Below are 57,671 nucleotides of genomic sequence, written 5' to 3'. Positions count from 1 at the left end.
GTTTATTCTCTATTTTGTACAGAAACAGCATATCCCGGCTCCGTTTATTTACAATAACTTTTAGGCAAATGGGGAATGTGTTTTTATGCTTAGTGAAAAACTCCATGATTGGGCCATAATATGTCCAGAACGAGTGGCACATCGACATGCAGATACCGTTTTAACCTATGCGGCCTTGGAAAGTGAGTCTAATTCTGCGGCGCTTTGGCTTCACGAGATGAATCAAAGACATAGTATAGTCCGTCAAACGCCGATCGTCGTATATGGACATAAAGAAAATGAAATGCTGGTGTTATTTATTGCCTGTATCAAAGCAGGCCATCCCTATATACCTGTGGATTCGTCCGTGCCGACGGAGCGTCTTCGGCAAATCACTGAGGCTTCCGGTGCACGGGTTATCCTTTCCCCGCAACATGTTCCTGAAGGGATTGCCTTCACCGGGGTTATTATCGAAGAAATGATTTCTCTAGGTGGGCCGGACAGTATTCTTAATGGATATCGTTTGGAGGTTCCGCTTTCTAATTGGCATGTGCAGCTTGATGAAGTGTACTATATTATCTATACCTCCGGCAGTACCGGCGTGCCTAAAGGGGTTCAAATTACTTTGCGCGCCCTAGAAAGTTTCCTCAATTGGGTCAACTCAACCTACGAACCTGAGGAATGTAACGAGGTTTTTCTCAATCAAGCCCCGTTTTCCTTTGACCTTTCGGTAATGGATTTATATATGTCCTTAAGCACGGGGGGGACACTTTGGAGTGTGGACAAGGACCAAATTGCCAACTCTAAAAAGCTCTTCGCCTCCTTGGATGCTTCTGGGATCAGTCACTGGGTATCAACCCCTTCGTTTGCCGAAGTGTGTCTGATGGATCCCAGTTTTAAGGATACCCTTCTGCCAAGGGTCAAGCGGTTTCTCTTCTGTGGAGAAATCCTGACTCATGATTGTGCGACTAAGCTTACTCAACGATTTCCACGAGCCAAAGTGGAGAATCTCTACGGGCCGACCGAGGCCACGGTGGCGGTAACCACTCTAACGATTACCCCGGACATTCTGAAGGCGTTCAATCCACTTCCGGTGGGACGGGTTAAACCAGATGCTATGGTCCTGATCTGTGATTCCGATCAACTTACTGCAGCGATTGCCTCTGGGAAAGGGATTTTGCCCCAAAGACCTGAGGCGTTGTTAGAGGGAGAAGTGGGGGAACTGATAATCGCAGGTCCCAACGTCAGTGTGGGTTACCTTAACAATTTAGAGCAAACAGCGAAGGCCTTTTTTAACTGGCAAGACCAAGGCGTGACTTGGAATGCTTACCGGACGGGGGATGCCGGGCTGCTTAAAGACGGGCTCCTCTTCTACCAAGGCAGGTTGGATTTTCAAGTTAAACTCCATGGCTACCGGATCGAATTAGGAGAAATTGAGGAAAATCTCAGACGAATCCCGATGGTCGATAATGCCGTGGTTTTACCCATTGAGCGCCGGGGTAAAGTAGACTATTTGCAGGCCTTTATCACGGTGGGTATGACGCCTGTGGGGGATGAATTCCAGGCAGTTCTTGCCCTGCGGGAGGATTTGCGCGAACACCTGCCGGAGTACATGATCCCGCGCCGGTTTAAGTTCCTGGGGAAAATGCCTATGACTCCAAATGGTAAGGTGGATCGACGTGCTTTATTAGGAGGGCAATAATGACGCCTTATGAGGACTTCTCTTACTTCTTATATTTACTTATTCCGCTAGTACCTGCAGTCTTACTTGGAATCTTGGGATTTTCAGGTAGAGTTCGAGCCGTATGGGTCTTCCTTTCCACGCTGGGTATGCTTCTCTTCATCGCGCGTCCACTGAGCGTGCTCTATCAGATTGCGGGTTATCTCCTGTTTCAATGGATCATAGTACGCTTTTATTTGCACTATAGGACGAGACCTCTCGGAAAAAATCGAGCCGATGTCTTTTATCTAATGATTTTCTTATCAATTTTGCCGCTGGTGGGTGTGAAATTAAACCCCAGTGTTATAGCTCTGGGGTTTTGGCAAACTGTGATCGGTTTTATAGGAATCTCGTATTTAACCTTCCGTACGGTAGGGATCATTATAGAAATCCGCGATGGGTTGATTAAAGACGTTCATTTATTGGATTTCATCAGTTTTGTTCTCTTTTTCCCTACTCTTTCATCCGGTCCGATCGACCGCTACCGACGTTTCGTCACGGATCTCGATAAATCCCTCACACGGCAGGAATACGGAGAATTAGCCGCTCATGGAATGGACTACATTTTCCGTGGCTTTCTGTATAAATTTATTCTCGCCTATCTAATCAACAAGATAGGGCTTGACCCGCTGAATCATGCCTTTGGATTCCGGCCAACGCTTCAATACATGTACGCCTATAGTCTTTATCTCTTCTTTGACTTTGCAGGGTATAGTGCCTTTGCCATTGGTGTCAGCTATCTCTTAGGCATCAAAACCCCCGAGAATTTTGACAGACCGTTCATTTCGAAAAATATTAAGGATTTTTGGAATCGCTGGCATATCTCGCTATCGTTTTGGTTCCGGGATTACATCTATATGCGCTTTGTCCTCGATTCAGCCAAGAAAAAGCGCTTTCGAAACCGCTATACAGCTTCTTACGTGGGATATTTCCTGCTTTTTGGCGTCATGGGAGTATGGCACGGAACCCAACTCCGTTACATCTTATATGGACTCTATCATGCAGGGCTTATGATTGGCTTTGACTTTCTGGATCGCAAGAACAGAACCTGGAAGTTTTGGGGAAAGGGACCGGTGTGGGATCTGTTCGCCATCGTAGTTACTTTGCATTTTGTCATGTTCGGTTTCTTGATTTTCTCTGGAAGATTAGGGTAACTTCAGTAAAGTCATGGTTCTAAAATAGCTTCTCTAGGTAGCCCTTTAGGGTTAACTTAGAGGGGCTTTTGTAGTTTCGTGGAGGTCTATGAATAGTTTTTGAGAAGGATTCTTTCCTAACGTGTCGAATAAGGAATGGATATAGTCTATGACTTAGGGTACAGAAAGGAAGAGTTAGGAAGTATGAGGACACATTACTACAATAAAATCATCACAGTATTGATCATTGGACTCATCTTAATGCAGCTAATCCCGGCTAGACCAGTTATGGCTGCCTTTGATCAAAAGGCTTACTATACAGAGATAAGTAAAAAGCTAGAGGATATGGCCAATAAGTACAACATACCTCCGGTACTCCTAAAAGCCATTGTCTGGATGGAGAGCGGGTGGAAGCAATATGAACTAGATGCGACGACAGGACTCCCCTTAACCGATAAGCCCCTAATCGGGCGTGACGGTATAGGGATTGGGATAATGCAGATCTCCTCTTATAATTCCACTGACACGGCGACAATCGAGAGACTAAAAAACGATATAGATTATAATATCGAAGTGGGTTGCCAGATGCTTAACCAAAAGTGGCGAGCTTACCCCAAGATTGGAAACGGGGATCGCAACGTTTTGGAAAACTGGTATTTTGCCGTGTGGGGCTATAATAGCTGGGATTCCAGGAATAACCCGAATTTCATTACGGGTAAATCCGCTTATCAAGATTCAGTCTTTAGCCTTATGGGGCAGAAATACAATAGCGCAATTACCTTCGCACCTGGAGCCACAAAGCTTTCGAAATCCCTTTTACCTCCTGTAAATCCTCCCAGTCTCGCTAGTTGCTGGAGTACGCCGACTTCGGTTCATTTAGGGGATCTGGTGATCAATGAAAGTTCGCTGATTTCCTCCGGCGGAGGTCCCAGCGCAGATGCCGCTAATGGAGATTACTGGTACAACTATGCACGTTGGGGTTCGTATTATGCCTTAGGATTTTATATAACAGCTTATAGTAGCCCTTTAGTGACTGATAAGACGATTCTCTCGCAGAAAATCCTTAGTTCCTATGGTAAACTCCTAGCTGAAGCGGACACTTTGGCATGTGAGAGTAAAGATTCTTCATACGCAACTGCGGCTAAATACTACTGGACCGTTCTGCAGGGGCCGAGTTTGGATGCTAGCATCTCAGGACGGGCTAACACTGGCTATCTGAGTGCCTCGGGCAAGCTCTTAGCAGAAGCAGATAAGTTGGCCCTTGACGGAACAGGACCCTCTCTCAAGAGCGCTGTTCAAGATTATTCTACGATTCTTCAAGGCGAGAGTTTGAATGGGGACCTTGGGGAAAAGGCTAAAAAAGGCCTACTTGGGGTTTATAACAAGCTTTTAGATGAAGCGGATAAATTAGCGCTTTTGGGCACAGACTCCTCAAACGCGAATGCTGCAAAGGACTATTTGATAGTTCAACAAGGGCCAATGTTGGATGCTACACTCACAGAACGGGCTAAAATCGGATATCAAAAAACTAATGGAGCCGTCTCGAATCCCGATCCAGTGCCGACACCAATACCAACTCCGACTCCGACTCCGACTCCTACGCCAACACCTCAACCAGTGGTCCCGAGTATCATACGTCTATCAGGGATACGAGCAGAGGACACAGCGATCAACATCTCCCAGGCGGGTTGGGCCGACAACTCTTCCCCCGTTGTGCTCCTTGCTCGGGTAGATCGTTTTCAGGATGCCTTAGCAGCCGCCCCACTAGCCAAGAAACTTAAAGCGCCCTTGCTCTTGACATCACCTTATCAGCTCGACACTGCCGTTTTGCAAGAAATGAAACGCCTTGGCTCGGGGAGCAAGGTTTATGTCATTGGGGGAGAGGGCGCTATCAAAAAGACAGTCACAAATGCGCTTACAGCAGCAAATCTGCCCTTTGAGCGAATTTCCGGGGACACAGCCGCCGATACTGCAGCAGAGATTGCAAGGAAGATGGGTCCAAGTACTCAGGTAATTCTTGCTTCCAGTACCAGTTTTCCTGATGCCCTATCAGCGTCTGCTCCGGCAGCTACTCTGGGGATTCCTATCTTGCTCACAGAAAAGAACACATTGCCTGACTCCACCCAAAGAATACTGAAAGATTTCTCGGTGACTAAGACGATCGTCGTCGGTGGGAAATTTGCCATATCGACTGCGTTTGACAGCAAAGGTGGCGCTCTGGAGAGCTACGGGCCGCTGCGCTTGGCTGGAAATACAAAATATGATACGATGTTACAAATTGTTAAGCATTTTGATCAGGATCCCACGTCAATCGTCATTGTCACGGGGGAAAACTTCCCAGATGGTTTATCCGGGGGTGCTTTTGCTGCTTTAACGGGGAGCCCAATGCTTTTAATACCTAAAGACGGCTTAAATGACGATACAAAAACTTATCTAGGGAGTCTGTGTGGCAAGACGACTAAAATGTATGTTTTAGGGGGAACTGGGGTCATCGGTACTGCTAATGAAACGTTGATTAGTGAATTACTAACAAAGTAATTTTCAGCATCGTATTTATTAGCTTAATTAGTTCAAATCGGTTTCTAGTGGCTCTGTGCTCTTAAAAATGAACGAAGGATGGACATCATTGGATAAACAGTATAAAAAAGCACTAGAATTCGAATCTCGTGCCTCGAACATCGAACCTCGAACAGGGCTGTGGATTACAGGACTCTTGTTTCTTATCGCCTTGGGTATAGAGCTGCTTTATATCAAATCGTATAGTGTGCACTATCTTATTTCTCCGGATGGACTACACTACTCCAACATTGCCGAGAATTTTCTTCAAGGGCGAGGTCTCGTGAATACCGCGAATTTCGTACAGGGGGCTGACGGTGTCGTGAGGGAGGTGGCTCAGACCCGCGAGTATGTGGTTGGGCCGATTTATCCCTTGCTCTTAGCCTTAATCTATGGGATCTTTGGATTCAAAAGCTATGGAATGGTGATTGCTGTTCTGCACGCCACACTTGGAGCGGCCAGTGCGGTACTAGCTTATAAGACAGGAGAAATCCTATTTGGCAAGAAGTATGCTTGGATCCCCTATGGGTTGACTCTGGGATACCCTTTGTATGCTTTTTGGGGGATGTACGTTCTTACAGAAACTACCTACATTTTTACGATCACACTGTTTCTTTATCTTTCGGCCTGTTATTCCAAACAGATCGAAAAGCCTAAGCTCCAGACCCTCTTGATATTAGGAGCTGCGATCGGAATTTCGAATCTCGTTCGCCCGTTACTCTTACTTTATTTCCCGGTCTTGGGAATTTGGATCCTGTGGATGAAACGCTGGCATTTAAAAACGGCAATCAGAGATTTCAGCATCATCGTATTGATGACGATTCTGGTTATGAGTCCTTGGTGGATTCGTAACGCGTTCAAATATCATCAATTTATTGCGGTGTCCAATTACGGTTCTTATGAATTTTACCTAGGGAACAATCCTTTGACAGTGACGAACAGCTATTTCTATTTTACCCAACCGAGCTATGACCCCGATGTGAAAGCCCGTATTGAAAAACTGCCGATTCCGGAACAAGAAAAGGACTATAAACAACTGGCAGAAACTTATATTCTTCGACACCCCGTGCTGTTTCTGCAGCGCACGTTGGATAAAGAAATAAACCTGTTCTGGCAACCAGTGACTCCCGCTGACGGCCAAGCCTACAAGATGAAGGGGTATTCGCTCGATAAAGGGTATCTCCTGTTAGGGCTTGCTGGTGTGCTTCTTAGTTTCTTTCGTCTGAAAAAATACAGCTTTCTATTGCTGTTTACCGTTTATTATAGCTTTGTTGTGTCCATGATTACGGTGGTTTCCGGCGCTCGCTACCGTCTGCCGGTGATGCCTGCGCTGATTCTCTTAGGGTCCTTGGTATTGGTTATTGCCCTCGAAGGAATAGAAAAACTTTCAAAAGCGAATCTCCGAACAGGAAGAAGGGTATAGATGTCGCGTATTCAGATAGCCGCTCTTATAACCAGCCTAATTGTCACAGGATTTGTCGTGGAGCAAGTTCGAAGGAGGCGCTTGGCAGTTGAATACTCTCTCATCTGGATTGTATCGGGTTTAGGCATGATCTTCTTTTCTCTTTGGAGAAATGGGATTGAGTACCTAGCAGGCTTAATGGGGATTTATTATGCCCCTTCAGCACTTTTTGTAGTTTTTGGGGCTTTAGTGTTTGTTTTATGCATTCATTTTTCCCTAGCAATTTCGAAGTTGAGTTCAAACAATCGGGTCTTAATACAACGGATTGCTCTTCTCGAAGATGAAATAAAAGTGATGGAATTCTTGGGTAAGGACGGTTTAACGAAACACTATGAAACGAACTTTAGCGATCGTTCCGGCCTTAAATGAGGCTGAAAATATCGGCTCGGTGGTCAGAAATCTAAAAACCACGTCTCCTTGGCTTGATGTGCTCGTGATTGACGACGGGTCAACCGATCAAACAGCTGAGGTTGCTCGTAGACAGGGAGCGAAGGTAATTTCTTTGCCCGTGAACCTGGGTATTGGAGGAGCTGTCCAAACCGGGTTTCTTTATGCTGTGAAGAATCATTATGACGTGGCTTTACAAGTGGATGGGGATGGGCAACACCGAGCAGAAGAAATCAAGAAGTTGATTGACCCGATACTTCTTGGGAAAGCGGATGTTACGATTGGATCACGCTTTTTAGCAAAAACATCGTACAAATCGGCTTTACCTCGGCGCCTAGGGATTTATATCCTAAGTAAAACAATTCAGTCTGTCGTTCGCAAAACTTATACGGACCCTACCTCAGGATTCCGAGCCTATAACCAAAAGGCGTTGAGGGTAGTGTCCACCCATTATTCTACAGATTATCCGGAACCGGATTCAATCGTAACCTTGGTTAAGAATGGGTTGCGGGTGATGGAAGTTTCAGTGGAAATGGATGCACGGTTGTCCGGCAATTCGTCGATCACCCCGTTTAAGAGCGGGTATTATATGTTTAAGGTCAGCTTGGCGATTATTCTTAATTCGATGATGAGTAGGATTTGGCCGGAGTAGAACGAGGGGAGGAGTGCTTTTCTGCACGCGTCTGCACGTTACGCCGCAATGCTTAAAATCTATAGATAAAACACTTTGAATTAACACGAGACCGTAGGGGTAAAAATCCTACGGTCTCGTGTTAATTAATATTATTCCTAATTGTATAGTCTAAAGTCTTGATCAGCAGAATTTCCAATGTGGCACGATGGTAGAACTCTAAAGCCCATAGTACTCCTCAATGGAAGTAAACTCGAACTTTTTTAAGATGCGTATCAACTTCTGCTCGCACCCGCTAATCCCGTAGTAATGGATAAGACTTTCTTTTAGACTGAGGGTGAGACGAGGCTGGCCGGGGTCGATCTCACGGGGGTGGAGGTAGACGATGGCCGGGTGGCCTTCTTTATTTACCGTTTTGATGCACTGCGCGATCATAGCATAGGGTAGTGCACGGAAATAAAAGCCGCCGGCAAAAGGAATATTCTTATTTAAGATTTGCACGGTCGAGGAAGGAACTTCAAGAAGGTTTAGGGTCCTTCCATTGTATTGAGGGTGGTAGGGAAAACGGGGAGAAGAGGGCAGGCCATAAAGATACGTTTCGATCGGAAAGACGCTGGCATCGTAGACAAATCCTAAGTCCTCAAGAATATCCCAGGCCCAGAGAGACTTTGATGTGATGGACCAAGAAGGGGCCCTGTATCCTTTGACGCTTTTGCCGATGATATCTTCAACGCGTTTTTTGGCCTGACTAACATCTTCTTTAAACACCGCTGGGGTTTGTTGGTAAACAAGCTGATGAGCATACCCATGGGTAGCAATTTCATGTCCTGCTGCTGCAATTTTGCGGATCAGCTGGGGGTGTTGTTCTGCAACGTAGCCAAGGACGAAGAAGGTTGCTTTAGCTTTATGTTCGGAAAAGAGGGCTAAAAGACGTTCGGTGTTTTGGACAATGCGCACTTCATACGTTTTTTGGGGATCAAATACATCATCATGATAATTGGCATGAAACCATTCTTCTAAGTCGATGGTTAATATATTCTTCATAGCCTGAACCCTGCTTTCGTCACCTGAACAATTTTTTATTACATAATTTCTCAAACGAATTATTTAATCTTCATCTGTAATGGTTGATTATGAAGTAAAATTTTTACGAGATCACTTTAGAGGACAAAACTGTGATTAAGGAGCTTCTTTAGAGCTAAATAGCATCGTAATCACCCATGGTTAAGAACCAGTGATTGAGTTGAAGGAATGGATCTTCCTCTTGAGGTATGAGCCTACGGTAAATAACTGGGAAGGGCTGCGGTTCTAAGGCCTTGGGACAGGTGAAGAACCCATTGGCTTTGAGAATATGAGATTCTTCAGTGTGGGGCAGCATCAGCGAACCAGCCAAATCCATGTTGTTATCAACAAAAAAGCGTAAGAGACGATTAATGAGTAAGTTCCCTGCGTCGGTAACGTTTGGATCAACTAGAAAGTCGACGATCATACCAGAAGCCATACCTTCCACTTCAGTGCATCGTCCCACTATATAACCGCTAAGCTCTGAGCTGTTTTTTTTATGAATGCCGTAGATTTGGTAGTCTCGATAGGGATTCTCGAAATACCGCCAGCGGAGATAGGCAGCATCTCGGATTCCCATGATCGGGTATTTGTGTTGTAGTTTAGCCCAGAAGACATCTACAGCGGAGAGATCGAAGGCGGTGAGCGGATAAACTTCATAGCGGTCATCAAAGCGGTCTTTAACGTTATAAAAGAGCTGGAATGGAAGCACCAAAGATCCAATTAAGGAACCGAATTTTTGTGTGGCCAAAGCCTTGGTATTTAAAGGCCTGAGCAAGAGTGGGACACTCCCGAGGTCGGTAAAGCCTAGCTTTTTCGTGAATCCTGGGTAGGAATTCGGATTGGGAAATCCATAACAAAACTCCATCCCTTGTTCGGCGCAGTCCTGATAGACGGTTTTTGCTAATCCAGTGAAAATCCCTTGACCAGTGAAGATTTGGCGAGTAAGAGTGTTTAAGGAGAGGATTCCGTTAAACGTTTTGTCATAGGCTTTGAAACGCATCGGAATCACGACATATTGGCCGGCAAGCTGATCCGCTTTCACATCTCGGGCCAATTGGATCATCGCCGGGCCAGCCGGATTGGCTTCATACTGCCATTTCAAGTAACTGGTGTCGGAAATCCAGGATTCTCCGTAATACTCTCGCGCCATATCGATTGTTTCTGCTAAATTCTCAGGCAAATATTTAACGGCTTTCCACATTATGCAGCCTACTTTCGTGTGATAATGATAACCCCAAGGCAAATCACTAAGACCCCGATGACCTTCGTGGGAGTCAGATGTTCTTTGAAGATTGTAGTACCAATAATAAGCGCAAAAATAAAAGCGGTACTCTGAATCGGGTAAACATAGCTCAATTCGCCTTTATTTAAAATATAAATCCATAGGACAGAGGCAAATGCGTATACCATGAGGCCGGCAAGGACAAAAGGGCTGAGAAAAAGGCGGAGGAGCTGACCCAAGCTATGAATCTCCTTGCCCGTGGCTCCAAGCTTCCAAAGAGTTTGCCCCGTCACCATGAGTACGGAATTAAAAATCGTCAGTAATACTAACAAAAAAGGCCACCTCATAATTCTCTATTTTAGCTTTCATAATATTATACAATCTGAGGGTTTATAAGCAAGCCTAAGAGATCATTATCCTAGATGTTGTTAACATAAAACCCTAACAAAGTTCTGGTTGATGGATGAATATTAGAGCAAAATTAGGGAAGTCGTTCACTGCTATTTTAGTCAGTGAACGACTTCCCTAATTAGTTTTCACTTTTATTGAAAGACCTGAGATTGATGAAAAGGAGAAGTTGAAGCTTTTATCTCAAGTACTGCTTCAAAAGCGGGAAGATCGCACTTGCGCTTACAGGGTTCTGAGTCCAATTCAGGGACCATGCTCCGACTCCGCCAAGGCTATATTGATTGAGCAATGATAATTTGGCATTCCAGCTTTGCGCATCGTCGAAATAGACGGTGTGAGTACCTATTGAATCGGTGTAATTGAAGTAAGGTACCTGCGATGAATCCCGTTGCACTGGCCCATTGGCTAAGGCCAAAAGTTCAGCCATCCCGCCCGCGCGTCGTTCATAAGTCGGATTAGCCCCCGTGTTAGTTGTCCACCAGTCATTCCCATAGTAAGGGATTCCCAGTAGAACCTTATGCATGTCTACCCCTTGTCCACGTGTATAGCTTAGTACTTTTTCCATCCAAGTCAGTGGGGCGAGAGGCCCTGGAATTGATTTGCTGTAATCATAGGTCATAATGTGCAAGTAATCAACATATTGGCTCAAGGCATGGTAGTCAAACTCATCGTACCAAGTCTCTGAACCAGTTCTAGACATAACGGCTTCGATGACTAACTTATTCAAGGGATGAAGTTGAGCGTATAGTTCTTTCATGAACTGGGTGAGATAGGGCCCTGTAGCATTGCTCATCAGTTCAAAATCGATCACGATGCCGTCTGAGTTTGTGCTTTGGATTCGCTCGATGAGTTGGCTTTCTAGTTTAGCACGAGCAGGATCGGAGGCAAGTACAGTATCTACGGTTTTGGGACTTGCCCAAGTAGATTGAATAACCGGAAGGACTTTTAAGTTGCGGGAATGAGCAGCCGCTGTGAGCTTGGCGTAATCACCAGTGCTCGAATCCCAGCCCCCAGTTACATTCCCATCTGCGGTATCATCAAGATATAACCAGCTTGGGGCAATAATGTCGGCGTAATCCGTAGCCGGTGTAGGAATGGATTGAACCTGGTTAAGCATTCCCTGAGTACTACCTTGGGTATATTGGAGGGAAATTCGTGATTGAATAACCCCAGTGCGAACAATACTTTCTAGTTTATAGTTGATAATGCCCCACCCCCCAAAAATAGTAAAGGCTGAGCCGGAGGCTCGTTGAAGATTGAGATAAGTCGTTGTTGACGCACTTAATTGCGCATGGGGTAACAAAACAATCGGCGCCTTGTCCTTAGCAGCCAGAGCAGCACCTGCAAGGGCATCCGGGAAGTTTTCTCCCGTCGCTACATAAACTTTAGAAGTCTCAAATGCTAATTGATTTAAAACGGTCGTGTTAGTTTCGTATTGATCGTATCCTGCATATCTCGCGGTAACCTTAATAGGCTGAGGCAGTTTGCTAAGCTGTTCTTCAATGGTGTCCTTAATCACGGCCGTACCGCCAATTAGCGTCACGTTCTGAACCCCCATTTGGGTGAGGGCCGTAGCGGTTTCTGTCGGCAGCGAATCACTCCGTGTGAGTAAAATAGGAATTCCTTGGGCAGCCGCATAAGACGAGATACTCAGAGCATCCGCAAAATGTTCGCCATTGACTAAGAAAGCCTGAGTAGAGCTCGGGGTGGCCCTCCCAGCAATGGTGGCGGCTGTTCCATACTGGTCCCAGCCTGCAAGACGCCGAGGCAAGATCCCTTGATCTTTGAGCGCCTGCTCGATCCCATCATTCAAGGCGGCTGTCCCGCCCAGGAGGTACACTTCTTGCGTACCGAGCCGTTTGAGTTCTTCGGAAACAGTGGGAGTTAAATGATCCGATTCAGTGAGCAGTAAGGGTCCATTTACTTTATGCGCTAGAACAGTTCCGGTGAGAGCATCTGGAAAGTTTCCTCCGGTCGCTAGCACCGCGACAGGCGCATTATCCCAACCTTTTTTAGAAATCTCTACGGCTGTATCATATTGCGTATTTCCATAAATACGGTTTGTTACAGATTCGCTGGGATCTGCTTGTACACTGAGCGGTTGGAAGTGTATAACACTAACTAGAATGGCTAGACCACAGATAATACTCAGAGTCTTTTTAGTTAAAACGTTCATTAATAACCTCCAGTTTTTAATTTTTCATTTAGCTAAAACATTCATATCGCTATCTAACCAGACTTGGAGTTTATTCCTAAGATATTCTTTTTAAAGAGTCGAAATCCTCCCCATGATAGCTTCCAAATTCATACAGTAAACCGTGCCCATAAGATCTTCACATTTATGCAGGCACAAATAGGGAGGGAAAATGGCATTAATTGTCGAATGACATTGTATGGAATTTCTCAAAGGCATATCTAAAGAAAAAAATCTAAGGATTCGAACAAAGTGACAGAAAAGACCCAACGAAAGTGACGTGAAAGAGATGTCTATTAGAAGAAAATTAATGGATCAGACCAAAATTAGGATAGTTTCCTGGGTGATTATGGGGATGGTGGTTCTAAACATTGGGCTAGCTCCACCGGTGTTAGCTCAACCCCAATCCCAACTCTTTCAAGTCATCGTTTCCTTAGCCCCCGGGGTTGATGTCGACAACGTGGCTCACGACTTAGGGGCAAACGTTGTGCGTCGGGGGCCGCTTCATTATGCGACCTTAGAATTCAAGGAATCTAATAACGTGCTACAGGTCATAGCAGAACTGAAGAGTACCCCTGGAATTTTGGGGGCAGAGCAAAACTATCGACGCACTATAGCAACAAAAGCAACAACCACCACTTCTGTTTCAACTTCAGTCTCAACGATACCCTCACCCGAATCAACTACTCCGAAGGATCCCCTTTTCCAAGACCAATGGTCAATAGTCAACGGCAACGTTCAAGCAGCCTGGGACATAGGGGCTACCGGTCAGGGAATAACCATTGCTGTGGTCGATACGGGGGTCGCTCTTCAACACCCGGATTTAAAGGATAATTTAGTCCCTGGCTATAATTCCATTACCAAGAGTGAAGCCCTGGGCGCGAATCAGGATAATAATGGACACGGAACCCACGTATCCGGGATCGCTGCCGCAGAACGAAACAATGCTGGAATAGTCGGAGTAGCGTACAAGGCCAAGATTATGCCAATCAAGGTCATGGATTCCGTGGGGGAAGGCTATGACGACGCTATTGCCGACGGAATTGTCTGGGCTACAGATCATGGAGCACAGATTATCAATCTTAGCATTGGCTTGGAGAATGGTTCGGCACCCTCGGATATTTTAGGGGAAGCTATTGCTTATGCCTATAATAAGGGGTGCTTATTGGTCGCGGCCGCAGGAAATTATGACCCTCAGACGGAAGGGAATCCCGGGGTGAGCTACCCAGCCTCCAACCCAGATGTTCTGGCCGTGGCAGCAACTGACAAAAACAACAACGTGGCAGATTACTCCGTCTCAGGCCCAGAAGTTGATCTAGCCGCCCCTGGGGACTCCATCACCAGTGACTGGTGGAGCAAAACCACGGGCGCAGGATACGCTGATGCGAGCGGGACCTCCATGGCCGCTCCGTTTGTGTCGGGAGAAGCTGCCCTAATATGGAGTCGGCACCCGGATTGGTCCAGAGATCAAGTTATTCAGGTCCTTGAAGCGGGGGTAAAAGATTTAGGCTCTCAAGGACGAGACGATAGCTACGGTTACGGACTTGTGGACGTGAAACTAGCCTTAACTCTCGCTAATAAAACGCTAGATAAGTTACCATCCTCGGCTTCAGTCAATGAACTGGGTGGAATTGTTCAAGCCACAGCGGGCACAACCCAGCTGGCCTTAACGATCCCTGAACAGGCGTTTGACAGCTCCACCAACGTCTCTGCACAAACAATCCAATCCCCTGCCAGTTTACCAAACGGTGCCAACTTCTTAACTTCAGCCTTTCAGATCGACTGGGGAAGTGCCGCTCCACAAAAAATGCTTTCCTTGACCTTGAACGATTCCTCACTTAAAACGGACTCTGGAGCGACAGCTAATGTCTATCGTTGGGATGGTTCGCGTTGGATCTCATTGGGTGGAGATATCATCAATGGTGAAGCCAGGCTTGGCCTTTATAAAGGTGGAATCTATGCGGTAGGGACCCCTCAATCAATGACAGTGGGTAACCGCTTTGCGGGGGTTACGGCTGAGGGGACTGCCGTCAAGATCTCGCAAGCAACCTTTACAACCGGAGCAGATACTGTGATTCTCGCCCAAGCCAATCAGTTCCCAGATGCTCTGGCAGGAGCCCCTCTGGCCTATAAATTGCAAGCCCCGATTTTACTCTCTCCAAGCTCAGGACTCACGGAGGAGGTTCGAGCGGAGCTAGTCAGACTAGCTCCCAAGACTGTTTATCTCCTTGGGGGCACAGCTGCCCTGTCTGGGACGATTGAAGCAGAACTTCGGCAGAAGTATGACGTCAAACGTCTGTCCGGTTACACAGCAGAAGGGACAGCAGTAGCGATTGCCCGAGAACTCGGTACCAAAGGAAAGGCCATCGTGGCCAGCGTGCGTTACTTTCAGGACGCTTTAGTCATATCAGCTTGGGCTGCTCGCCAGGGTATCCCCATTTTACTCACAGAACCTTCAACATTATCTGAAGATGCCCAAACTGTTCTAAGGGAGCTCAATGTAACCCAAACCATCGTCATCGGAGGGACAGCTGTGGTAGGCGCTAACGTAATGAACAGCCTTCCCTCCCCCAACCGGATTAGCGGGGAGACAGCTTACGACACCGCGGCCGCCGTCTTAAAAACCTATCCTCCTATATCAGCCAAACTAGAAATGGCAACAGGAGAGAATTACCCAGATGCCCTCACTGGAGCCGTCCGGGCCGCCTTCTACGGAACAATGGTCGTCTTAGTTCCGACGAACTCTGATATTCCTTCTAGTTTGGCCACACTCTTAAATTCTTGGCAAGGAAAGCAGGTGGAGGAGTTTGGCGGTGTTTTAGCACTGCCGGAAAACGTCGTACAGACCGTAGAAAGCTGGGTTCAATAATAGATTGGGACGAAAGTCCCTTTTCTTTTTGGCAGGACATCAGGGAATTATGTCGAATTTTATAAGGCATCAAGTTTAGGGAGGGGATTACAGTGTGGCAAATTTAAAATGGGGACTCATCGGAATATTGGTCTTAGTATTTTGGTTGGGATTACAGAATCCTGCGAACGCTTCTCCCTTAGCCTTAGAGACGTCAAGGATATCCGGAGAGCGTCAAATAGATACTGCCATCGAAGTTTCTAAAACAGGGTGGCAGCATGCAAATACTGTCTTATTGGCCAATTGCGATCATTTTCCAGATGCTCTCGTTGCAGCGCCCCTTTCCCATCAATTGGACGCCCCTATTCTCCTCACCCCAGCAGGGGGAGTTGATGCGAAAGTAATGGAAGAAATTAAACGGTTGGGCGCACAGCAAGTTATCCTTTTAGGTGGGGAAGTAGCCTTAAGCCCAAAAGTTGAGGCGGATATCCAAAACGCGGGACTAGGCAAACCAGAACGCATTGCAGGGTATGACCAATATGAAACAGCCCAAAAGGTAGCCGAACGTGTCGGAACTAAGGGGCAAGTCATCCTGGCCAATGGAGAACAATTTCCGGATGCCCTTGCGATATCAGCTTATGCGGGGGTGACAGAGACCCCAATTCTTCTGACTAATGCCAAGAAGATGCCTGCCTCGACTCAACAAGAGCTTAACAGTCTACAGCAAAAAGGAGATCTCGACACCATCGTCGTCGGGGGAGAAGCAGTAGTATCCAGTACGATACTGAGCGGCTTGAACAGTGTTCAACGGATTGCCGGGAATGACCGCTATGAGACCGCAGCAGCTGTCTATGAATTTGCCATGGATGCCTTGCCTGCTCAAACGACGTACCTTGTCACTGGCGAGAACTTCCCCGATGCACTCGCAGCGGGAGGGCTAGCAGCCAAGCAACAAGCCCAAATCGTCATGGCTCAAACATCAACCTTGCCGGGATCAACTTACTCCGTATTGTCTAGACCAACCGAAAGTCCTATGAATGTGGTGATCGTCGGAGGCTTGGCGGTTATTACAGATCAAGTCAAGGCCATGATCCAAGGAGACGTACAGCCTTCCTACCTCTTAGCAGGAGTAACCGTTGTCGTAGACCCCGGGCACGGGGGACCTGACACAGGCGCGATTGGGGCAAAAGGGACCTATGAAAAAAACAATACCTTGGCTGTGGGCCTCGATCTTGCAGGATTATTGCGCTCGGCTGGGGCACGAGTCGTCTTGACGCGTAGCACGGATATCTCGCCCGTAACCGGAACGTATTCAGAGCTATCGGACCTTCAGGCTCGCACCAAAATCGCGAACGACCTAAAGGCGGATCTCTATATCAGCCTACACAACGATTCGTTCAGCAATCCGGAAGCAAGTGGGACAACGACCTACTATAGTTCGGCTAGTCCAGTGACTACCCAGTCGAAGAACCTAGCGGATAGCATCCAGAGCGAGTTAGTAAAAGTGATATCCTTACCCAGCCGTGGCACAAAGGACGCAGCCTTCTACGTGATCAAGAACACAAAGATGCCCGCAGTCTTGGTAGAAATCGGTTTCATATCTAACCCGACTGAAGAAACCCTCTTAGGATCTCCAGATTTCCAACAAAAAGCAGCGCTCGGCATCTACAGAGGAGTCCTGAAATATAAAGGCTATTAGCATGTTCTAAAAACTGGGCATTGATTCCAAACGCATTTCGTGCTAAATTTGTGCAGTACTAGTTATTCAATTCTATGAGCTTTTCAAAAGAAAGTTTAACAACTTGTAAATTGAAAGCCCACAAAATATTAACATTTAGGTTCAATCATTGTGCTATACTTCAATTATTCCATTTGAAGTCGGTATAATATTGACTAAAAGGTGGAAAACTAGTAGGTTTTAGTGTAAACTAGAAAAGTATCGATGGGAACCTGTCCGATTGCAATAAATCCCTTAAAGGTCTTTATAAAAAAAAATCGGACAGTGAGCAGGAATATTGACTATTATGTAGAATACATATAGCCAATACAGACCCTTTTTTATGGGTTCCTCATTCTTATGCGGTTCTAAAGGGTACGCCACAGGAGGGATGACCAAGTCATCCTTAGGGGGGACGCTCCCACTATATCCTGCGGAATACTTTTAGATATTGCGCAATGTCTAAAGATTGTGCTACACATTTTAAGGGGGTGAGGGACGACTCAAAAACGTCCTAGAAAAAAGAGAAAAAGTTCACCAAAGAGATCCAAAAGTTGAGAGGAGAAATTTACTACATGAAAAAAACTAAAAAAGCCTTAGCTTCTTTAGCTATCGCAAGTATGGCTCTAACTTCAATTCCTTTTAATGCATTTGCAGCTGGTACAGTTCCTACTCGTATTGCTGGTGGAACTGCTGCACAAACTGCAGTAGCCATTGCTGAACAAACAGGCTGGACCGGCACAGCAATCCTCGCATCTTCAGCATCTTACGGTATGGTTGATGCATTGACATCTGGACCACTCGCTACTTTCTTAAAAGCTCCTATCCTTTTGCAAGAGCCTGGAGCAGTATTAAATGCTGACACCAAAGCTGAGCTCACCAAACTAAATGTTAAGAAAGTATATGTAACCAGCGGATCAGCTGTCATCAGCCAAGCAGTGCTTGACCAATTGACAGGTATGGGTATCGCTGTTGAGTCCCTCGGCGGTGCTGATCGCTTCGAAACTTCCGTAAATATCGCTAAGAAAATGGTTGCTCTCGGCGCTCCAGTATCCAAAGTAGCTGTTGCTTATGGCTGGTTGAACCAAGACGCACTCTCGATCGCATCAATCGCTTCTGCTTCCAATTCCCCTATACTCTTAACTGAGAAAGATGCAGTTCCTGCTAGCGTAAAAGCTTTCTTGGCTGCTAACGCTAGTATTACATCCTCCGATGTTATTGGTGGAACGGGCGTTATCAGTGAAGCTGTTAAAGCAGCATTGCCTAACGCAACCCGTCATGCTGGCAACACGGCTTATGACACCAATAACCAAGTTATCCAAGACTTCAGCTCTTCACTCACATATGGCAATGTATACGTTGCTAGTGGCGTGACCGGTATTGATGCTCTTGCTGGTGCACCACTCGCAGCTGCTTCTAAATCAGCTATCGTGCTCACAAACGGAACAGTTCCTGCTGCGGCTTCTTTCGTACACGGCAAACTCGCTGCTGACAGTGTTGTTACTGCTCTCGGTGGTTCAGCTGTTGTCCCTGAAACTGTACGTGCTGGTGTTGTTAGCGGAGTAGTTACACCACCTACTGGTAACTTGTCAGTTACTTCTGTAAGTGCTGTTAGCGCTACAGACTTCAAAGTAGTGTTTAACCAAGCGCCTGCTGATACTTCAAAGGTTACATTTGATGTTAAAACCGGAACAACTCCTGTAACTGTAACAGCAACTTGGAATGCGGCTAAGACTGAAGCTATCTTGACTAACTCAGCAAATTTTCCAGAAGCAACCTATACAGTTGGTGTTAAGAATGACACAACGGATCTTGGAACTTCAACAGTTGCTGTAGTTCAACAAAAAATTGCTTCGATTAATATCACTTCAACCAAATTAGGGGTTGTTAGCACTACTGTAGCTGGTGCCACGAAACAAACCGGATATGCAACTTACAATGTATTGGATCAATATGGAAATGATATTACAACTGGAGCTCTTGCTAATAGTTTAACATTCCAAAGTGGTGTTGGTACAGTTGAAGCAAAAGATGGATTACTCACATTAGACTCAAACGTTCAGAATCTGATGCAGTTTGCTACAGTAGTAATAACTGGATATGATTCAACTTCTGGTGTTTCAGTGAGTGCTACATTGACGACATCAACACAAATTGGAACATTAAGTGATTTCCAATTTGGTGCTTTAACAAATGTTGATGGTAAAGTTTTAACTGATGGAGATACCAGTGAATTCTATGCTAGCTTTACCGCTACAGATATCAGTGGAAATCCTACAAACAATTATGATATGATTTACGGTGGCTTAATCTTACATTCTGATAATAGTGGCAATGATAATCTTCTAACCACATCAAATTCATATGTAACAGCTACTGTTGAAAAGGATCCAAGTGATTCTTCAAAAGCGGTCATTAAAGTAGTTGCAAGTAATTCTGGCAATTCTCTTACGATGGATATGCCGACAGTTATCACTGCCATGACTTGGACCGGAAAAACTTCCTCGCTCAATACAACCTTGAAGAAAGCGTCAAAGGTAGATACATTTACGCTAATGTCTCCATCGTATAGCATTGCTGTTAACGAAGGAAAAGCAATTCCATTTACAGCATTGGATCAAAATGGAGTGGCACTCACCAAATATTCCGATTTAAAGACAGCTGACCTCACTATATCTAACGCGTATCTCACCGAAAATACCGATGGAACTGCTACTTTGATAGCTGGAAAAGACGACGGTACTGGATTTGCAAATGACGGACAACAAGTTATCACTGCAACAACAACAACCGGTAAGTACAGCTCTTTAACTCTCAATATTCAGAAGTATGCCAAAGCTGACGAATTAGCTTTAGACTCCTCGGTATTGTTATCTAACATGCAAAGTGGTTCAAGTCAAGGCGTTGACTTTGGTTGGAACTATGGCGGTTTCACTGTAAAAGATCAATATGGACGAGTTTTTGACATGGTAGGTAAAGCTGCAGGCGCAGCAATTAATAGTACCCCAGCTTATAATTATGAAGTTCTAGCAACTACTTCGGGAGCTGTTAGCGTAGTTGGTAATGATCGTACTGAAACAGTCACAAACGGTGCTCCAATCGCTTATGGTGCAAATGGTATTAGAATTCAAGCAAATAGTGGTTTAACAACAACGGGAGGGACAGGAACAGTTACCTTCAAGTTGGTTAATACACTTGATGGTCATGCTGGTACTGTAGCAGATCCGTATACTGTAATTGATTCGAAATCAGTAACAATCCAAGTCCTGAAAAATACTGATATTAAAGATTACACAATGGATACAGTAGCAAAACCAATCTTTGCTGACGCTTCTACTTCTACTACTTCTGGAGCTATAGCTGCCAGAACCGACTTTGGCAGACTCGATGACTATGCTGCTAATCCATACGTTTATGGTAAATCAGCAAGTGGATCAAAAGTAGTATTAGCAGACGGTTCAGTACTTGCCGCAAATGTTGATAGTTCTGACTTTGTTGTCACTGATGCGAGCAGCTACTCACCATTTGGCTATAAGAATGTAGCTGTGTATGCCAAAACATTAGGCGATAATGTGACAACATCAAGCACTACCTTAAGTGTAACGATTATGGGTGCTGATGGTTTAGTACATTCAGTAACAACACCTGTTACGTCTTCAACTGCGTCATCAGTACCTACTAAAATCCAAGCTGCTGTAAACACCTTCATGCCGGGTGTTACACTCAATGACGTAGGAGACGTTGCTCACGTTAGTCAAACCTATCTTTCTACTGGAAAACTTCTTGCTAGAACAGATACAAGTGGATCTAACGCTAATCGCTCATTAGGACTTTATATCAGGGCCATAGATCAGTATGGTTCGAAAGCTGCTCCTTTATCTCAGCTCATAGTTGTTTCCAAGACCCACGCAGATGGAACAGCCTCTGACTTTGCTGTAGGTTCAGACTTCAGGATCAGCAGTGCTGCTCCACAAGTTGGTGATGTAATTACACTTAGTGGTGTTAGCTCTAACGGATTAGTAAAAACCATTAAGATTATTGTCACCGCTCCATTAAGCTAATAGTCGCAACAACATTTAAACTGTATGAATAACTAAATACCGTAGTAGGGGAGGACAGTTTTATAATTGTCCTCCCCGTTTTTCTGCTCAGCTCCTTCCCTCGGGGTACAACTCCTATACAATTTAGACACAATGCACTCTTTTCGTTTCCGGTCAGCAGAGGGCAATACATAAAATAATTAACACCTCACAGAATAGTAATTCGCAGCTTGATGACCATGATTGCAAATCAGAAAATATACCACCTAGTCCTTATTCGCTCTTCTGTATTTGCTTTATCGTCCTTACTGGTTGGTGGTGTATGTTATATTTATAAATTGAAAAAGGGGAAACGATTTTAATGAAGAAGATATTAATGTCTTTTTTTCTAATTATCTTAATCACATTATCATCTGCGTTATCGACATTAGCTGCGACTAGCACAACAATACAAGAACCGGATCAAGGACAGGTTATTACAGTAAGCCATGTGAGTGTTGTTAATGTAACTACTACAGCCGGAACTGCTCCGGTTTTACCTGGTACAGTGATTGCTACAATGAGTGATGGGACAACTAAAATGGTTAATGTCAATTGGGCGACCATGGAATTAAGTCGACGAACAAGTGCAGAAACTTTTATTGTTATTGGTACAATTGCTGAATCGGTTACAGTTAAAGCAATAGCTACAGTTACAGTTGCAGATGTGAATCCGGTTGCTATTTCGACAATTCAACAAGTGCAACAAGACATTTTAGGGACATGGAAGACTTCTGATGAAAGATATACCCTGGAATTTCATAATGATGGTACATTAGAAGAAACTGAATTGCGCGATGGATATACTACTATTTATAAAGATAATTATTCATTCAGTAATCCCAACTGGATTAGAATAGTAAATTCCAGTGAGGCTAAAGATTACAATTTTGTATTAAATAAGAATCGTTTAGAAATTTACAATATGGGTATTTCCTATATTACTGGTAATTCCAGTTATTTTAGTAATCAGAGTAATTTCATTAATCCCACTTTCAGTGAATCCAGTAATTCCTATAATTATGTATTCAGAAAGGTAAATTAAAAGTTTATTAATTAATCAATTTGATCTCTAATTTAGGGGTCAAAGATGTTATCCCTCCTACCATTAAGGTAGGAGGGATTTGCTATGTTAATCTATGCAGATTGTTGAACCTGATCGACAACTGGTTGTTGTTCTACCGTCAATGATTGGTCCGACAGTAGTTCGGCAACTCTGGATCAGGCCTTTGCTTCGTAACATACACTGCAGCATCAGCAGTACTCCTTTAATTCAGGTGTCTCGGCAAGTCAACTCAATCATATCTACAGCATATTGGGTAGCCTGTTCTTTGCGTAAATCAGGAGGAAGTTGACCTCTATATTATAGAGTTGTTGGGCTTTATCCGCTCAATTCTTCTTTACCCTGGACGAGGGGGTTCTAAACTAACCTCGACTAAAAGATGAATTATGAAAACTGAATAATTAAATAGACAAAATTAAATATATATTATGAATATTCAGAAGGATAAAACAAATAGACGTAGAATAACATATGAAGAAGATCTTAGTAGACTAATCCACATGTTGGATATCAACAAAATTAGCACTAGAATCAGATGCATAGTTTTCAAAGATATAGCGTACCACCGGAGGAAAATGAATCTGCATTTTTGGGAGGACGCTTCCATAAAATCCGGTGGCTTTTTTGAATACTGCTCATAATAGACGGAATATTAAGTAATTTAAGGGGGTGGTGGACGACTACAGGACGTCCTAGGCCGAGAAAAAAAGATCAAATTCACCCCAAAAAATGAAAGTGATCTAAATTGAGAGGAGATATTCATTAATGAAAAAAACTAAAAAAGCCTTAGCATCATTAGCTATGGTTGGTATGGCGTTGTCAATGGTTCCATTTAATGTACTTGCTGCTGGTACAGTTCCAACTAGGTTGGCAGGTACAACTGCAGCTCGAACTGCAGTTGCAATAGCAGATCAAACAGGTTGGACTGGCACAGCAATTCTGGCTTCATCAGCTTCCTATGGTATGGTGGATGCTCTCACGGCTGCCCCACTCGCTTCTTACTTGAAAGCTCCTATCCTTCTAACTGGAGCTGGAAACACACTCGACGCTGACACCGAAGCCGAACTCACTAAACTCGCTGTTAAGACTGTTTATGTTACCAGTGGAACGGCTGTTATTAGCCAAGCAGTTCTCGATCAAATCTCCAAAATGGGTACCACAGTTGTTCCCCTTGGGGGAGTAGACCGTTCTGCAACCTCCGTTAATATTGCTAAAAGAATGACTGGCGTAACCAAAGTTGCAGTTGCTAACGGCTTGCAAGATGCGCTCTCCATCGCAGCTGTCGCTTCTGCTGCTAATGAGCCAATTCTCTTAACAGACAAAGGGGCACTTTCTGCAAGCGTTTCAGCTTACATAGCCGCCAACCCAGGAATCACTTCTTCCGATGTTATCGGCGGAACAGGCGTCATCAGCGATGCTGTAAAAGAGGCACTTCCTGGCGCAACCCGTCATGCTGGTACCTCGGCTTATGATACCAACAATCAAGTTATCCAAGACTTCAACTCTTCCCTTACCTATGGCAATGTCTATGTGGCTAACGGCGTAACTGGTATTGATGCTCTCGCAGGTGCACCACTTGCAGCCCAAACTAAATCAGCTATCGTCCTCACAGACGGAACCGTTCCTGCTGCAGCTACTTTCGTGTACAGTAAACTCGCTTCTGACAGTGTTGTCACTGCTCTTGGTGGTACAGCTGTTGTTCCTGAGACTGTCCGTAGTGGGGTTGCTACTGGCGTAGTTACACCACCTGCTGGCGCTTTGTCAGTAACATCCGTAAGTTCTATTAGCTCTAGTGACTTCAAAGTAGTTTTTAACCAAGCACCTGCTGATACTTCAAAAGTTAAATTTACAGTTATGAACATATTAACTCCTGTGACTGTAAACGCGACTTGGAATGCTGCTAAGACTGAAGCTACCTTGACTAACTCGGTAAATTTTCCAGAAGGAACGTATACAGTTGCTGTGAAGAATGACGCAACGGATCTTGGAAGTTCAACGGTAGCAGTAGTCCAACAAAAGATTGCTTCAATAAATATCACTTCAACTAAATTAGGGGTTGTTAGCACCACTACTTCAGGTGGTATTAGTACTCAGACTGGATATGCAACCTATAATGTATTAGATCAATATGGAAACGATATTACAGCCGGGGCTCTTGCTAATAGTTTAACATTCCAAAGTGGTGTCGGTACGGTTACGGCAAAAGATGGGTTGCTCACGTTAGACTCAAATGTTCAGAATCTAATGCAGTTTGCGACAGTGGTAATAACTGGCTATGATTCAACTACTGGAGTTTCGGTGAGTGCTACATTAACGACATCAACACAAATTGGAACATTAAGTGATTTCAAACTTGGTGCTTTAACAAATGCCGAGGGTAAAGTTTTAACTGATGGAGATACTAGTGAATTCTATGCAAGCTATACTGCAACGGATATCAGTGGTAATCCTACAACGAACTATGATTTGATTAAGGGTGGATTAATATTACATTCCGATAATGCCGGTAATGGTAATGTGTTAACCACTTCAAACTCAAATGTAACAGCTACTGTTGAAGAAGATCCAAGTGATTCTACAAAAGCAGTCATTAAAGTAATTGCTAATAATACATCTAGTAATGCTCTTACGATGGATATGCCAACAGTAATTACTGCCATGACTTGGACCGGAAAAACTTCATCAATCAATACAACCTTAAAGAAAGCATCATCAGTAAATACATTTACCTTAATGTCTCCATCGAATAGTATTGCTGTTAATGAAGGAAAAGCAATTCCATTCACGGCATTAGATCAAAATGGAGTGGCACTAACAAAATATGTTGATTTAAAAACTAACAATCTTACTATAAGTAACGCGAAGCTTTTTGAAAATACTGATGGAACTGCTAGTTTATTAGCTGGTCAAGACGGAAATGGATTTGCAACAGACGGACAACAAGTTATAACAGCAACGACAACAACTGGCAAATACAGCACCCTAACTATAAACATTCAGAAGTATGCCAAAGCTGACACGTTATATTTAGACTCCAAGATATTGTTAAGTAACATGCAAAGTGCTTCAAATCAAAGCGTAGACTTTGGATACAACTATGGTGGTTTCCAAGTTAAAGATCAATATGGAAGAGTTTTCGACATGGTAGGCAAAGCTAAGGGTATTGCTGTTGGAAGTGCCCCAGCTTATAATTATGAAATTCTAGCAACTACTTCTGGCGCTATTGCAGTAAGTGGAACTGATAAAGATAAAAAGGATACGGTAACTAAAGAACCTATAGCATTTGGCGCAAATGGTATTAAGATTACAGCAAAAGATGGCTTAGAAGCCCTAGGAGGGACGGGAACAGTTACGTTCAGATTGGTTAATACACTTGAGGGTACTGTGAATGGTGTTATACATGATGGCACTGACGCTCACCCATATACCGTGATTGATTCGAAATCAGTGACATTCTCAATTCTTAAAAATACTGATATTAAAGATTACTCAATGGATACAGTAGCAAAACCTATATACGCTGATGTTACTACTTCTGGAGCAATAACTAAAAGAACCACTGCTTTTGCTGGTAATCCATACGTTTATGGTAAAACAGGAAGTGGATCAAAAGTAATATTAGCAGGAACTCCAATAATCGGAGCAAATATTGATAGTTCAGACTTTATTGCTAGTACAGTTAAATCTGATGGAACTTACGATGTTATTCCTGCTTCCGGAGTTGATTATCAGAGTGTATATGTTGCTGCAAAAACGTTAGCAAATAATATGACAACATCAAGCACTACCTTAAATGTAACGTTTCGGGGTGCTGATGGTTTAGTACATGCATTAACGACACCTATTAAATCTTCAACTGAAGTACCAAAAGCTCTGGCTATTGTTGCTGCTGTAGGTACCTTCATGCCGGGTGTTACACTAAATGATGCAGGCGATCAAGCTAACGTTAGCGTTCGGTATCTGCAACCTGGTACAATTATGGCAAGAATGGATGTAGCTGGAAGTAGTGTAGGCCGAGGAGTACTATATTTCTTAACAGTAGATCAGTATGGTACGAAAGCTGCTCCTTTAGCTCAAATCGTAGAAGTTACATCTACAGGAACCAATCTCGACGGTACTAGCACCTTTAAATTAGATCCGAGTACTAATAGGATCGCTGTAGCTCCACATGTTAATGATACGATTACACTTAGTGGTATTTCGACTAATGGATTAGTAAAAACCATTAAGATTACTGTCACCAATTAAGCTAATAGCGGGTAATCAAAATGGTACAAAAGCAATGCCTATTGTTGAAAGATTCAAAAAAACAATTGACAACTTAGATAAAAGAAAGTATATTAGAAACCGTAATGAATAACCGTTCAAACATCTTTCTGTGAATTGGACCTTCCACGAGCGATAACTTAAAAACGCGTAGGAAAACGTAAGGAAGGCATACACCGTATATAGTTGCTACTACTAAAAGGTGTGATAGTATTCTCAGTAAGATACTTAGAGATTAAGGGATTAAGAGGGTTAAAACTCTCTTTTCTTTTACCAAGTAAGTAACTAACTAGTTACTTACTTGGTAAAAGACTTCGTGGAAAAATTTCTACAAATAATATACAACTTATTCAGTTGTAGTAAAGGGGTGAAGAAGTGGTGAAAGGCAAATCAACACATTTAAGTGATCCCGAAAGGGACCGCGAACTCTCTCGCTCTGAGGACAGCAAATTACGAATTCTCATGGCGGCGACATCAATTTTCGCAAAAAAAGGACTCGACGGTTCGAGAGTGGATGAGATAGCTAGTGCTGCACACATTAACAAGCGAATGATCTATCATTACTTTGAGAGTAAAGAAAATCTATATTTAGAAGTGCTTCGTCATAACTATAACAAACTTTACACGATAGGAACATGCGTTATTCAGCCAGGAACGAACCCTCAAAAAGTAATCATGCAAGTGGTTCGAGAATACTTTTACTTCTTAGCTGAGCATGACGAGTTTGTACGTCTCGTAAGTTGGGAGGCCTTAAATGATCAAAAATATTCTAACAAAGTTCTTCCGCAATTTCTAGATCTCGCGGAGCCTATGCTCCGGGGAATCTTGACGGAGGGCCAACGCACGGGTGTTTTGCGTGATAATCTAGATATACGTCATCTTCTGGTGAGTATTAATGCAGTATGCTTAGGTTATTTTTCGCGTAGGGAGACACTTAAGACTTACTGGTTAGAGGATTTGTTGTCCCCCGCTATGCTTGAAGAACGCTTCAAGCACATTGTGGATCTTATTTGTAACGGCATTATCAAACATGGGGAGGAATAAAATTGAACTATCTACGAAACATAACGAGGTTAGTCGCTCCAATGATCCTGATAACACTGCTCACCGGTTGTAATTATGTTCTGCCGACAAGTACTGCGATGGCGAATGGTGAAGAAATTAAGACAGATCTTACGGGAAATGTGGAAGCACAAGAGGTAAGTATTAATACGAAAATTCCAGGACGAGTCGTCAAATTGATTGTTAAGGAGGGTCAACAGGTTAAGGCCGGGGAAATAATGGCTAAGATTGATGATAGCGATCTTAAAGCTAAGGAAGAACAGGTTCTGGCTGCGGTAAAAGCTACTCAAGGGGACATAGTTAAAGCAACTGCTGCGCGAGAAGCCACTGATAGAACGACCTCAGCCACAATTCAAAAGGCTGAAGTAGGCGTTGGGAAGGCAAAAACGGATTCGGAATTAGCGACTAAGACCTATCAACGGATGCAAGAACTACATACTGCGAAGGCTATTTCAGATCAGGATATGGATGGAGTGGAAAACAAATACAAATTATCCTTGGTTGGCATAGAGGCAGCAACAGCAGACTTAGAAATGGCTCAGGCGACACGCACTCAGCTGAATGTGTACGAAGCTGACATTCAGAGGGCGCAGGCCGCGAAGGAGGCGGCAGAAGGGCAATTGAAGGAAATCCAAAATAACGTTGCCGAGACTCAAATCAAAGCCCCTTGTGATGGGACGGTGACGTCACTTAATGTAAAAGAAGGTGAGATGGTTTCCCAGGGTTTACCTCTGCTGAGTGTTACGAATTACTTGGATAACTGGGTTAATGTCAAGGTAAGTGAAAGTATGTTGGCCAGACTGAAGTTGGATCAGGAAGTTTCCATCTATATATCAAGTCAGAAGGATAAAAAACTCATTGGTAAGATTGTGGATATAAGCCGTAAACCGGAATTTGCAACGTCACGAGCTACCAATGATAGGGGAGAGAAAGATATCGTCTCCTATAATATAAAAATCCAGGTAAATTCACCAGACTTGCGTCCGGGTATGGAGGTTAGTGTGAAATTTAATTAAGGTAAGGAGTCTTTAAAATGGGCATTCTGAAAATAGCTTTACGGGAGATTAAGTATATTATTGGAAACAAGAGGATGATGATTGTCATGTGCTTTATTCCTCTACTCTATATCACTATTTTTGGGGTAATGTATTCCTACCATGCCGTAAAAAACATTAAAACAGTAGTACTGGACTATAATAAAACAGCCAGTAGTCGGGCCATCACGCAAGGGTTTAAGGATTCTGAAAAGTTTCAAGTCGTCGGAGAAGTTATGAACGAAGCTAAGATGCGTTCAATGATGGAAAATCGCGAGATAACGGCAGGCATCGTGATACCTGAAGATCTCGATGCGAAGGTGAAAACGGGGGAAGGCAGCACGGTTTTGGTGGTCGTAAACGGTACGAATATGCTTTTCAGTAATGCAGTCCTTTCTGCCGCCAACGAAATTGTTGGCACCTTTTCTGCCGGGGCAAGCATAAAGAGCCTTGAAAATGCGAACAACCTTCTTCCTGGTAAAGCCGTACCAGCTGCAATACCTATCCGATATGCACTCAGGGTGTGGTATAACCCAACCTTCAACTATACGAACTTCTTGTTGTTAGGTTTGGCCGGTACAGTAGCCCAGCAGATTGCATTACTTTATGTGGCGACTGCCTTAACTAGAGAAAGAGAGTTAGGGACGATCAAAGAACTGACCCATTATAATGCATTTGAGGTGGTCTTGGGTAAATTAACGGTCCATTTCTTCATTAATATGTTGAGCGCGAATTTGGTCTATTATCTCTGCTTTAACTATTTCCAGGTTCCATTCCACGGGAGTATCTTGACGTTTGAAATTCTTCTTGCCGCCTTCCTCTTAACCATAATGTCCTTGGGAGTTCTACTTTCGATCATTTGTAAGAATGAACTTGAAGCCACTCAAATAGCGATGCTAATCGCGGTACCTTCCTTCCTGGTTTCAGGGTTTACTTGGCCCCTTCAGGCGATGCCTCATTCAGTACAGATCCTTTCCAGTGTTCTCCCACTTACATATTTTGTCTCGGAAGTCAGGGATGTAGCCTTAATGGGTATTAATTTAAACCAGGTCTTGCCTAACCTTTACACGGTGCTAACGATGTCAGCAATCTTTCTCCCGGTGGCCGTGCTGCTTTTTCACCGCCAGCTCAAAAAGGAAACGCTGCAACTTGTAGTAGAGGCTCCAAAGAACTGTTTATAATAATACAATTATATATTGGGTAACTCAAAGACTCAGAGGGAAATGACTCTTCTGGGTCTTTGTCTTTGACTTTTTGAAATAACTTTTCCCAAAAGAGTAAAAGAGGAAAATTAGGAATAACGTAGAAACTATAAAATAGTAGAGATTACACGGGAGGGCTGTCTTATCTTAAATAAGGATTATCTAAATATGAAAGATCATCGGTTTATATGGAAATATACATCGCTTCTGCTGATAATTTTCGCAGTTATCTTTCAGATGGCGTTTGCTCGCAATGTTATCGCCTCAACCTTGACTCATCGCATATCAGGTTATAACCAGTATGATACTTCTTCGGATATCGCCAAAGAAGGCTGGCCACAGTCTGATTATGCAATTTTGGCCTATGGAGAAAATTTCCCGGATGCAATAGCCGCAGCACCTTTAGCCAAAAAGTACAATGCCCCTATCTTACTGACGGAAGCTCAGATTTTAACACCCATAACAAGGAAAACTATGCAAGATCTTAAAGTAAAGAGCGTGTATTTAGTGGGCGGAACTGCAGTGGTATCCTTGACCGTTGAAAACCAAGTAAAAGATCTTGGGATCAATGTAACACGTTTGGCAGGAGAAGATAGGTATGATACCGCTATAGAAATTGCTAAAGAGCTAGGAGACGTGCAAGAATTATCCGTGGTTAGCGGTGATGATTATGCAGATGCCTTATCAATCTCCCCAATAGCCGCACAAAAGAATGCACCTATTATATTAGTGCCTAGTGATCATTTGACAAATAGTATTAAAAGTTATCTGAATTCAAGTAACATATCTCATACATACTTAGTGGGTACTGCGGCGCAAATCAATGAGTCTGTATCAACCCAATTTGCTAATGTTGAAAGAATAACTGGAGGTGATAAGTACGTTCGAAATGTTGCTCTGGTAGATAGATTTAATAGTAACTTCGATTTGAGTAAAATCTTTCTTGCGACAGGAAACGGCTTTGCAGATGCTCTAGCAGGAAGTGCTTATGCTGCTAGTTGCGCTGCGCCAATTTTGCTTATCGATTATGACTATAATCAGACGACCGGAGATTATCTTAACTCCAAGAGTAGTAAAATTACGCAAATAGATATTCTTGGTGGAGAAGTTATTATGCCTTCGGCATTAGTACAAAAATATGTAAATCCATCTTCACAGATAACCCCACCGGTCTTATCCTATACTGCAAGCGAAATTGCCAAAAGGCTTAGTCCTTCAATTGTTAACATTGAAGTTAGCGATTCAAATGGCATACCCATTGCGAGCGGGAGCGGGTATATTATTGATTCCACTGGTAAAATTGCTACGAATTATCACATAATCAAAGGCGCGTATAATGCAAAAGTCAAAACTAACGATGGAAAGATCTATGATGTCTCAAAGATCTTGGCTTATGATTCTAAGCAGGATTTGGCCTTGCTTAAAATAGATGCATCAGGTTTACAACCAGTTACGCTCGGGGATTCAGACAAGATTGGCACAGGAGATAAAATTTATACCATCGGAAACCCCTCAGGCAAAGATGACACAATGAGTGATGGAATAATTAGCACCAAATCGGAAATAATCGCTGGAGCATCCTATATCCAAATTTCAGCCTTAATCTCTACAGGGACAAGTGGCGGAGTGTTAGTGAATGAACAGGCTGAAGTAATAGGAACGACCACTGTAGATGTGACTAATGGACAGAATTTATACTTGTCGATACCTATTAATCTGGCTAAGCCCATGTTAACGCAGGATATTAATCAAACACTGGGGCAGCTGCCGCGCGAAGGCTCAACACTACCCAAAGAGGTGATAGTGACAAATCAAGAACTTACTGATCCTTTGAACTATCTTAACTCAACAAGCAATTTGAAAAACCTAAAGACTGCTTATAGTGTAATGACCATAGCCGGAAAGAGTGTTCACTTCATTTGGAAAGTCAATGATTATCAATCTGGCTCAAGTGATATAAGCATTCATGGAATCATGGATCCTAGGGATTATGGAAATTGGGTTCAAATACTAAATGCTAACGAAAAAGGAAGTATAATGGCTTACTTTGCACAGTTAAACAATGATATCGCCGAAAATTACCCTGGGAAGAGTTTTTTGGGAAGTGTACTCTATCAAGATTATTACCCATACTTCGCCAGTCCTCAATTTCCGTCTAATGATGTCACGTTTGCCGGTGATGGAAAGTGGTTGGTAAAACATACTGTCGTATCTTTTTATGATCTATATAAATCGAATACGCCCGATCCAAGGGTAAATGTTCCGGACTAATGAATGGCGAAACATTTATTAAGCAATGGAAACCCTCATCTATACACGATTCCAAATCAGAAATTTATATCTAATGGATACGACGTTTTTAGCACCTAGCCCTTAGTAAGATTCTTCCGATACATGGCATAGTCTACGTTTGATTAGAATGAAACTAGATTCCTGACTAAACTAATACAAAAATCCCATAAATATACTTAAATAACCATACATTCACATATATAAGAGAAGGATATATGTGAAAGGCGTCGAATAATAAGATCTATTAGAAATTCAGTTATGCTAAGTTTTTTAACAACAGTGGAGGTTATATAAATTGTTGCACTCTGGAAGAGTAGCCCGACTAAGTATCCAGTTCTTTATCTCTGATATAATGGTCTATACCATTAGTGGCCTCTTAGTAGGGTATATGAAATTCTTGAATGATATATCAGTCATAAGTATAAACGCATATTTAATAATGTTAGCGATGATTGGTATTATCTTTTTGGGCTTATTATATCTATCAGGGAATTATGAGACATCGGAGTTATTAAAAGTTAGGCCACAGATTTATTTCCGCTCACTAATATATAGTGCTGCATTTTTTTACGTTTTGTCCTTTTACTTGCGTAATGTGAGCTATTCTCGGATTTATTTTACTGTCTTTTTTGTGGTTAATTTTTCCTTGGCTATTATAGTAAGGTATTTTCTGGCGAAAGTTTATAAGTTGAAATTGGGAGATGAGGCTAAACTTCCACTAGTGGCTATTGGCTTCGAATCATGTGCCGATAACCTTCTAGAGAAACTTGCCAGAGATATGGGACTCAGGGTAGTAGCAAAGACAGCCCTAAACATGAAAATTGAGGATATCGTAAAAAATCATCTCGAATTAGCAAGCGCTTTGCGCGTAGTAAGCCCAAGGGATCTGGGCATGTTAGTGTATGAAGAACGTGTTGGTCAACTAGAGCCACTTATAGCCTACTGCGAACTTAATTACATCCCACTATATATTGTACCGTCTGTTAGCAGGTTATTATCGATACCCCTAAAGACAATCAACTACAAAGGGATTCTTATTTTTGGACCTCAAGACTTAATTGTTGATGGTGTCTCAAAACGGTTAAAAAGGGTGATGGATGTTATCCTGGCTGCCGTCGGAATAATCCTTATCTCTTGGCTATTGGTGCTTGTTTGGATAATGGTAAAGCTCAGTTCGGTCGGACCCGTCATATTTACCCAAGAAAGATTAGGGCTAGATGGAAAGAAAGTACGAATTTATAAGTTCAGGACCATGGTTGTGGACTCGGATAAACAACTTGCAGCTTTGCTTGAAAATGAGGAGATCAATAAAGATTATCATGATAATTACAAGATAGATAATGACCCGAGAATAACCCTACTGGGTAAATATCTGAGAAAGCTTAGCTTGGATGAATTGCCACAGTTGTTCAATATTCTAAAAGGTGACCTAAGTTTTGTCGGACCTCGTCCCATTGTGCCAGCAGAAATCGCTAGGTATGGTACACATGGAAAGATGATCCTTAGAGTGAAACCAGGTCTTACGGGTTTATGGCAAGTGAGTGGGCGCAACGACGTGAGTTATGAAGATCGGATTCAAATGGACCTCTTTTATATTCATAACTGGTCACTCGCTTTTGACTTGAAGATAATCTTCCGGACTGTCCCTGTTGTGCTACTTGGTAAAGGAGCAATGTAGGATTGGAAGATTTATCAAGCATAAAGGATTAAAAGGATTTTCTGGAGGTGGCATATTAATGAAAATTCTCATAACTGGAGGTGCCGGATATATCGGCAGCACAATTGCCTCGGCATTGGAGGACAGTGGACATGTGCCAGTATTACTCGATTCACTTGTAAATGGGCGAATCGAGTTCACACGCAATCGGATATTCTATCAAGGGGATATTGCTGATGCCAAATTGCTTGCAAGGATTTTTAGCGAAAATATAGACATTACTTGTGCAATACACTGCGCAGCGTTAGTAAATGTAGCAGATTCGGTGAATAGTCCATATAACTACTACAAGGAAAACGTAGCGAAGTCCATTGAACTTTTCAAAAACTTGCATGGTGTTGGCTGCATCAATATTGTTTTCAGTTCGTCTGCGTCGGTATATGACGACGTGCCTAATTTTATGGTGACTGAGAGTTCGCCGTTAAATCCAAGAAGCCCTTATGCCAGTACCAAATATATGGTGGAAGTAGTCTTAAGGGATTTCTGTCAAGCCCACGGTATGCGGAGTATCGCGTTGCGCTACTTTAACCCCATCGGAGCAGACATGAAGATGCGTTCAGGTATCTATGCTAGAAATCCGTCCCATGTGCTTGGTAAGCTGGTTAGCGTGGCGTTGGGACGTGAGCAAGTGTTCAAGATTACTGGAGTAGACTGGGAGACCCGTGATGGCTCTGGTGTGCGTGACTATATTCACGTATGGGATTTGGCTATTGCTCATGTCAAAGCAGTCGAGAATATACATAAGATATTTCAAATGGTTGACAACTCTTTCGCTGTGCTGAACCTTGGAACAGGTAAAGGTGTTACGGTGTTTGAGCTTGTGGAAGCATTCGAACGAGTATATGGTAAAGTAGTAAAAAAGGAGATTGCTCTAGCGCGTCCCGGGGATGTTGCGGGTGCATATGCAAATGCAGAAACGGCCCTTAAACTAATAGGCTGGAGGGCTGAAAAATCAATTGACGAAGGTATTGCAGACGCACTCAAATGGGATTTATTACGAGAAACAATAATAAAACCTTAAGAAGGTATCGTCTTTTTAGACTAGAATGTGAGAGTTTAAATGAAAAAAAAAGTTTTGTACTGTGCTTCCAATGATATCCATATAAAGAACTTTCATATACCGTATTTGAAATTTTTCAAGGATAATGGGTTTGAGGTACACCTTGCGTCGCATGGAGGCATGAGCTTTCCGTATGTTGATATGAAATGGGATATTGCGTTTGAAAAAAACATTTTAAGTGCAAAGAATTTGCTCGCGATCAACACTGTCAAGAATATTCTTGAGCAAAATCACTTCGAGATCATCAGTATACACACTACATTGGCAGGTGCAATAGTGCGGGCAGCTATAATTCTTGCTGGTAAGAGGAATACAAGAGTCATATATACGTCTCACGGTTATTTTTTTTGGAACGGTGGGCCGTTTGCAAACTGGATCAAGTACCTGCCTCCCGAGAAAATCTGTGCGGGCGTAACAGATTGTGTAATTGCAATGAATTATGAGGATTTTGCCCTTGCTCAAAAATACAAGCTTTGCTCGGGTGACGTAGAGCTGATACCAGGCATGGGAGTTGATTTGGAACGCTATAAACCGTACGATAACGTTAAGAAACGACGTATGAGGCAGTGCTACGGAATTCATGAGAATGATTTCTTAGTCATATATCCTGCTGAAATGAGCAGGAGGAAAAACCACAGAGAGCTATTAAAAGCATTTGCGATTTTTCTAAATCATGTACCGAGCGGACGTCTTTTACTACCTGGAGACGGTTTGCTTTTAAAAGAAAATTTAGCCCTCGCAGAAGAACTCGAAATACTAGAAAGAGTTATGTTTCCTGGGCACATAGACGGAATGGAAGAGGTTTATCCGATGTGTGACATGGCGGTAAGCAGTTCCATAAGTGAGGGCTTGCCACTAAATATTATTGAGGCAATGGCCTGCGGTTTGCCTATTGTCGCTTCACGAATACGTGGACATATTGAGTTAATTGACGACAAAAGAAATAACTGTCTGTATTTGCCGGGGGATGCGGAAGGTCTTGCACGCGCAATGTATGACATATTTAGGTCCAAGGACACACTTAAGACAATATCTATAAAGAATATTGAAAAAGCGGAGCAGTATTCTCTTGAAAAGGCGAAAGAACGGATTTGCGCTATTTATTATAAAAACATGTAATGATCCTCGGAAATAAGGTAGATGGACGTCAATTGCCAAGCAGGAGATACGGCTGTCAAACCAAATTACTATATGGAGGATATATCGAGGTTGCATTGTAGACCAGTTGCGTATGAAAAAATAAATATGGTGACGGCATAACGAAAATAAAGTTGTAAAAGGTCAACATGGTCGTCAATTAAGTTCAGAAAACCGTAATAATATTATAATTATTTTAGTGAGGAACTATATGGTCGAGGTTTCTGTAGTTATGGGCTTGTATAATTGTGAAAAAACACTTGGAATAGCAATAGAAGCTATTCTTGCACAAACTTTTTCTAATTGGGAGCTTATTATGTGTGATGATGGTTCTGCGGATGACACAGTTGAACTTGTCCGGCGCTATAGGGAAAAGGACAGCAGGATTGTGCTTTTGAAAAATGACTGCAATCATGGACTTGCCTATAGCTTGAATCGATGCATTGAAATCGCAAATGGAAAATACATAGTAAGGCAGGACGCGGACGACAGTTGCGATCCTGCGAGATTTGCAAAACAAATCCTTTTTTTAAGAGAACATCCTGAAATTGATTTTGTAGGAACGAGAGGAAGAATTTTTAAAGTTTCTGCCGATGAAGACAGCGGAAGTTATTGGTTTTGCTCTTGTCCGCAAAAGAAAGATTTCTTGATGACATTGCCGTTCGTGCATGCATCCATAATGTTTCGTAAAGACCTGTTAATAAGGGTGGGAGGATATAACGCAAAGAGAGCATATTTGCGCTCGGAGGACTATGAACTTTTTATGCGAATATATGCGGCGGGATATCAGGGCGCTAATATAAATGAGCCTCTGTATTTTATTAGGGAAGATGACGGAACCTATCAGCGTAGAAAATACCGTTATCGCTGGAATGAGTTTATTGTTAAATTTGAGGGGTTTCGTAGATTGGAGCTAATGCCTATGGGCCTCTTTTATGCGGTGAAGCCTTTAATAGTAGGTTTAATCCCTATTAAGTTTTTGAAAAGCTTAAAAGCAGTATACTATAAAGATAAATGATTGGAATTGGGAATTATGATTAAATTAAAAGTTATGTTTTCTGGCTTTGTTAAGTATCAAGATTTACTTTATGAACTGGTTGTAAGAGATATCAAAATTCGGTATCGTCGTTCGTTTTTGGGTCTTTTATGGACGCTGTTGAACCCGATTCTAATGATGGCAGTAATAACATTGGTGTTTTCGCATCTATTCCGGTTCGACATTGAAAATTTTGCCATTTACTTTTTTACGGGAAACATTTTATTTGCATTTGTTGCTGAGTCTACTACAAACGCGCTCTATTCTATCACTGGAAGCGGAAATTTGATTAAAAAGGTTTATATTCCTAAATATTTGTTCCCAATGTCAAAAGTTTTATCGAGCGTAGTAAATCTTTTTTTCTCATATATTGCTATGATGTTAGTTATGGTTTTTACGGGCGTTTCATTTCATGTAACAATGATATTGTCAATAATAGTAATGGCATATATTATTATGTTTGCTCTTGGTCTGGGCCTTATTCTTGCCACGGTTATGGTCTTTTTTCGGGATACCGCGCATCTCTATGGTGTGGTTACGCTTGCTTGGATGTATTTGACACCGATTTTTTATCCGATATCCATGTTGCAAGGAAAGCTTGATATCGTTTTAAAAATAAATCCTATGGTGTACTTTATTACGTATCTGCGAAATGTCGTACTATATAATATGGTTCCTTCAATGGGGGAGAACCTCACTTGTTTTGGGATAGGTGTGGGCTTCTTAATTGTTGGATTATTTGTTTTCTACCGCAATCAGGATAAATTTATTTTATATATTTAGGAGGAGGCGACTATGGAGGGGAATATGATAGAAGTCGACCGTGTTTCCATGATGTATAATCGGAGCTCCGAGCGCGTCGATAATATAAAAGAATACGTGGTAAAGTTATTAAAAAGGCAGCTGATGTTTGAAGAATTTTGGGCGTTAAGGGATGTTACTTTTAATGTGAAAAAAGGAGAGGCGGTTGGAATTGTTGGACTAAATGGTTCCGGTAAAAGTACTTTGTTGAAACTAATTGCGCAGATCATGAAACCAACAAAGGGTGCTGTGAGCATTTATGGCACGGTAGCACCGCTAATTGAATTAGGTGCCGGGTTTGACATGGATTTATCGGCCCGAGAAAATATTTTTTTAAATGGCACTGTGCTTGGATATAGCAGACGTCAAATAAGAGGAATGTTTGAAGGAATCATGGATTTCTCAGAATTATGGGATTTCGTTGATTCACCTTTAAAGAACTATTCCTCTGGTATGGTGGCTCGTTTGGGGTTTGCTATTGCAACCGCAAGTTTGCCAGATATTTTAATTGTAGATGAAATCCTTGGTGTCGGAGATTATAAATTTCAGGAAAAATGTCAGAAGCGCATGAACGAAATAATTGGAAACGGTGCGACAGTCTTGTTTGTGTCCCATTCCATTAAGCAGGTTCGAGAATTATGTACAAGAGTTATTTGGTTGGAAAAAGGACGGATAGTAATGAACGATATGGTTGATGTGGTTTGTAAAAAGTACATGGAAGAGTAGAAGTGGTTCTAACAGCATAACGTTTGTTGAAAAATGGGAGGAAAAGCATGGCCTTTGATTTTACAAAAGAACCAGGAAAAATCTGTCTCAATCGAAATCTGAATACGAAGGGTACCCCTTTGCTCAGTTTGATTACTCCGTATTACAATGCAGGAAAATATCTTGAGCAAACCTTTTACAGTGTTGTTAGTCAGACTTTTCCGTTCTTTGAGTGGATCATTGTGGATGATGGGAGTACAAACGAGGAGGATATTTCATTATTAATGAAGTTTTCTGAGTTGGACAATCGCATTCAGGTTTACCGTAAGAATAACGGTGGGATCGCCTCCGCTCGAAATTTAGGAGTTCAAAAAAGTACGACGGATATAGTGGTGCCTTTGGATGCGGATGACCTCATTATACCCACATATCTAGAACTTTTATATTTTGGACTGTATTTTAATCCTCACGCATCTTGGAGCTATACCGACTGTCTTGGTTTTCAGGGACAACAATATCTATGGAGAAAAGATTTTTCCTCTGACGTGATGAAACGCGAAAATATACTAGTATGTTGTGCTGCAATCCGAAAGAAAGATTTCGAGGAAATCGGCTTTTACTCAGAATGCGCGAAACAATATAATGAAGACTGGTTCGCATGGCTGAAGTTGCTGGGCTTGGGGAAATATCCGGTTCATATCCGTCAATATGGATTTTGGTATCGGAGGCAAGACAACGGAGTGCTGTCGGAAGTGCTCAATAATGATGAAATCGTTCAACAGAATAAGAAGCTGATTGCACAAGCCGCCGCTACTGTTAAAGTGCCAGTGACTGCGAAAGAATATCCCTATAACAGTAGCGTTAATATGTTTCGTGCACCGATAGTTTTCCATAAACAGCAAAAGGTATTTCAGGAACATTGCAAAATTCATGTTATGTTTCTAATTCCGTGGTTGGAAATGGGAGGAGCAGACCTGTTTAATTTGGATGTAGTGCGAAATTTGGACAGATCACGCTTCGAAATCAGTATTCTCACCACGGTTCGAGGTGACGGCTTTTGGCGGCAACGGTTTGAGGAATATGTAACCGATATTTTCGAGCTTCCGAACTTTTTGGACGTCGAAAATTACGCTGAGTTTGTCAGCTATTTTATAAAGTCGAGGGAAATAGATTTGATTTTTCTTAGCAATTCATATTACGGCTATTATTTGCTGCCGTGGATTAGAAAGGAATTTCCGAAGGTAGCAATTGTAGATTGCATTCATGCAGATCTGGAGTTTTGGAGGAGTGGCGGTTATACGAGACTCTCTGCTGCGGTAGACTACGTCATTGATGAAACTTTTATTACCAATGAGTACACAAGAAATATCATGTTAAATAAATACGGGAAATCCAAGGAAAAAACACAGGTGATTTATACTGGTGTTGATGAGGAATACTTTAATCCCGACCTTGTTTCCGACGAGGGCATAAAAGCTCGGTACGGTATTATAGAAAGTCGTCCGACAGTTCTCTACTTGTGCCGTATCGAACCAGAAAAAAGACCGTTTCTTATGCTTGAAATTGCGAGGGAGACACGAAAAAAGATTCCTAGCATCGCCTTTTTGGTAGTTGGTGATGGTCGTCAGTTCAAGGAGTTCCAGCAACATATTCAAAGGTATAACTTGAGTGATACTGTATACTGTGCAGGTAGACAAGAGGATATTCGTCCTTATTATAAGGCATGTGATCTTTCCTTGATCTGTTCTTTGAAAGAAGGGCTATCGATCGTGACATTTGACTCCATGCAAATGGGTAAGCCCGTGGTTAGTGCTGATGTTGGTAGCCAATATGAGTTGGTGAATGAAGAAACAGGCATGTTGATTCCGTTCAGACAGAATGAAGAAATAGATTTTGATAGTAGAAATTTTCCTGAGGAAGAGGTATTGGATTATGTCAATGCTATAAGGGAAGTGTTGGAAAATAAACCCAGGTATCTTCGGATGAGCATTGCATGTCAACAGAAGATTAAAGAAGGTTTTTCTACAAAATTAATGATTAAGACACTTGAGAAGGAATTTAAAAATTTGGTTAAAAATCCAGAAATGATAGCTAGAAGAGATGAACGTTCAGACGAGCTAAAACGACTCGATTCATTTGTAAATGACTATTTGACAGTTTTTAGTGAGGTAGAAAAACATGAAAATATTAATAAAAACAGCTATGGCTCGGATGCGAAAAATGAATTGATGCGGCTTGCAAATTCAAAATGGGGTTCCAGAATAATAAAATTGGCATTTAAACTGAAGTTAAATAAAATGTTTTAATGGGAGACAACGAATTATGAAATACGGATTACTTGTTTTTCAGGAAACTACGAATATTGGGGATGATATTCAGTCGTTTGCGGCTAAGCGCTTTTTGCCTCAGGTGGACTACATGATTGATCGCGAAAGTTTGGACTTGTTTGTACCAGAAAAGAGAGAACAAATTGCAACAATAATGAATGCATGGTATATGTATAGGAGATATAATTGGCCACCGTCACCATACATTTATCCACTTTTGCTGTCTATACATTTTTCGAACGTAGACTATTCCGATTATTTAGGGATAGGATCAAATTTTTTGGAAGGAATGGGAAAGGAATATCTAAAGAACTATGGACCGGTAGGCTGTCGGGATGATAGTACCCTTCAATTACTGAAGGAAAAACAGATATCTAGTTACTTATCGGGTTGTTTAACCTTAACCTTGTCAAGGAATCCCGAGATTGTTCAGGGTAATTATATATGCCTAGTAGATGTAGATGATGAGATCGCAGGTAAAGTAAAAGCTTGCGTAAAAGATAGAGAAATAAAAATGATCAGTCAAACAGTGAACTATAATAAGCATCCGATTTCATGGGAAACACGTTTTGAGAGAGTACAAGCTCTTCTGAACTTATATCAAGGAGCAGCTTGCGTTGTTACGTCGAGACTGCACTGTGCACTCCCTTGCTTAGCATTGGGCACGCCGGTTCTACTGATTAATCAGAATGTCAATTCGGACCGCTTTTCTAACTTCTTGCCTTTTTTGAATTATACGTCAAAGCAGAAGTTTATGGATGATGTCTATTATTATGATTTTGCGAGTCCGCTTCCCAATAAGGAAGATTATTTATCAACTAGAAAAGCTTTAATTGAAAAGTGCGAGCGATTTGTCAATAGTGTGAAGATGGTATCTCTCATTGATAAGAGCCTACCAGAGATTATTGATTTTAAATCATTTTGGCTGGAAAAAGCTTCGTGGCAAAAAAGTATAATTGCGGGAGGGACCAATAAATATCAGTCTGTAATTGACAATAATGTAAAGTATATTCATGAACTCATGAATGAAAAGAAATGGTTGCTCGAACAAGTCGACAATTATCAAAAAGAGGATGAGAAAAAGACAATTGCCATATCTTCACTGAAAGATTGGATTAATGAGTTGGAACGTGCCAAAAAATGGCTAGAAGAGCAGTGGAATGCTCAAAAGTCATTACGCGAAGAAAAGGATATCTATTTAAGTCAGGTCTTAAAGGATAAAGAGTGGTTGGAAGAACAGTGGAATGCACAGAAATCATTATGCGAAGAAAAGGATATCTATTTAAGTCAGGTCTTAAAGGATAAAGAATGGTTGGAAAAACAGTGGAATATGGAAAAGACCCTTCGTGAAAAACAAGAAATACTTATTTCCCGAGAGGAAGAAGAGATCGCAGAACTTAAGAACAAACTCGTCAAGGTCGAATATAAATTTAATCGTATTAAAAACGATAGTTTGGTAAAAAAGATTATTAAATTAAAGAGATATGAAATTTAGAAAATAAATTGTGAGGGTTAAAGTATGCAGTTTGATTTCTCGAAAAAGCCTGGAAAGCAGCTTCTAAACAGGGATATAGACTGTTCCGGTGAACCGCTTGTGAGTTTGATTACTCCATATTATAATGCAGGAAAGTATTTTGAACAAACATTTAACTGTGTGATGAATCAAACTTTTCCATATTTTGAGTGGATTATTGTGGATGACGGGAGTACTAGTGAGGAAGATATTAAAATTCTTGAAACCTTTGCAAAGAAGGAATCCCGCATCAAAGTCTACCACAAAGACAATGGTGGGATTGCAACTGCCCGTAATATGGGAATTAAACACGCGTGTACTAATATCGTAATTCCCCTAGACGGAGATGACTTGATTGTCCCGACTTTTTTAGAGTGCCTTTATTTTGGACTTTATTTCAATCCGGATGCAACATGGAGTTATACAGATTGTGTAGGTTTTCAGAATCAGGAATATATTTGGAGAAAAGATTTTTCCCCAGAAGGAATGAAGCATGAAAATGTGCTGGTTTGTACGGCTGCTATTCGCAAAGATCATTTTGAGAAAATTGGGTTCTATGATGAATCTGAAAGAAATTATAATGAGGATTGGTGTGCCTGGCTTAGACTAATGGGTAAAAGCAGATATCCGGTACATGTGAAGCTTTATGGTTTTTGGTATCGAAGGTTGGATGACGGAGTTCTGTCTAAGGTGCTGACGGATGCTGAAGTTGCCCATAAGTCAAGGCGTTTGATTGATGCCGCTGCAGCTACTGTTGACACGAGTATTCGCGCCATACAATATCCCCGACATAACAAAGTGAATTTATTCAGTAGACCAGTATTGTCCGAATGGAACAGAAAGCTTTATCAGCATCATAATAAAATCCATGTGATGATGCTGATTCCATGGATGGCAATGGGCGGCGCGTCTTTATTTAATTTAGAGGTCGTGCGTAGAATTGATAAAAGCAAATTCGAAATGAGCATATTGACAACTGAATCAGGAGAAAGCGATTGGAGGCAACGCTTTGAGGAGTATGTGACGGATATTTTCGAGCTTCCGAATTTTTTAGACGTACAGAATTTCGCCGAGTTTGTCAGCTATTTTATTAAATCAAGGGAAATTGACGTTATTTATATAGTGAATTCATACTATTCATATTACATACTGCCGTGGCTCCGTAAGGAATTTCCAGAAATTGCGATTGTCGACTGCATTCATGCGGATATGGATTTTTGGAGAGCCGGTGGCTATGCTCGTATCTCTCGGGTGACCGATTGTGTTTTGGATAAAACTGTGACCACCAATGAGCATTCAAGAGGCATTATGATAAATAAATATGGTAAGAGTAGCAAAAAAGTGAAGACAATTTATACAGGGGTTGACCAAGAATATATGAATCCCAACGTGATAAGTTGCGAGGGCTTAAAGATTAAATGCGGGATCGATGAAAGTCGCCCCACCGTGTTGTATTTGTGCCGTATTGCGCCAGAAAAGCGTCCATTTTTGATGTTGGAAATTGCAAAGGAAGCGCGTAAACGCATCGAAAACATTGCTTTCTTGGTTGTGGGGGACGGTTATCAGTTTGATGAATTTAAGAATAAAATCATCACTGAACATCTGGAAAATACTGTGTATTGTGTGGGGCGGCAGGAAGAGATACGGCCTTATTATAAGGCGTGTGACATTTTGCTGATTTGCTCTATTAAAGAGGGAATTGCAATCACTACTTTTGATGCGATGCAAATGGGAAAACCGGTGGTCAGTGGGAATGTAGGAAGCCAGTACGAGTTGGTAACGGATGAAACGGGGAAGCTTATCCCGTGCAGGCAATCAGAATCGGAGCATTTTGACAGTCGAGACTTCCCAGAGTTAGAAGTGAAGGATTATGCGGATGCGATTGAGAAAATTTTGTCAGACAAAGATACTTATGGACAGATGAGCAGAGCCTGCTTCCGCAAAATAGGAGATTCTTTTTCCATGGAGAAAACGATTTTTTCTATAGAAAGATTATTTGAATCCCTTATCTATGATAAACATGCCTTGGAGAAGAGGCGGGAAATGGCAGAGCATTTAGCGACCGTATCGGAGATCGTGAAAGACTATATTACGCTTTTTACAGAGTATGTAGGGAAAGATCAAGAAAGCGAAGAAGTTTGGGCTGCACGTGAATGGTATAGAAAGCTCTATGAACAACAGTGTGTGCGGGGGCAACGAACAGAGAGTTCACATTTTCTGAATTTATCGGAAGCAGAGGCTCGCTTGGAGGAGATTTACAATATGCGTACTTGGAAAATTATACAGAAGTACCGACATTTTATGGATTATTCTCGGACTGGTAAAATACTCTGTAAGATGAGGAATTTATTCCGAGATAAAGCGGGAGAAAGTTATGAGACAAATTAAGTTATTGAAGATCTTATATATTGCCATTCTTTCATTAATTATAACATTCTTGAGTACCGTGACTTGGCTGCATCCTATTTTTATGGTCAAGAACGTACAGGATCAACAAGTAAAAATTATTGCCACTGACACAAAGGATTACGCATCTTTCGGTACAGAGGTGCGCATTGTCTCAATTACAACGAACGCCAATAATAAGGTAGACCTAAGGGCGATACCATTAGAAACACCTTGGAAAAGAGATGGTGATCTCTTGGTGTGTTATGATACCAATTCACCAGCTGGAATTATTGTGAACCTAAAAGCATTAGAAAGCCTAGATATCGAATTTGTGAAGCAGCGAGGTTCCGGGAAAGTGGATATCCAATTTGGCGAGGTTAAGGAAACAGTTAACCTCTATAAGGATACCGACTGGGAAAAGTTCACTTGGCATTGGGGTGCTGAAAAAAGATTTAGGCCTTTAACACGGCCAGATTTATTAGTTGAAATTTATATTATGATAGCAGTACCGATAGCTTTCATATTGTATAGGCCAGAAAAAGATAAATAAACTGAAAGGTATCTTCTAATGAATAAAACAATTATCCAAATAGTAGAGTCATGGGCGAATATTGCTGGTAATGTGAATACGACTGAGAATATTTTGGAATGGGTCCGTCAGCGTAACCAAGAGATTGCCATGAGTATTCAAAAAGTTGCACTGGAAGAGAGCGACTTTTGGTTTTACGATCAAAAAGAGGGTATTATTGTTAATAAAAATCAAAGTTTTTTTCAAATTAAAGGTTTGATTTGTTCCAAGGGAGACACAGTTATTTTTGAGCAACCTGTGATCCTTCAGGACGAAATCGGTTTTTTGGGAATCCTTTGCAAAGAGATCAACGGGGTTCTGAATTTTTTGATGCAAGCAAAAATTGAACCGGGGAATATAAACAAAATCCAGTTATCGCCAACAATTCAAGCAACAAAAAGTAATTTTACTCGCAAGCACGGAGGAGCTCAGCCTGCTTATTTGGAGTATTTTATTCACACTGCGAATCATGACGTAATTGTAGACCAAATTCAATCTGAGCAGTCTTCACGCTTTTTAAAAAAACGTAATCGTAATGTCATGATTAAGGTTGACGATGAGGTTGAGGTATTACCAAGCCACAAATGGATGACACTCGGCCAGCTTAAAGAATTGATGAAGCATGACAATTTAGTGAATATGGATACCCGTACAGTAATTTCTTGCATTCCGTTTTGTACACATCGTTTTTCCGACTGGGAAATGAAACGAATGAGAACACTTTTCCGAAATGAAGTTTTATTTCGCTCCGTGTTTGAAGGAAACTGCAGTGAAGCGTTACCTGAAATCTATCATTATATTAACAACTACAAAATGTTTGAGGAAAGCAGGATAAAACTAGTACCACTGGATGCTTTAACAACATGGGATATGAGAGGCCAGGAGTATGTATGCCAACATGATTATCCTTTTAAAGTTGTATTTTGTAATATTTCTATCGAGGGACGAGAAGTTAAAGAATGGACACAACCACTATTTGAAGCAACGGGTATGGCAACCTTTGGACTGTTTGTTTGCAATGATAATGGAGTCGAAAAATTTCTTGTTAGAGCAAGGTCTGAGGTAGGTTGCTTCGATAAAATTGAGCTCGGCCCGACTGTGCAGATGGAATCAACAGACCGTCTAGACAAGATGAACGTAATTGATCGTCTATTTCTAGATAAAAAAAGGGAGATAGAGAATATCCGGTATCAAGTGATTTTATCGGAAGAAGGAGGCCGCTTTTATCACGAACAAAATGACAACATTATTTTGGAAATAGATAAGCATGCTGTGCCTTTGTTACCGGATGGATATTTTTGGGCGGATTACTATGCTTTAAATATGCTCATTCAAGTTAATAATTGTGTGAATATACAGCTTAGAAATCTACTGGCCCTGTTAGAAGTCTAAAGTTTAATTACTTAGAAATCGTAGTTGCCAATTACGTGTCCAGAGAGGTGAGAATTATAAATATTGGAGTATTAGGCGGTGCAGACATTGCCTATAGAATGTTTCTTCCTGCATTATTAGAAAATCCAACTTACCAATGTGGAGGAGTTGCGAGCCTTAGCACCGAAAAAAGAAAGAGCTTTGCAAAGAATTTCAACGTACCCGTTTTTGATAGCTATGATGAGCTTTTGGAAAGCCCCCAAGTGGATGCGGTTTATATTCCACTTCCCCCCGCTCTGCATTATCAATGGGCAAAGAATGCTTTAGAGAAGGGCAAGCATGTTTTTGTAGAGAAGCCGTCAACGGTTAGTTATAAGCAGAGCGCAGAACTCGTGACCATAGCTTCGAAGAATGGATTGGTTTTACAGGAAAATTATATGTTTCAATACCATTCCCAGATGGCGGCGATTCGAAACATGCTAAAGGACGGTAAAATTGGAGATATCAGGTTATTAAGGGCTCATTTTGGCTTTCCATTACGGACAAAAAACGATTTTCGCTATAACGACGCATTGGGCGGCGGTGCGCTGTTGGATGCTGGGGGTTACGTAGTTAAACTGGCTACTCTCCTTTTAGGGAACACAATTCAAGTTCGCGCTGCGAAAACTAATCATTTGGCAGATTATAATGTGGATATGTTTGGTAATGCGACTTTTGAAAACTCGGCGGGTCTTGTGTTACAGGGAGCTTTTGGTATGGATTGCTATTATCAATGCAATTTAGAAGCCTTTGGCAGTAGTGGAAAGCTTTATACTAACCGGATTTTTACCGCCCCTTCAGGTCTGCAGCCAGTTGTAACTATAGAAACTGCAGAAGGAAAAACAGAGATTAAACTTCCTGCCGACAATCACTTTAGACGCTCAATTGAGTTGTTTGGTCAAGCAACGAAAGATGAAGAGCTTCAGAAAGAAATGGCGCAAGCTTTGATGCTACAGGCCAAGTTGGTTGAAACGATCCGTGATCACGCGGAGAGGGAGATTTAAAATGAACGACATTTCAATAAAAATAGTGGTGATAGGGGCCAATAGTTATATTGCCAGGAATCTGCTCAGATTTCTGGATAGCTCAAAATATATACTGTATCTGTATGATCGGGATGATTATCAGTTTGATGGGTACGAAAATTATAAAAAGATTGACCTATTGTCGAAAACATCTCTGGATAGCATTGTCTTTGACTGTGACTTGATTTTTTTATTCTCTGGAAGAACAGGCACCTCACAAGGATTTGACGATTATGAATCCTTTATTGATGTTAACGAAAAATTTCTTCTAAATCTGTTAACGATTTACCGACAAAAGAAATCAAACGCAAAGATTATATTACCTTCCACCAGACTTCTCTACCAAGGCAGTAACCATCGGTTGGTGGAAAACGCGCCTAAGGAATTTAAAACTATTTACGCTCTCAATAAGTTCAGCTGTGAACAATACCTGAAAATGTATCATGATATGTTTGGGGTTAGATACAGCGTTTTCAGAATTTGCCTTCCCTACGGTACCGCGGTAGCAAATACAAATTCTTATGGTACAGTTGAATTTTTTATCAGCCGAGCTGTACGCGGGTTAGATATCAATATTTATGGCCATGGACGCCAGAAACGTACATTTACTCATATAGATGACTTATGCTGCATTCTGCTTATGGGAGCACTTGAGGACCGCTGCGAGGGAGAAGTTTTTAATATTGGCGGCGCAGACGAGTTGAGTATAGAACAGGTTGCTAGACAAATTGCCGAGAAATATAATGTTTCTGTGAATTTTGTTCCCTGGCCCGAAATGGCTGAAAAGTTGGAGTCTGGTGATACCGTTTTTGATTCCAGCAAACTAGACAGCATTTTAAAGTACTCCTATCAGCGTAGTTTCGAAGAATGGATCTCCGTGCTTAAACCTGAATAATTAATGAAAAGAGAGAGGCCTTTTTATGAAGGGTATTATTTTGGCGGGTGGATCAGGTACAAGACTGTATCCGATCACAAAATCAATTTCGAAACAAGTTCTTCCGATTTATGATAAACCTATGATTTATTATCCGCTCTCAACTCTGATGCTCGCAGGAATTAGAGAGATACTAATCATTTCAACGGTGAGGGACTTGCCTGATTTTGAGCAACTATTGGGAGACGGCAGTCAGATCGGTTTGGCCCTTTCCTATGCAGTGCAGGCAGAGCCAAATGGGCTAGCGGAGGCATTTATTATCGGCGAAAACTTTATTGGTGGGGATAAAGTTGCGCTAGTTTTAGGAGATAATATCTTTCATGGAAGAGGATTTTCAGCAGTACTGCAAAAAGCTGCCCAATTAGAGGAAGGCGCAATCATATTTGGTTATAATGTACCTAACCCGATAGATTTTGGCGTAGTTGAATTTGATAGAAACTGGAATGTGTTATCTCTGGAAGAGAAACCAGCCCATCCGAAATCCAGCTATGTTGTCCCAGGACTATATTTTTATGATAATAATGTAATTGAATTTTCAAAGCAAATCAAACCCTCAAGCCGAGGTGAGCTGGAGATTACTTCCGTTAACAACGAATACCTAAAACGTCAGAAGTTGAGGGTGGAACTATTTGGTCGTGGAATGGCGTGGCTAGATACGGGCACTCACGAGGGATTGTTGGAAGCCTCAAATTTTGTTTCTATTGTTCAGAAGAGACAGGGGCTATTTGTGTCTTGCATTGAGGAAATTGCCTATAGGATGGGCTATATTTCGAGAGAAAAGCTCCTAGAATTGGCGCAGCCGATGATGAAAACAGACTATGGAAAATACCTAATTCAGATAGTAGAGGAAAGACGATGAAAAATATTTTAGTAACTGGCGGCGCGGGCTTTATTGGTTCTAATTTTGTAAAGTATATTCTTGAAAATTACAATTATTATATTATTAATTTAGATGCGTTAACCTATGCAGGAAATTTAGAAAACCTTAAAGATCTCGAAGAGGATTTTCGATATACTTTTGTCAAGGGAGATATACGTGACAGAGAAATGGTTAGGCAACTGTTTTCAAAATACAGCATTGATACAGTTGTTAACTTTGCAGCGGAGTCTCATGTGGATCGAAGCATTACGGATCCAGAGGTTTTTTTAACAACTAATATTATTGGAACGCAAACACTTTTGGATGTTGCAAAAGATCATTGGAAGCTAAAGCCTGGCGATAAGTACAACCGAGAATTCAAAACGGGTTTTAAATTTTTGCAGGTTTCAACAGATGAAGTTTACGGTTCGCTCGGAAAAGAGGGAATATTTACTGAAAAAACGCCACTTTCCCCGAACAGTCCTTATTCGGCATCTAAGGCGAGTGCGGATATGGTAGTGCGCGCATATCACGAAACTTTTGGACTGCCAGTAAATATTACTCGATGTTCTAATAATTATGGCCCTTATCAATTTCCAGAAAAGTTGATTCCACTGATAATCAACAACAGCAATCATAATAAAAGCCTGCCGGTTTACGGTGATGGCCTGCAAATTCGCGATTGGCTTCATGTGAAAGACCATTGTCGCGGCATTGATTCAGTGCTACACAAAGGTGCAATAGGAGAAGTCTATAATATTGGTGGTAATAATGAGAAAGCAAACATCGAAATAGTGAAATTGATTCTAGAAAATTTGCATAAGCCGGAGACTTTGATCACTTTTGTAGAGGATAGGCCAGGTCATGACAGGCGATATGCCATTGATAACACTAAGATTACCACGCAACTGGGCTGGTGTCCTTCTTATACTTTTGAGCAGGGTATTGGTGAAACAATTCAGTGGTATCTAGATAACGAAGAATGGTTGGCAAAGGTAACGTCTGGCGAATATTTAAATTACTATAGCAAAATGTATTGAGGTAGGTTCATACTTTAAGACCTTGGAATGACTGAATTTCCTTTTTAAAAAAAAGGAGCACTCTGAATGTTAAATATTCATAAGTGTTCAATAGCCCCCACCTAGAATTAGATAAGATTGCGATACGTCTTTGGTCCATAGAACGCGATGGGAGAAAGAACTGATAAAAAGGATAAGGCCCTTTTTATCTAAGAAATGCTTTGTTTCTGGGCGGGGCATCTCTTGTTCACGCTAGCTTTGTCGCGGAGTACCGAGGGTTTCCGATCTTTAGCGGAATTTACAAAGGAAACTAGTCGGAATAAGAGACATCCTAAAAATCCCATAATAATACATTTTGTTTTTCGAATTCAGCATATACTAAATGTTTTTGAGGAAGGTGAGGAATTTTTTGATAAAGAAGAATAGTGACATAAATTACAACTGGTATTTATTGTTGCCACTAATGTTTTTGCTAACGGTAGTGCCCTTAATAGTGTATCTTAAAGTTGTACCGTTAACTGGCGCATCATTTGATTTTTGGACGGGTCAGAAGGAAAATCTGGACTTCTTCTCGTATTACAAGATGGTTTGGATCTTAATTAGCAGTATCTTAGCTGTCGTTGTTTTGGCATTAGTGGTTATGTTTTACGGACTCGATAGAATAAAGGGGAGCTATTATTATATTCCAATCGCAGTTTATGCTTTTTTTGTAATTCTTTCTACGGAGTTTTCTCAGTATACCGATATCTCGTTAACGGGTTTCGTCGATCGTTATGAAGGGATGTACGTACTTTTGGCCTATATGGCTGTTTTATTTGTCACCATGAATCTTGTGAATAAGGAACAGCATATCAAAGTTCTTTTAGGGGCACTGTTCACAGGAGCAATCATTATTGGCATTATTGGTGTGTTTCAATACGGTGGGTATGATTTTTTTAAATCCGCTTTCGGAAAAAACCTGATTTTGCCTGCAGCTTATAAACAAATGGCAGATAAATTACAGTTTCAATTTGCTAAGCATATGATTTATGCTACGCTCTATCATCTTGACTATGTTGGTAGCTATATGGCCATGCTTTTTCCTTTGTCATTCACCTTATTTGTCCTCACCAGAAGAGGTTGGCTGAAAGCGTTCTTTGCCGGTTTCACTCTTTTAATGGCGGTAAACTGGTTGGGCTCTACTTCGCGTGCAGGTATGCTAGGTGGTGTTATTGCACTCGTCATTTTAATGATTATGATCAACAAGTACATACTTAGGAACTGGAAGTACTTTGTAGGCGGGTTTGTGATTTTGGGTCTTATAGTGTTTGGTCTTAATTACATGTCGAAAGGATATTTAGGCTCAAGGATCGGTTCCTTAGTTTCTGATGCCGCCAAGATTACAGGAAGTACAGGGAAAGACGATTCCAAAGCGAATTCTCTCCTTCAAGGTTTAGTTATCAAAGGGAACCAAGCAACCTTAGTGACACCAACCGAGACCCTTAAGTTTGCGGTAAATGGTGACCAAATTACGTTTATGGATAGAGATGACCGTCCGATAGGTATGAAATTTGAGCAAAGTACTGGCAAGGTTGATTTGCAGGATGATAGGTACAAGGACTACCTGCTTAAGCTGGGTAAGTTTAATAATATGAATGCTCTACAATTAGAGAAAGGCATTCTTAAATTAAACTTTAGTCTAGCCAACAATCAAGTCGCTTTATTGAATAGCAAAGGACAAGTTGTCAATATCCAACCAGTAGAAAAGTGGGGATTTGAAGGCAAAGAATTACTAGGCTCATCCCGGGGATATATCTGGTCCAGATCAATTCCTTTGCTGAAGCATACTTTATTTGTAGGGTACGGACCAGATACCTTTGCTATCTATTTCCCCCAGAATGATTTCATGGGAAAATTCTATGCTTATTACGGTGATATGTGGCAGGTGGTAGATAAGCCTCATGACTTATATTTGCAAGTCGGCATAAACACTGGGATAATCTCCCTTCTAGCTCTCTTATCCTTGTTTATTGCTTATTTCGTAAGAAGTAGTATGCTCTATTTTAGAAATGATTATAGTGATTTTGCTTCAAGGGCAGGTGTAGCTATCTTTGTTGCAGTTTGCGGTTACCTTGGTGCGGCCTTTTTCAACGATAGTATTGTTTCAGTAGCCCCAGTGTTTTGGGTACTTTTAGGACTGGGAATTAGCATCAATCACATGTTGGAACACAAGAACTTGAGTTCACAATTATCGACGGGAGAGTTTAGCACAATGGCTCGCGATAAGAAATAATACAAAAATAAAAAATCAATTGGATAAACTGTCAATCGCCTTGCGGAACTTCCCTCAAAGCTATTTGGAAGGAGCTAGCTACTGAAATTCAGTGGTTCGCTCCTTTTTTTGTGCGTATTAATGATCATTTACAGGTAGTATTACAAACCAAATTAATGCTATTTGTATTAATGGAGCCGAACTGACTTAAACATAAGGAAGAATTGCACGGCCGTATTTGTGAAAATTTTGTAATATTTAAAGGTACAATGAAAAAAATTACTCTAAAATAGCAAAAAATAAAGGAAAATAATAGAAAAAATGTAATAGCAATCAAAGGTATATTAAAGTTTTTATAGAAGTACCTATGTTCAAGGACTCTTTTCCTAGTAAAACAGTGATTAGTCTTATTCGTAGTGGGAAGAAAGTCCTATTCTCGAAAAGGCAAGCACATGGCCAGATTGATTGGATGAATTCGAGGAATTCAATTACAACGAATTGAAGTTGTCAATGTGTCTTGTAGAAAGGGGGAGACCAGTTCGAATGTTTAGTTGCTCAAATCTGTGGAATTGAAAAAGAAATAGATTTGAGCGATATTACGGTAAAAATGAAAATGCTGCTTATGAGAAGATTAACTACATGTATAACTTTGTAGGTTTATTTTCTTCGACGATGGTAGCAGAGGTATCCGGGGCACAGACGGTTTCTCATAAACAGTATCTATGGTTATGACAATATAAAGCCGAGCCAAGATACCAACGCCGATGCCAATGGGAAAGCATCTTGTTGGAGGCCTTTGAAAAGAACGTTTACTGCAGTGACCTTTCTGGGGTTACTATTATTTTGATTGCTCTAGGAATTTTAAATTTAAAAACCTGATTTTATGAGGTAACTGAATGATGCCACTTAAGGAAAAATGATTTCCCATACAGAAAAGTGAGACCCGAACATTGAGAGGAGAAATTCAATACATGAGGAAAACTAAGAAAGTAATAGTTTCATTAGCTATTGCTAGTATGGCAACGATGATTCCGTTAAACGCGCTCGCTGATGGTGTAATCCCAACTCGCTTGGGTGGAGCTACTGCTGAACAAACTGCTGCGCTAATTGCCGATCAAACAGGTTGGACTGACACAGCAGTGCTTGCATCATCAGCCTCCTATGGTATGGTGGATGCACTGACAGCTAGCCCACTCGCTACGTTCCTTAAAGCGCCAATCCTTCTGACAGAGGCTAGAAATGTACTAAATGCTGACACTAAAGCTGAACTTAATAAACTCAAAGTTAAGACGGTTTATGTGACCAGTGGAACTGCTGTGATTAGCCAAGCAGTTCTTGATGAGTTAACAGGCATGGGAATTAAGGTTGTACCCCTTGGTGGATCTGACCGTTTCCAGACATCCGTGAATATCGCCAAACAAATGATTGCGCTCGGAGCTCCAGTAAGCAAAGCTGCTGTTGCATTCGGCTGGATGAACCAAGATGCGCTCTCTATCTCCGCGATTGCTTCTGCTCAAACTGAGCCAATTCTCTTAACCGAAAAAGATACAATTCCTACTAGTGTCAAAGCATTTCTGACTGAAAATACGGGAGTGCAAACAACAGATGTCATTGGCGGCATCGGCGTGATCAGTGACGCTGTCAGAGCTCAGTTTCCAAGCCCAACCCGCGTGTTTGGAACCACAGCATACGACACGAACCTTGCAGTACTTAAAGCATTTGACAGCGTTCTGAAATATGATCATGTCTTCATAGCAAATGGCGAAACAGCAATCGACGCCTTGACTGGGGCACCTCTTGCTGCTAAATACAATGCCGGTATTGTTCTCACGAATGGTGCAGTCAATGAAGGCACTAAGTATGTGAGTAGTAAGCTTTCCGCTAACAGTGTTGTAACAGCATTAGGTGGTACGTCTGTGGTTTCTGATGTTGTACGCGCAGGTGTAGCCCCTGTTAATCCGGTAGCCCCTGTTGATCCAGTAGTGCCAGTAGTGCCTGGTGGTGGTGGTAGCGGTAGTAGCAGCAGTGGCGGCAACCATAATTCAGGAGTAACATACAAATACGTAGAGACTATAACAGACCTAAATGCTGCACTAGCTGATCCGAATATTACCGAAATTACATTTACACACGATATAACAATGGATATAACTGTTTCCCGTTCCCTTACCATTAACTTTGGGGCATATGCCCTAACAGGCAATGTATTATTCCAACATGACCTTACTGGAACATCTAGTTTAACGGGAACTGCGGTTAAAAGCATTAAAGGTAATTTGACCGTCGACACAAAAAATGCATCATTTGAAAATCATGTAGTTGTTAGTGATAAAGTAAACATTAACAACGTAAAAGTTGGCACATGGACTGAATATGCGAATGGTAACACCTTAACTATATCTGATCATGACGGTGCAATCATCAGCATAGTTGGAAGTCCGGGATCAATAACAGTCAATGCGAATAATGGGAATTCCGGGAATTTGACAATAAATGTAAATCAAGGAGCAATAGTTAGTAGCATAACTTGCAACGCTCCAGTAGAAATCACAGTCGCATCAGGAGCAACAGTAAATGACATTAATGTAGCGGCGGGTGCAGGGGGTTCAACTATTACCAATAACGGAACTATGGGCACTGTGACTTCCGATGCTCCTATAAACCTAGTAGCCAATGTGGCTCCTAGTGCTATAATAGCCGGAGCAAGCGGTAGCATAGAAATCACTGGTACTCATGCAAGTAGTGTTCAAACGGTTTTAGTAAGTGCTATTAACGTTACAAGTGCTACTACAGGTTCAGCTATCGCAGATACTGTTGTAAATGGTGGAACGTTACAGATGTTAGCAGAGGTAACACCGGCAAATGCAACGAATAAGGCTGTAACCTGGTCAGTTGCTACTTTATCAGATGGGACAGCAGTGATTGATGCATCAACGGGTTATTTACAAGCTACAGGAGTTGGAACTGTGACAGTAACTGCAACCAATGCGGCTTCTGGAGTTACTGGGACTAAAGTAATAACTATTGCAGCAGCCCAAACACAAGCCCAAACGGCAGCACAAGTGGCAGCTGGGATTACAACAATTGCAGCACCAGTACAGGGTGTAGCGAACCTTACACTTCCAACAGTACCAACTGGTTTCACAGTAGCAATTAAGACTTCAAGTAACATTGGAGTAATTACTACTAGCGGAGCAATTACAATTCCATCAGTAGATACAACAGTAGCTTTAGTACTTGAAGTGACTAGAACATCAGATTCGACAACAGCATCATCAATAAGCATCAATGTTGTAGTACCTGCAGCACAAGCCCAAACAGCAGCACAAGTGGCCGCTGGGATTACAGAAATCCAATGGGATGCATCAAACCTTACACTTCCGACAGTACCAACTGGTTTCACAGTAGCAATTAAGACTTCAAGTAACCCTGGAGTAATTACCACTAGCGGAGCAATCACAATTCCATCAGTAGATACAACAGTGGCCTTAGTGTTAGAGGTAACCAGGATATCAGATGCAACAACAGCATCTTCGATAAGCATTGATGTCATAATACGTGCTGCGAGAGCAGATAGTTTAACGATCAGTGGCGGAGTCTCATCCCTATGGATTCCCACCAGTGGGTCGACAACATCAGATGATTTCACGGTGACGGTCATGGACCAATACGGGAGAGTGATGCCTTTAGAAAGAGTCACTTGGAGTCTAATAAATTCTTATCCTGGGGTAAGTGTAGATCCCTCTACAGGAGCAATTACGCTTCAGAATTCAGCCTGGCAAGGAACCTTTTTACTGGTGGCTAGATCAAACAGTGATACGACTTTAATGCGAGCGATAGAGATTACACTCAATTTAGAAGCAGCAGACACTGTAGCACCGACATTATCGGGTGTAACAGCAGGCGCGGTAGTAATCGGTGACGATGTAGCAGCTACCAGCAATGAAGCAGGCTTCTTATACCTAGTTCCGCAGGCAACAGTCACAACCCCAGGTGCGATTGATGCAGCAGGGCTAGCCGCAAACGGAATCAAGGCAGCAGCAACAGCCGGAGTCTCAGCGAACCTGAGTACAGCAAACTTTACAACAGCAGGAACCTATGTAGTATACGCAATCGATGCAGCTGGAAACGTGTCAACCGGATCAGCAATCACAGTCAGTACAGCAGTAACAGCCCCAGACACAGTTACAGGAGTAAGTGTAATTGATGGAGCAGATGGCTATACATTAGTGACAAGCCCAACAGTAGGTCAAGTAATCAGAGCTAATATAACGTTATCAAATGGAACAACCATAGGCTCATATCCTGTAAATACCGATGCGGTGTACAAATGGTATTATCAAGATAGTCCTGATACAGTACTTGGAACAACAGCATCATATACTGTAACAAGTGACAATATGGGCAAAAAGATCAGTGTTGATGTTTCTGTTAATGGATACACAGGTACAAGCACTTGGACTGCAACTAATAATGTATGTGCCCCAGATACAGTTACAGGAGTAAGTGTAATTGATGGAGCAGATGGCTATACATTAGTGACAAGCCCAACAGTAGGTCAAGTAATCAGAGCTAATATAACGTTATCAAATGGAACAACC

Annotated in this window: 36 protein-coding genes; 32 read left to right on the top strand and 4 right to left on the bottom strand. The window is 41.8% G+C overall.

Annotation, left to right across the window (positions count from 1 at the left end; genetic code table 11):
* Positions 1-85 precede the first annotated feature (85 nt).
* The 6 genes from dltA to E4K68_RS03055 all read left to right on the top strand — a co-directional run bounded on the left by dltA (position 86) and on the right by E4K68_RS03055 (position 7,889).
* Positions 86-1,681, top strand: coding sequence for a D-alanine--poly(phosphoribitol) ligase subunit DltA (gene dltA, locus E4K68_RS03080; RefSeq protein WP_135377288.1), 1,596 nt, complete (start codon positions 86-88; stop codon positions 1,679-1,681).
* Entirely contained in the window at positions 1,681-2,853 is a 1,173-nt protein-coding gene (gene dltB / locus E4K68_RS03075) for a D-alanyl-lipoteichoic acid biosynthesis protein DltB (RefSeq protein ID WP_135377287.1), read from the top strand. Before dltA ends, dltB begins: the two co-directional genes overlap by 1 nt.
* A 183-nt stretch (positions 2,854-3,036) precedes the next feature.
* On the top strand, positions 3,037-5,370 hold the full coding sequence (locus E4K68_RS03070; RefSeq protein WP_135377617.1) for a cell wall-binding repeat-containing protein: 2,334 nt from the start codon (positions 3,037-3,039) through the stop codon (positions 5,368-5,370).
* Positions 5,371-5,458: 88 nt separating this feature from the next.
* The gene (locus E4K68_RS03065; protein ID WP_348982832.1) at positions 5,459-6,811 is read left to right on the top strand and encodes a glycosyltransferase family 39 protein; all 1,353 of its coding nucleotides are present in this window, start codon (positions 5,459-5,461) and stop codon (positions 6,809-6,811) included.
* Entirely contained in the window at positions 6,812-7,219 is a 408-nt protein-coding gene (locus tag E4K68_RS03060) for a DUF2304 domain-containing protein (protein ID WP_135377285.1), read from the top strand.
* Positions 7,182-7,889, top strand: a complete 708-nt coding sequence (locus E4K68_RS03055) for a glycosyltransferase family 2 protein (protein ID WP_135377284.1) — start codon at positions 7,182-7,184, stop codon at positions 7,887-7,889. Before E4K68_RS03060 ends, E4K68_RS03055 begins: the two co-directional genes overlap by 38 nt.
* A gap of 198 nt (positions 7,890-8,087) precedes the next feature.
* Here E4K68_RS03055 and E4K68_RS03050 read toward each other — a convergent pair whose 3' ends face one another.
* The 4 genes from E4K68_RS03050 to E4K68_RS03035 form a co-directional block, all read right to left on the bottom strand.
* Complete coding sequence (locus tag E4K68_RS03050; protein WP_243450244.1) at positions 8,088-8,966, bottom strand: XrtA system polysaccharide deacetylase; 879 nt, start codon at positions 8,964-8,966, stop codon at positions 8,088-8,090.
* Positions 8,967-9,066: 100 nt separating this feature from the next.
* A complete protein-coding gene (locus E4K68_RS03045) occupies positions 9,067-10,134 on the bottom strand; it encodes a GNAT family N-acetyltransferase (protein ID WP_135377283.1) in 1,068 nt (355 codons plus the stop codon).
* An 8-nt stretch (positions 10,135-10,142) separates the two neighbouring features.
* Positions 10,143-10,487, bottom strand: a complete 345-nt coding sequence (locus E4K68_RS03040) for an EamA family transporter (protein WP_135377282.1) — start codon at positions 10,485-10,487, stop codon at positions 10,143-10,145.
* 254 nt (positions 10,488-10,741) lie between these two features.
* Complete coding sequence (locus E4K68_RS03035) at positions 10,742-12,739, bottom strand: cell wall-binding repeat-containing protein (RefSeq protein WP_135377281.1); 1,998 nt, start codon at positions 12,737-12,739, stop codon at positions 10,742-10,744.
* 307 nt (positions 12,740-13,046) lie between these two features.
* On the opposite strand from E4K68_RS03035, the gene E4K68_RS03030 reads away from it, so the two are divergent.
* The 26 genes from E4K68_RS03030 to E4K68_RS02905 form a co-directional block, all read left to right on the top strand.
* Positions 13,047-15,626, top strand: coding sequence for a S8 family serine peptidase (locus E4K68_RS03030; RefSeq protein WP_135377280.1), 2,580 nt, complete (start codon positions 13,047-13,049; stop codon positions 15,624-15,626).
* A 94-nt stretch (positions 15,627-15,720) separates the two neighbouring features.
* Positions 15,721-17,304: a cell wall-binding repeat-containing protein gene (locus E4K68_RS03025; protein ID WP_135377279.1), complete on the top strand. Its 1,584-nt coding sequence runs from the start codon at positions 15,721-15,723 to the stop codon at positions 17,302-17,304.
* A 593-nt stretch (positions 17,305-17,897) separates the two neighbouring features.
* Positions 17,898-21,383, top strand: a complete 3,486-nt coding sequence (locus tag E4K68_RS03020) for a cell wall-binding repeat-containing protein (RefSeq protein ID WP_135377278.1) — start codon at positions 17,898-17,900, stop codon at positions 21,381-21,383.
* A 340-nt stretch (positions 21,384-21,723) separates the two neighbouring features.
* Positions 21,724-22,446, top strand: coding sequence for an Ig-like domain-containing protein (locus E4K68_RS03015; RefSeq protein WP_135377277.1), 723 nt, complete (start codon positions 21,724-21,726; stop codon positions 22,444-22,446).
* Between the two features lie 783 nt (positions 22,447-23,229).
* A complete protein-coding gene (locus tag E4K68_RS03010; RefSeq protein ID WP_135377276.1) occupies positions 23,230-26,712 on the top strand; it encodes a cell wall-binding repeat-containing protein in 3,483 nt (1,160 codons plus the stop codon).
* A 396-nt stretch (positions 26,713-27,108) separates the two neighbouring features.
* On the top strand, positions 27,109-27,774 hold the full coding sequence (locus tag E4K68_RS03005) for a TetR/AcrR family transcriptional regulator (protein WP_243450243.1): 666 nt from the start codon (positions 27,109-27,111) through the stop codon (positions 27,772-27,774).
* A gap of 2 nt (positions 27,775-27,776) precedes the next feature.
* The gene (locus E4K68_RS03000; RefSeq protein ID WP_243450242.1) at positions 27,777-28,808 is read left to right on the top strand and encodes an efflux RND transporter periplasmic adaptor subunit; all 1,032 of its coding nucleotides are present in this window, start codon (positions 27,777-27,779) and stop codon (positions 28,806-28,808) included.
* A gap of 17 nt (positions 28,809-28,825) precedes the next feature.
* The gene (locus E4K68_RS02995) at positions 28,826-30,007 is read left to right on the top strand and encodes an ABC transporter permease (RefSeq protein WP_135377274.1); all 1,182 of its coding nucleotides are present in this window, start codon (positions 28,826-28,828) and stop codon (positions 30,005-30,007) included.
* A 189-nt stretch (positions 30,008-30,196) separates the two neighbouring features.
* Positions 30,197-32,299: a cell wall-binding repeat-containing protein gene (locus E4K68_RS02990; RefSeq protein WP_135377273.1), complete on the top strand. Its 2,103-nt coding sequence runs from the start codon at positions 30,197-30,199 to the stop codon at positions 32,297-32,299.
* Between the two features lie 373 nt (positions 32,300-32,672).
* Positions 32,673-33,998 carry a sugar transferase gene (locus E4K68_RS02985; RefSeq protein WP_282432962.1) on the top strand — a complete coding sequence of 442 codons (1,326 nt, stop codon included), beginning with the start codon at positions 32,673-32,675 and terminating at the stop codon, positions 33,996-33,998.
* Between the two features lie 58 nt (positions 33,999-34,056).
* Positions 34,057-35,058, top strand: coding sequence for a UDP-glucose 4-epimerase GalE (gene galE, locus E4K68_RS02980; protein ID WP_135377271.1), 1,002 nt, complete (start codon positions 34,057-34,059; stop codon positions 35,056-35,058).
* A 39-nt stretch (positions 35,059-35,097) separates the two neighbouring features.
* Positions 35,098-36,216: a glycosyltransferase gene (locus E4K68_RS02975; protein WP_135377270.1), complete on the top strand. Its 1,119-nt coding sequence runs from the start codon at positions 35,098-35,100 to the stop codon at positions 36,214-36,216.
* A 229-nt stretch (positions 36,217-36,445) separates the two neighbouring features.
* A complete protein-coding gene (locus tag E4K68_RS02970) occupies positions 36,446-37,252 on the top strand; it encodes a glycosyltransferase (protein ID WP_135377269.1) in 807 nt (268 codons plus the stop codon).
* Positions 37,253-37,267: 15 nt separating this feature from the next.
* Entirely contained in the window at positions 37,268-38,053 is a 786-nt protein-coding gene (locus tag E4K68_RS02965; protein WP_135377268.1) for an ABC transporter permease, read from the top strand.
* A gap of 12 nt (positions 38,054-38,065) precedes the next feature.
* Positions 38,066-38,797, top strand: a complete 732-nt coding sequence (locus E4K68_RS02960) for an ABC transporter ATP-binding protein (protein ID WP_135377267.1) — start codon at positions 38,066-38,068, stop codon at positions 38,795-38,797.
* Between the two features lie 47 nt (positions 38,798-38,844).
* Positions 38,845-41,082 carry a glycosyltransferase gene (locus E4K68_RS02955; RefSeq protein WP_135377266.1) on the top strand — a complete coding sequence of 746 codons (2,238 nt, stop codon included), beginning with the start codon at positions 38,845-38,847 and terminating at the stop codon, positions 41,080-41,082.
* Between the two features lie 16 nt (positions 41,083-41,098).
* Positions 41,099-42,598 carry a polysaccharide pyruvyl transferase family protein gene (locus E4K68_RS02950; RefSeq protein WP_135377265.1) on the top strand — a complete coding sequence of 500 codons (1,500 nt, stop codon included), beginning with the start codon at positions 41,099-41,101 and terminating at the stop codon, positions 42,596-42,598.
* Positions 42,599-42,622: 24 nt separating this feature from the next.
* A complete protein-coding gene (locus tag E4K68_RS02945) occupies positions 42,623-45,004 on the top strand; it encodes a glycosyltransferase (RefSeq protein WP_135377264.1) in 2,382 nt (793 codons plus the stop codon).
* Positions 44,991-45,554: a hypothetical protein gene (locus E4K68_RS02940; RefSeq protein WP_135377263.1), complete on the top strand. Its 564-nt coding sequence runs from the start codon at positions 44,991-44,993 to the stop codon at positions 45,552-45,554. Before E4K68_RS02945 ends, E4K68_RS02940 begins: the two co-directional genes overlap by 14 nt.
* 18 nt (positions 45,555-45,572) lie before the next feature.
* Positions 45,573-46,964: an NDP-hexose 2,3-dehydratase family protein gene (locus tag E4K68_RS02935; protein WP_135377262.1), complete on the top strand. Its 1,392-nt coding sequence runs from the start codon at positions 45,573-45,575 to the stop codon at positions 46,962-46,964.
* A gap of 35 nt (positions 46,965-46,999) precedes the next feature.
* Positions 47,000-47,986, top strand: coding sequence for a Gfo/Idh/MocA family oxidoreductase (locus E4K68_RS02930; RefSeq protein WP_348982831.1), 987 nt, complete (start codon positions 47,000-47,002; stop codon positions 47,984-47,986).
* Position 47,987: 1 nt separating this feature from the next.
* On the top strand, positions 47,988-48,902 hold the full coding sequence (locus E4K68_RS02925) for an NAD(P)-dependent oxidoreductase (protein WP_135377260.1): 915 nt from the start codon (positions 47,988-47,990) through the stop codon (positions 48,900-48,902).
* 25 nt (positions 48,903-48,927) lie between these two features.
* Positions 48,928-49,800 (top strand): glucose-1-phosphate thymidylyltransferase RfbA, encoded by an 873-nt coding sequence (rfbA, locus tag E4K68_RS02920; RefSeq protein WP_135377259.1) that lies wholly within the window; start codon positions 48,928-48,930, stop codon positions 49,798-49,800.
* Positions 49,797-50,840: a dTDP-glucose 4,6-dehydratase gene (gene rfbB, locus E4K68_RS02915; RefSeq protein WP_135377258.1), complete on the top strand. Its 1,044-nt coding sequence runs from the start codon at positions 49,797-49,799 to the stop codon at positions 50,838-50,840. The genes rfbA and rfbB overlap by 4 nt, the downstream gene beginning before the upstream one ends.
* Before the next feature lie 388 nt (positions 50,841-51,228).
* A complete protein-coding gene (locus E4K68_RS02910) occupies positions 51,229-53,091 on the top strand; it encodes an O-antigen ligase family protein (protein WP_243450240.1) in 1,863 nt (620 codons plus the stop codon).
* 950 nt (positions 53,092-54,041) lie between these two features.
* Positions 54,042-57,671 (top strand): cell wall-binding repeat-containing protein (locus tag E4K68_RS02905; protein WP_135377256.1); only part of this gene is annotated, 3,630 nt, incomplete at its 3' end.

Source organism: Desulfosporosinus sp. Sb-LF (assembly GCF_004766055.1).
Lineage (GTDB): Bacteria > Bacillota > Desulfitobacteriia > Desulfitobacteriales > Desulfitobacteriaceae > Desulfosporosinus.
The sequence above is the reverse complement of the archived record's forward strand: the minus strand, read 5'-3'. Positions and strand labels throughout refer to the sequence as shown.

Bases quoted from the DNA above. Each gene is read 5' to 3' on its own strand.
- E4K68_RS03020 (WP_135377278.1), top strand. From the start codon at position 17,898: ATGAAAAAAACTAAAAAAGCCTTAGCTTCTTTAGCTATCGCAAGTATG.
- E4K68_RS02975 (WP_135377270.1), top strand. From the start codon at position 35,098: ATGAAAAAAAAAGTTTTGTACTGTGCTTCCAATGATATCCATATAAAG.
- E4K68_RS03035 (WP_135377281.1), bottom strand. From the start codon at position 12,739: ATGAACGTTTTAACTAAAAAGACTCTGAGTATTATCTGTGGTCTAGCC.
- E4K68_RS02955 (WP_135377266.1), top strand. From the start codon at position 38,845: ATGGCCTTTGATTTTACAAAAGAACCAGGAAAAATCTGTCTCAATCGA.
- E4K68_RS02945 (WP_135377264.1), top strand. From the start codon at position 42,623: ATGCAGTTTGATTTCTCGAAAAAGCCTGGAAAGCAGCTTCTAAACAGG.
- E4K68_RS03030 (WP_135377280.1), top strand. From the start codon at position 13,047: ATGTCTATTAGAAGAAAATTAATGGATCAGACCAAAATTAGGATAGTT.
- E4K68_RS02925 (WP_135377260.1), top strand. From the start codon at position 47,988: ATGAACGACATTTCAATAAAAATAGTGGTGATAGGGGCCAATAGTTAT.
- E4K68_RS02965 (WP_135377268.1), top strand. From the start codon at position 37,268: ATGATTAAATTAAAAGTTATGTTTTCTGGCTTTGTTAAGTATCAAGAT.
- rfbA (WP_135377259.1), top strand. From the start codon at position 48,928: ATGAAGGGTATTATTTTGGCGGGTGGATCAGGTACAAGACTGTATCCG.
- E4K68_RS03070 (WP_135377617.1), top strand. From the start codon at position 3,037: ATGAGGACACATTACTACAATAAAATCATCACAGTATTGATCATTGGA.
- E4K68_RS02990 (WP_135377273.1), top strand. From the start codon at position 30,197: ATGAAAGATCATCGGTTTATATGGAAATATACATCGCTTCTGCTGATA.
- dltA (WP_135377288.1), top strand. From the start codon at position 86: ATGCTTAGTGAAAAACTCCATGATTGGGCCATAATATGTCCAGAACGA.
- E4K68_RS03055 (WP_135377284.1), top strand. From the start codon at position 7,182: ATGAAACGAACTTTAGCGATCGTTCCGGCCTTAAATGAGGCTGAAAAT.
- E4K68_RS02935 (WP_135377262.1), top strand. From the start codon at position 45,573: ATGAATAAAACAATTATCCAAATAGTAGAGTCATGGGCGAATATTGCT.
- E4K68_RS02940 (WP_135377263.1), top strand. From the start codon at position 44,991: ATGAGACAAATTAAGTTATTGAAGATCTTATATATTGCCATTCTTTCA.
- E4K68_RS03045 (WP_135377283.1), bottom strand. From the start codon at position 10,134: ATGTGGAAAGCCGTTAAATATTTGCCTGAGAATTTAGCAGAAACAATC.
- E4K68_RS03060 (WP_135377285.1), top strand. From the start codon at position 6,812: ATGTCGCGTATTCAGATAGCCGCTCTTATAACCAGCCTAATTGTCACA.
- E4K68_RS02995 (WP_135377274.1), top strand. From the start codon at position 28,826: ATGGGCATTCTGAAAATAGCTTTACGGGAGATTAAGTATATTATTGGA.
- E4K68_RS02950 (WP_135377265.1), top strand. From the start codon at position 41,099: ATGAAATACGGATTACTTGTTTTTCAGGAAACTACGAATATTGGGGAT.
- galE (WP_135377271.1), top strand. From the start codon at position 34,057: ATGAAAATTCTCATAACTGGAGGTGCCGGATATATCGGCAGCACAATT.
- rfbB (WP_135377258.1), top strand. From the start codon at position 49,797: ATGAAAAATATTTTAGTAACTGGCGGCGCGGGCTTTATTGGTTCTAAT.
- dltB (WP_135377287.1), top strand. From the start codon at position 1,681: ATGACGCCTTATGAGGACTTCTCTTACTTCTTATATTTACTTATTCCG.
- E4K68_RS03010 (WP_135377276.1), top strand. From the start codon at position 23,230: ATGAAAAAAACTAAAAAAGCCTTAGCATCATTAGCTATGGTTGGTATG.
- E4K68_RS03015 (WP_135377277.1), top strand. From the start codon at position 21,724: ATGAAGAAGATATTAATGTCTTTTTTTCTAATTATCTTAATCACATTA.
- E4K68_RS02985 (WP_282432962.1), top strand. From the start codon at position 32,673: ATGGTCTATACCATTAGTGGCCTCTTAGTAGGGTATATGAAATTCTTG.
- E4K68_RS02970 (WP_135377269.1), top strand. From the start codon at position 36,446: ATGGTCGAGGTTTCTGTAGTTATGGGCTTGTATAATTGTGAAAAAACA.
- E4K68_RS02960 (WP_135377267.1), top strand. From the start codon at position 38,066: ATGGAGGGGAATATGATAGAAGTCGACCGTGTTTCCATGATGTATAAT.